The sequence below is a fragment of the Gemmatimonadaceae bacterium genome, assembly GCA_035606695.1.
Lineage (GTDB): Bacteria > Gemmatimonadota > Gemmatimonadetes > Gemmatimonadales > Gemmatimonadaceae > JAQBQB01.
Window position 1 is genome coordinate 1 of record DATNEW010000021.1, and the last position, 57,671, is coordinate 57,671.

Genomic DNA, 57,671 nt, shown 5'->3' on the forward strand with positions numbered 1-57,671 from the left:
GCAGGCCGTTCCCGTCGAACAAAACGCGCGGACCAGCCCGCCGGCGGTGACCACCGACACAGCCGCCGACGACGCCAGCGTCCCTATTGTGGTGACGCTGCCGATGCCGGCGAGCGCGCCGGCACCGCGCACGATGCACCCCGTTCCCGACATCCGCGGCTTGCCGCTCCGCGACGCGGTGCGGTCGTTGCACAATGCGGGGTTTCGCGTGCAGCTCGCGCGCGCGGCAGGCGGCGGCTCAGCGACGAGTCCGTCGGCCGGCGAGCTGGCACCCACTGGAACTCTGGTTCGACTGCTCTTCGACTACTGAACGCACGTGAATGCACGCTGACATCGATACGCTCGCGCAGGCGCTCGCCGAGGCAGGCCTTCTCGTCGAGCGGCGCGGCGCGGTGGCCGGGAACGCGAAAGCGCTGACCGGCATCACCGACGACAGTCGCGCGGTTCGCCCCGGATACCTGTTCGTCGCCGTGCGTGGTAGTGAGCGCGATGGCCACGACTACCTCGACGCTGCCGCGAACGCGGGCGCGGTCGCGGCGATCGTGCAGGATGCGGCGCGCACCACGCTGCCCGCACTGGTTGTGAACGACGGCCGGCGCGCAGCGGCGATCGCCGGTGCGGCGGCGTACGGATTTCCCGCGCGCGAGCTGCAGCTGGTCGGAATCACCGGCACGAACGGCAAGACGACGACGGTCAACATGCTGCGCCACTTGCTCGACGAACCGAGCGCGCGCAGCGCGTCGATCGGTACGCTCGGGGTGCTGATCGGCAGCGAGGGCGAGCCACTCGAGGGCGGCGGCGGACTCACGACGCCGGGGCCGATCGAGCTGCAGCGCATCTTTCGCGCGCTGCACGACGCCGGGGTGCGCCGCATTGCGATGGAAGTTTCGTCGCATTCGCTCGACCAGCGCCGCGTCGATGGCGTGTTCTTCGACGTCGTCGGGTTCACGAACCTGACCCGCGATCATCTCGACTACCACGGCACGATGGAGCGCTACTTCGCGGCCAAGGCGAGATTGGTCGAGCATCTGCTCCCGCACGGCACCGTCGTCTACAATCTCGACGACAAGGCGTGGGCCGCGCTCAAGACGGACCGGCGTCGCGTGGCATTCAGCGAACGGGTGCCAAGCGCCGAGGTTCACGCGGAGCACATTCAATTCGGTCCGCGGGGGAGCGAATTCGATGTCGTGCTCGACGGTGCTTCGACACGAGTTCGCCTTCCGGTCATCGGCGACTTCAACGTCATCAACGCACTCGGCGCCGCGGCCGCGGCGTACGCGCTCGGCGTTCCGAATGCGCGCATCGGCGAACGGTTGTCGTCGATGCCGCAGGTGCCCGGGCGGCTGGAGGTGCTGCGCGATTCACCGACGGTGCTGCGCGATTACGCGCATACGCCGGACGCGCTCGCTCGCGCGCTCGATGCCGTGCGTCCGTTTGCGCCGGAACGCTTGATCGTGGTGTTCGGCTGCGGTGGCGACCGCGATCGCGGCAAGCGACCCGTGATGGGCGGCATCGCGGAAGCGAAGGCGAATTTGGTGATCGTCACGAGCGACAATCCGCGCACCGAAAATCCCGAATCCATTCTCGACGAGATCTTCACCGGCATGCACGGCACGAATCACGAGCGTATCGAGGACCGGCGCGCGGCGATCGCGCGCGCGCTGGAGATCGCGTCGCCGCGCGACGTGATCGTCCTCGCCGGCAAGGGACATGAGACGTATCAAGTTCGCGGCACCGAGAAGCTGCCCTTCGACGAAAAGCAAATCGTCGGGGAGCTGTCCGCCGAGATCGCGCATGGGAGCGCGCGATCGGGCGCGCATGAGAACACGCGATGAGCACCGCACCTCCGGTCGTCGCCAAATCGACGTTCTGGTCGCTCGATCGCGTCGCCCACGCACTGACTCCGTTGGCGCCGGTGAACTTGCCGCGCGGAGCAGGGACGTTTGGCCGCGTGTGGACGGATACGCGAACCATCGAGCCGGGCGATTTGTTCGTGGCGCTCGTTGGTGAGCGGTTCGACGCGCACGATTTTCTTGCCGAGGCGGTCGCGAACGGCGCGACGGGTCTCGTCGTCTCGCAGGCGGGCAAGGCCGCGAGGCTCGGCGTTCCGGTATTCGAGGTGCGCGACACGCTCGTTGCGCTGGGCGCGCTCGGCACGTTCCATCGCCGTGCGTTGATGAAACCCGTCATCGCCGTCGTCGGCACGAATGGAAAGACGAGCACGAAAGAGTTGCTCAAGGCGGCGCTTGGCGGCGTGCTCGAGGTTCACGCGACGACGGGCAATTTGAACAACCTGATCGGCGTGCCGCTGACGCTCCTCGCGATGCCCGAGTCGGTCGACGTGGCGGTGATCGAGATGGGTACCAACCAGCCGGGTGAAGTCGCGCGGCTGCGCGCGATCGTCGAGCCGAACATCACGGTGGTGACGTCGATCGCCGAGGAGCACCTCGAGGGATTGGGCGACCTGGCCGGCGTGCTGCGTGAAGAGATGGCGGGGACCGATGGAGTTGCCGCCGCGATCGTCCCCGCGGCGCAGACCGACGTCGTCCAGGCGGCGCGCGACAAGGCGGAGCGAGTCGTGAGTGCCGGTCTCGATGCGGGCGATGTCCGCCCGCGGTCGTGGAGTGTCGAGCCCGATGGACGCGGACGCCTGACCATCGACGACGTCGAGCTCACCGTACCGCTGCGCGGCGTGCACAATCTGCGGAATGCGATGCTGGCGTTCGCCGTGGCGCGCGAGATCGGCGTGACGGCCGCCGACGCGGCGCGCGGCATTGCGTCGATGCCCGTTCCGCCGATGCGGTCGAGTGTCGAGCAAGTCGGGCGAGTGACACTGATCAACGACGCGTACAACTCGAATCCGGGCTCGGCACGCGCGGCGATCGAGCTGCTCCAGCACGCGGGCGCCGGTCGTCAGCGAGTGGCGGTGCTGGGGACGATGCTGGAGCTGGGTCCATCGACGCCGCGGCTGCACGAGGACGTGGCGCGCGACGCGCTCGATGCCGGATTGGAGATCGTGGCCGCCATCGGCGAGTTCGCGTCCGCGCTGGGGCGTATCGCACCCGGGGATTCGCGCGTCATTACCGCCGACGACGTGGATGGACTGTGGCGGGCGCTTTCGCCGCGGCTGGAACCCGAAGCGGTTATCCTCCTCAAAGGTTCGCGAGGCATGCGGCTCGAGCGTCTGGTGGGTCCGATCACGGAGTGGGCGGGTCAACGCGCGTGACATTTTGATTTATCGTTCCTCGCTACAGCGCTTCGCACCTTCGCTCGGAATTCCGCCATTTTGATTTGCTAATGCTCTACTCATTTTTGTACCCGCTCTCCCGACAATACAAAGTTCTGAACGTCTTCCAGTACATCTCTCTGCGCGCGGTCGGCGCGGCGGTGACGGCACTGCTCCTGTCCTTCATCGTCGGTCCGATCATCATGGCGGCGCTGAAGCGGCAGTCGATGCACCAGGTCGTGCGCGAAGGAACGCCCGACTCGCATGCCGCGAAGGGTACGACGCCGACGATGGGCGGCTTGATCATTCTGGGCAGCTCGCTGTTGTCCATCGCGCTCTGGGGGCGGTTCAGCATCAGCCATCCGTACTTGTGGATCGCGATCGCGATCACGATCTGGATGGGCCTGATCGGATTTCTCGACGACACGCTCAAGCTGCGGCAGAAGCGGCGCGGCGAAAAAAATCGCGGGCTGGTCGAGAAGTACAAGCTCGCCGGCCAGTTCGTTGCCGGGGTGACGCTCGGTTGGTATCTGTGGCAGCATCCGTTGTCGCCGAATCTGCCGGGCGCGTCGTCGACGCTGCCATTTCTCAAGTACGTCCTGCTCGTGTGGTGGCCGAAGTTCGCGTTTCTCTACGTGGCGTGGACGACGTTCATCCTCATCGGTACCACGAACGCGGTGAACATCACCGACGGGTTGGACGGTCTCGCCGCCGGACTCTCGGCGATTGCCTTCGGTACGTTCGCGATCTTCGCGTACATCATGGGTCGCGTGGACCTGAGTCGTTATCTGGGCGTCTTCAACCTTCAGGATTCGGGCGAGCTCACCGTGTTCTGCCTCGGCATGGTGGGCGCGCTGATCGGATTTCTCTGGTTCAACACGCACCCCGCGCAGGTGTTCATGGGCGACACGGGTGCGCTCGCGCTGGGCGGTGCGTTGGGTGGAATCGCGCTGCTGCTCAAGTCGGAGTTCGTGCTGGCGTTCGTGGGCGCGCTCTTCGTTGCGGAGATGATGTCGGTGGTGGTGCAGCGTTATGTGTTCAAGTATCTGAAACAGCGTCGCGGGCTGGAGTATGCTCAAGCCCACCGCGTCTTTCGACGAGCACCGCTGCATCACCATTTCGAAGAGATCGGTTGGGCGGAGACGCAGGTGGTCGTACGATTCTGGATCATCGGCATTCTCTGCGCGTTCTTCGCGCTGAGTACTCTCAAATTGAGATGAGAGGGCGTGATGCGTAATTCGGATCCGGCGATGCGGTCGGAATGGCTCGGTGGGGAAATCGCGGTGGTCGGCCTGGCGCGCAGCGGACGGTCGGCGGCGCAGTTGCTGGCACGCGCCGGATCGGACGTGTACGCGTCCGACTACTCGCGCGACGAACGGCTCGAACAAACCGCGGTCGAGCTCCATCATGACGGCGTCGACGTGCAGCTGGGCGGACACGATCTCGAGCGCATCGCGCGCTGCAAGCTGGTCGTCGCCAGTCCCGGTGTGCCGCCCGACGCCGCGCCCTTCGTCGCCGCGCGCCGGGCGGGCGTCGACATCGTGAGCGAGATCGAGATCGGCCTGCGATTTCTGCCGAGTCTCAAATACATCGCCGTCACCGGCACCAACGGCAAGACGACGACGACGGCGCTGATGGGCCACCTCCTCAAGGCACTCGGTCGTCGCGCGGAGACGGCGGGGAACATCGGGACCCCGCTGACGGAGCTGGCGATGGCGAAGCAGCCGCCCGAGTGGGTGGCGCTCGAGGTGTCGTCGTTTCAGCTGCACGATACCCCGAGCATCGATCCCGAGGTCGGCGTGTTGACGAATCTCTCGGCGAATCATCTCGACCGGTACAACAGCGTCGAGGAGTATTACGGCGACAAGGCGCTGCTCTTCCGCAACGCGACAGCGGCATCGCACTGGGTCACGAACGCCGACGATTCGGACGTGCAGTCCATGACGGAGCACGTAACCGGCATGCAGTGCCGATTTTCGGTGCGTGGCAAGAGCGACGCGTATTACGATCGCGACAAGGACCGGCTGTGCGTGCTGGGGCACCCGATTCTGGATCGTCGGGATTTGCCGCTGCTCGGCGACCACAACGTGGCGAACGCACTCGCGGCCGCGCTCGCGGTGATGATCGCCGAGCGCGATCATCGGGGCGAGCAGGCGCTCAAGAAGATCGGCGGCGCGCTCGCGACCTTCTCGGCGCTGGAGCATCGAATCGAGACCGCGGCCGAACAGGGTGGGGTGACCTGGATCAACGACTCGAAGTCGACGACGGTCGAGTCGACGCGCATCGCGTTGCGCGGAATGACCAAGCCGACGGTGCTGTTGCTGGGCGGCAAGCACAAGGGCGCGCCATATACCGATCTCGTGCCCGAGCTCAAGCGGACGGCACGCGCGGTGATCGCGTACGGTGAAGCAGCGCCGCTCATCGAGAAGGATCTTCATGGCGTCGTGCCGTTGACCCGGCTCGGATCGTCGTTCGAGGACGTCATCGCGGCCGCACGCCAGCTTGCGCAGCCCGGAGACGTCGTGCTTCTCTCTCCAGCCTGCTCGAGCTACGACATGTTCGACAACTATGAAGAACGGGGCCGGGAGTTCAAGCGGCTTGCCGTCGTCTCCCGCTAGCGGCGCGCGACCACGCATGAAGGCGGTCGCGGCATCCGCCGTTCGCGAACGGTGGAAAATGGGCCCGGAGGCGCGCGGCATGGTGCTCGTGAGCGCCATCATCACCGCGTTCGGCCTCGCCGTGCTGTACAGCGCGAGCGCCTTCGTCGCCGCCAACGACCACAATGGCCAGAGCGCCTACTTTCTCCTCAAGCAATTGAGCGGCGTCGCCGCCGGCATCGTGGTGTTCGCCATCGCCGCGAAGTTCGATGCCGAGAAACTGCGTGAATGGGCGTGGCCGCTGATGTGGTTCACGATCGCGACGATGTTCGCGGTGCTCGTGCTGCCGGCGAAGTTCGCGCCGGTGATTCACGGCTCGCGCCGATTCCTGATTGGTTCGTCGTTTCAGCCGTCGGAATTCGGAAAGCTGTCGGTGGTCGTGTGGTGTTCCATGCTGATCGTGAAGAAGGGCGACAGCCTCAAGCGTTTCAGCAAGGGCCTGGTTCCATTCCTCGTCGTCATCGGCCTCCTGGCCGCGCTCGCTGCGCTCGAGCCGGACCTGTCGGTGTCGATGCTGTATTTCCTGTTGATGGCACTGCTGCTCTTCGTCGGTGGCGCGCGCATGAGCCACTTCGTGGCGCTCGGCGCGATGATGTTTCCGATTGCCATCACGAAGATCGACAAGTGGCGCTACGCGCTCGCGCGTTTGACCGCGTTCTTCGAGCCCGGGCAGGCGCCGGCTGACATCAGCTATCAGCTGCAGCAGTCGTTGATCGCCGTCGGATCGGGCGGCTGGTTCGGGCGCGGCTTCGGCGAGGGCATGCAGCAAGCGTATTTCGTTCCGTTTCCTTATAGCGACTTCGTCGCGAGCAACATCGGCGAGGAGTGGGGATTCGTCGGGCTTGCGGGCATCACGATCGCGTTCGCGATCTATGGGTTGTTCGGCTTCAGAATCGCGCGGAAGGCGCGCTCGCCGTTCCTGCAGCTCGTGGCGGTGGGATTGACGTTCACGACCGTGCTCACCGCGTTTCTGCACATCGGCGTGGTCATCGGTCTGTTGCCGACCACGGGTCTCACGTTGCCGTTCGTATCGTACGGCCGTTCCAATCTCGTCCTGACGATGTTGTTCACCGGCATTCTCGTGAACATCGGCAGCGAGAAGGAACGCGTGATGGGCAGCCGCGCCACGGACCCGCTCGCCGTCGCCGCGGCATAAGTCCCGCACTTCGCACGGGCCATGACGCGCATCGTCTTCGCGGGTGGGGGCACCGGCGGGCATCTCTATCCAGGCATCGCGATCGCGCGCGCCCTCGTGCGGGCGGATGCGTCGGTCGAGCCGTTCTTCATCGGCGCGCAGCGCGGCATCGAGCGCACGGTGCTGCCGACGACTGAATTTCCATATCTGCTGCTCGATCTCCATCCGCTCTACCGAACGGCGGTGTGGAACAACGCGAAGACGGTGGCGGGATTGTCGACGTCGTGGCGGCGGCTGTCCGCCATGGTGAAGCAGGAGCGGCCCGCCCTGATCGTCGGAACCGGCGGCTATGCGGCGGGGCTCGCGCTGGCGTACGCCGTGATGCACCGCATTCCCATCGTGCAGCAGGCGGGCGACAGCTTTCCCGGACTCACCGCGCGCGCGTTCAGCCGCTGGTCGCGCGAGATCTATCTCAACTTTCCTGAAGCGGCGCGCGTGCTGACGTCGCATCATCCAGGTTCGCTGATCGACACCGGCGCGCCGATCGAGCCGCCGCCGTCGCCCCGCCCGGACCGCGCGGCCGCGCGAGTGAAGTGGGGATTTCCGCCGACCGGCGGCCACGTGCTGCTCGTCTACGGAGGCAGCCAGGGATCGCGCGCGATCAACGAGGTCGTCGCGGAGTGGGTCGATCGTTCGCTTCCCGAAAACCTATACGTTATCTGGGGAACGGGGCGCGCGACGTACGAACAGTTCAAGCATTGTGAGGGACCGCGCGTGCGCGTGCGCGACTATCTCGCGCCGATCAGCGAGGCGTATGCGGCGACCGATCTCGCCGTCGCGCGCGCGGGGGCGATGACGACCGCCGAGCTCTTCGCGTGGGAGATTCCCGCGATCCTGATTCCGCTGCCGACGGCCGCGGCGGATCATCAAAGCACGAACGCCGTGACGCTCGAGCGCGCCGGCGCGGCGATTCACATTCCGCAGGCGCAGTTCACGGTCGAACGACTCGATGCCACCGTGCGCAAGCTGCTCGAGTCCCCGGGAGAGATGGACCGGTTGTCGGCCGGTGCGGCCGCGCGCGCGAGGCCCAATGCGGCAGCGGAGATTGCGCGGAGGATACTGCATTTGCTGTCATCCTGAGCGCGGCGAAGGACCCCTTTCGCGGCGGAGGAGTTCTCCTCGGCGACCAAGGGGTCCTTCCCCTTCGCTACGCTCAGGGTCAGGATGACACCTCTCGGCACGACAACTTAGTTTCATGTCCATGCCTCTGATCGATCCATCCGACACGCGTCCCATCCACTTCGTCGGAATCGCCGGCGCGGGCATGAACGCGCTGGCGGAGCTGTTCTTCCGTCAGGGCGTGCCGATCACCGGCTGCGACGCGCATCCCGAAAGCGCGCCGGATCTCGAGCGACTCGGCATTCAGGTCACGAACCACGACGTCGCGCACGTCGCCGGCGCACGCGCGCTCGTCGTCACGTCGGCCATGCCGAAGGATCATCCCGAGCTCGTGCGCGCGCGCGAGCTTGGCATTCCCGTCATTCGCCGCGCCGAAGCACTCGGCGAAGCAACCGCCGGGCGCGAGCTCATCGCGATCGCCGGCACGCATGGCAAGACCACGACGACGGTGATGACGACCGCCGCGCTCGATGCGGCCGGACGAACACCAACCGCGCTCGCGGGCGGCCGGGTATCGGCGTGGCAGGGCAATCTGCACCCCGGCAGCGATCGTCTCTACATCGTCGAAGCCGACGAATACGATCGATCGTTCCTCACACTCTCGCCGACCGTCGCGGTGGTGAACAACATCGACGCGGACCATCTCGACATCTACGCGGATCTCGCCGACATCAAGCGCACGTTCGCGCAATTTGCGCGCGGCGCGCGAACGATCGTGTTGTGCGCGGACGATGCCGGCGCGAGCTCGATGATCACCCCGAGCAGCACCGAGGTCATTCGCTTCGGCATCGACTCGGCGGATGCACGGGTGGTCGCGAAGAATCTCTCGCTCGGACCGAACGGCTCGACGTTTCACGTCGTGTTCGATGACGAAGCGCTGGGCGACGTGCAGCTGCGCATTCCCGGCCGTCACAATGTCCTGAACGCGCTCGCCGCGTTGTCCGCCGGGCTCGCGGTGGGTGCCAAGGTTCCGGACATGGCGCGCGGGCTCGAGAGTTACGCCGGCGTCGAGCGGCGATTTCAGCGACTCGGTGAATCGCGCGGCGTCGCGGTGGTGGACGATTACGCGCACAATCCCGGGAAAGTGCAGGCTGCGCTCGCGACGGCGCGCATTGCGTTTCCGGGCCGACGAATCATCGCCGCGTTTCAACCGCATCTGTACACGCGCACGCGCGACTTCGCGCGCGAGTTCGGGGCATCGCTCGCGGCGGCGGATCTCGTATACCTCACCGAGATCTACCCGGCGCGCGAGCAGCCGATCGAAGGCGTGACGTCCGGCTTGATCGGCGACGCACTGAAGTCGTCGGGCGGTACGCTGGCCTGGCGCGGCGAGCGCGGCACGCTCGCCGAAGCGTTGGCCGGCGCCGTGCGCGAAGGCGACGTCGTCGTGACGATCGGTGCCGGCGACATCACGCGCACCGGGCCCGAGCTCCTCGAGCGCCTGGAGAGCAAGTGAGCGACGAGGAGCGTCCCGCGGCGCGTGACGGGCGCCGGATGCTCCGTCTGAGCCTCATCGGCATCGCGGCGCTGCTCGTCGTGTCGTCGCCGCTGTGGGGGCCCGTGCTGATGCGCCGCATGGCGTTCTTTCACGTGCATCGCATCGAGATCATGGGTGCGCGCTACGTCGCGCCGAACGACATCCTCAACCGTCTCCACGTCGATACGATGAAGTCGGTGTGGGATCCAACCGGCCCGCTCGAGCGCCGCATTCTGTCGCAGCCGGAGATTGCGAGCGCCCACGTCGAGCGTAAACTCCCGGGAACGCTCGTGATTCGAGTCACCGAGCGCGCTCCCGTCGCCCTCGTGCCTGCGAACGGCGGCTTTCGTGTGTATGATGAACGCGGCGTCGCGTTGCCGATCGATCCCACGCGAGTCTCTGTGGATGCGCCGGTGATCATGCAGCCCGACATCGGCGTGCTCCGATTACTCGGCGCCATGCGCGTGGGTTTGCCGAATCTGTATGCTCGTGTCAGTACCGTGCGGCGCGCGGGGGCGCCCAATGAGCTGGTGCTTCAGCTCAAGGAAATCCCCGTGCGTACCACCCAGGATGTTACACTCGATCGTCTCGCCGAGATCGAGCCCGTCGAAGCGGACCTGATGCGTAAACAGCTTCGCGTTCTCGAGCTCGATCTTCGTTTTCGGGATCAAGTCGTTGCCAGATTACAATGATGGTTCCTCGCTACGGCGCTCCGCACCTTCGCTCGGAATTCCGCCGAGACAGCCGCTACGCCACTCCGCACCTTCGCTCGGAATTCCGCAGTTATGAACCCTGACCGGCTTGTAGCGGGACTCGACATCGGATCGGCGAAGACCACGGCCATCATCGCCGAGGTCGAGGGCGATCTTCCGAAGCATCCCACGATCAAAGTGCTGGGCGTCGGACAGGCGCGCACCACCGGGATGCGCCGCGGCGTCGTGTCGGACATCGAGGAAACGACGCGCTCGATCAAGAAGGCCATGCAGGACGCCGAGCGCATGGCCGGGGCGCAGGTGCAGGAGGTCTACGCCGGCATCGCGGGCGAGCACGTGCAGGCGATGACCAGCAAAGGCATCGTCGCGGTGAATCACGACGAGATCGACAAGTCGGACGTCGACCGGGCGAACGAAGTCGCGCGCGCGCAGGCAATTCCGCAGGATCGCGAGCTGCTGCACGCAATTCCGCAGGAGTACACGGTCGACAAGAACGTCGGCATTCGCGATCCGATCGGCATGAGCGGCACGCGCCTCGAGACGGAGATGTATCTCGTCACGATCGGCAGCTCGCCGGCGATCAACCTCCGCAAGTCGGTGGAGCGCGCGGGTTACAAGGTGCGCGAGCTCGTCCTCGAGCCGCTCGCCAGCTCGCTCGCCGTGCTCACCGAAGACGAGAAAGAGCTCGGTGTCGGCCTCGTGGAGATGGGCGCGGGAACGACCGACCTCGCGGTGTTTTACGAGGGAAAAATCCGGCATCTCGGAACGATCGCGTTCGGCGGCAACAACGTGACGAGCGACATCGTGCACGGCCTGGGGGTCACGCAGGCGGATGCGGAGCGGTTGAAGGAGCGCTACGGGTGCGCGTACGAGCCGCTCGTCGATCCGAGCGACGTCATTCAGCTGCCGAGTACCGTGGCGCAGGGCGATCGGCAGATTCCGCGTGAGTTGCTGGCGCACATCATTCACCAGCGCATGGACGAGATCTTCGACCTGGTGCAGCGAGACATCTCGTCGGCGGGTTTCGCGGGCAAGCTGAGCGCGGGGGTGGTGCTCACCGGCGGCGCCGCGGCGATGCAGGGCGCAGCGGAACTGGCGAGCGAGGTCTTCGGAACGGGTGTTCGTGTCGGCGTGCCGAGCGAAAACATCGGTGGCTTGGTGGATTCGGTCGAAGCGCCTCGTTTTGCGACGGCGGTCGGGCTCGCTCAGTACGGCGGGAGTCGGATCGCGCTGGGCGGGATCGGTGCGACGCGGCGCATGCCGGGCGGGAAGGGGATGGAAGGGATCGTCGGGAAGATAAAATTTTGGCTGCAGGACTTTTTCTAGCGACGGGATGACGCATCAAAAAACTGCCACGCTCGTGTCACATTGTGGATAACCGTACGTCATCCAAGTTGTTATCTCTTCGCAGGTTCCTCGTCCTAAAATTGGAGTGGTTGGCGCGCTCGAAAGCGTTATATTGCCCGAGCGATTTCGACCGTCCGCAGTCGTTCTGAAGCGAGCTTCAACGCGCCGTAGCAGCACTCCTTCCCGCTGTTCCGATCACACCACCATTTCGAAGTACGGATCTCTCTCAATGATCTTCGAGTTCGAAGAGAGCGCGACCCAGAACGCTCGCATGAAGGTGGTGGGCGTCGGCGGTGGCGGTGGCAATGCCGTCAATCGCATGATCGACGAACACCTCGAGGGTGTCGAGTTCATCTCGGTGAACACGGATTCTCAGGCGTTGATCACGTCGAAGTCGGACGTGAAGGTGCAGATCGGAAAGAAGCTCACGCGCGGGCTTGGCGCCGGCGCGCGGCCCGATATCGGCCGCCAGGCGATTGATGAGAATCGCGATGAAGTCTCGGGCGCGCTCAAGAGCGCGGACCTCGTGTTCATCACGTGCGGCATGGGCGGCGGCACCGGCACCGGCGCGGCGCCGGTCATCGCGGAGCTCGCGAGAGAAGCAGGTGCGCTCACCGTCGGCATCGTGACCAAGCCGTTCCTCTTCGAGGGACGAAAGCGCATGCGCCAGGCGGAGCAGGGCATCGCCGAGATGCGCAAGAACGTCGACACGATGATCGTCGTGCCGAACGAGCGCTTGCTCGCGGTCGTCGGCAAAGGCATTCCGTTCCAGGACGCGCTCAAGAAGGCCGACGAAGTGCTGCTCCACGCGACGCAGGGCATCTCGTCGCTGATCAGCGTCACCGGTCTCGTGAACGTCGACTTCGCCGATGTGCGCACCGTCATGCAGGCCGGCGGCTCGGCCCTCATGGGCACGGGTGTCGGCAAGGGTGAGAATCGCGCGATGGAAGCCGCGCAGCAGGCGATTTCCTCGCCGCTGCTCGACAACGTGTCCATCTCCGGCGCGACGGGCGTGCTCGTCAACATCACCGGCGGCGCCGATCTCACGCTTGGCGAAGTGCATCAGATCAACGAAATCATTCACGACGCCGTCGGCGACGATGCGGAAATCATCTTCGGCGCCGTGCACGAGCCGGCGATGCAGGGCGAGATTCGCGTCACCGTCATCGCGACGGGCTTCGATCGCGCCCTCAACGTCGGTGGAACGTCGGCGCGCGAAAGTGCGTCGCCCGCACAGGCCAAGGGCTCGCCGGTCATTCCATTCCCCGGCAATCGTCCCGCGCGCGTCACCGGAAATCAGCCGGCGCCTCGCTCCGAGCCGCAGCGCGCCCCTCGTCCCGTGAACGATCGCGGTGATCTCAGCGACATGGAGATCCCAACGTTCATCAGAAGGCAGATGGACTGATGCGTATCTGCGGAATTCCGAGCGAAGGCGCGCAGCGCCGGAGTGAGGAACTATGACGACTGTTCGCAAATGCGCGTCGCGCCGGAGTAAGCAACTCGCGTGAAGCTGGGTTTCGTTCGCATCCTGACGTACGGCCTGGTCGCGCTGGCTCTCGCCGGCGCGCTTCGCTTTACCCCAGAACTTCCCGAACCCGAGCGAAAGGCCGCCGAGGTCCTCATCACCCAGGCGGCCACGCCCACGTGGAAGCTGCGCTTCGACACGCTCGGCCGCGGTGAATCGCTGCAGTCGCTCCTGCGGCGCGGTGGATTCAGCGACGACGATGCCGCGGCCGCCCTTCAGGCCGCGACGACACTCGATGCGCGTCGCATTCCGGCGGGCATGCCCGTCACCATCAAGGCGGAAGCCGCCGATTCGTCGCCAAACGAAGTGACGCTCCAACTGTCGATCGATCGCCTGCTGCATCTCAAACGCAACGGCGATACGTGGACGGGTACGGAAGAGAAACTCGCGTGGGCGACGGATACGATCATCGTCGGCGGCACGATCAATACGAATCTCTACGACGCGATCAACACCAGCGCGAAGAATGATTTGCCTGGCGGCGCGCGTCAGCAGCTTGCCTGGGCGTTGGCGGACGTGTACGAGTATCGCGTCGACATGAGCCGCGACCTGCAGGTGGGCGACGAATTCAAAGTCGTCGCCGAGCGGTCGGTGGCGCCGACGGGCGCGATGCGCATCGGCAAAGTCATCGCGGCCACGTTCAAGCTGTCGGGCAACATGATCGACGCCGTGCACTTCAACAGCGACGGCGCAACGGGCGAGTATTTCGATCAGGCGGGCAAGTCGATGCGCGCCGCCTTCCTGCACGCGCCGCTGGAATTCCGCCGCATCTCGAGCGTGTTCGGCGGCCGCGAGCATCCCATCCTTGGCGGATGGCGCATGCACAAGGGCCTGGACTACGCGGCGAACTACGGCACGCCCGTGCGCGCGATCGGCGACGGCGTGGTGATTCGCGCCGGCTGGAGCAACGGTTACGGCAACGTGCTCGAGATTCGGCATCGCAATGGATTCGTCACGCGCTACGGCCATTTGAGCCGCTACGCGGCGGGCATTCGCGTCGGCACGCACGTGGCGATGGGCCAGTATGTCGCGAACGTTGGCAGCACGGGCCTGAGCACCGGGCCGCACCTCCACTTCGAGGTGATCGTAAACGGCGAGCAGCGCGATCCGCGCGTGGCGCTCAAGGCAACGGGCGGCGACCCGATTCCGGCGAATGAGCGGACGGCGTTCGAGCAGTTCAAGGACAAGCTGCTCGCTCAGCTGGACGGGCCGGTGAATGGCGTTGAGAAGCTTGCGGGAATGGCCAGCGCACCGCGCTGAGCATGTAAGGAGCGCTTGAACCATCGGCGCCTCCGGCGCCGGCTCACTCGCGGCCAAACCGAGCGCGGAGCACTAGGTTAAGACCGAATGTCTCCCTGGCTCGTCGCCATCATCGCCGGCGTCGTCGTCGCGCTCATCCAATACGGCCTGCGTGAGCTACGCTCGCCGGCAAGCGCCTTCTCGGCGCTGCTGCGCGTGGTCGCGGTGGCGATCGTCGTCGCGCTCGTGCTCGATGCGCCCGCCGCGCGCGCGAAACCCGTGTCGACGTGGGGAGCACTCGACGTCTCACAAAGCATGCGGCGCGGCGATACGATCGCCTGGCGCGCGGCGCGCGACTCGCTCCTTCGCGCGCATCCCGAGTCGATCATCGCGTTCGGCGACTCCGCGCGCCGCGGCGATACGACGACCGTTCCACGCGACATGGCATCGTCGCTGAGGCCCGCGGCCGAGCGTGCGTCCGCCGCGGGGCATCCGCTGATCGTCGCCACCGATGGCGAGCTCGATGATCCCGACGCCGCGCGCGCCCTGTCCGCCGGATCGCGCATCATTCTCGTGACGCACCCGCCGAGACGCGATCTCGCCGTCACGTCGATCGACGTGCCGCGCGCCGTCGTGAGCGGCGACACGATCGAAGCGCGCGTCGGTGTCGCGGCGGGCAACGCAGGCGCGCGGCCCGGCACGATCGCTCTGTCACTCGACGGGAAGCCGCTCGCCACAGCGCCCGTCGACTCGCTCCCCGCGTTTGGCGAGCACACACTGTCGTTCAAGGTGCGCCTCGACGGCGCGGCCGGGCCGGCAATTCTGCGCGTCGTATCGACGAGCCCCGAAGACGCCGAGCCGCGCAATGATACCTTGTCGGCGGCGATCGATCTGTCGGCGGCGGCGAGCGCGGTATTCGTATCCACGTCACCCGACTTCGACGCCCGCTATTCGCTCGCGGTGCTGCGCGGCGCACTCGGCATTCCGACCCGCGGTTTTTTTCGCGTCGCGCCAGGTGAGTGGCGCGTCGAAGGTGCGCTGACGCCCATCGCTGAAGCCGAGGTGCGCCGCGCGACGCGCGAGGCGCCCGTGGCGATCATTCACGGCGACACGGCGGCCTTCGGGCCGCCGCGTTCGGCGACGCGTGGACCGTTGGCGTTGATCGTCACCTCGGGCACCGAGGGTGAATGGTATCCGTCCGCGGCGCCGGCGTCGCCGCTCGCGCCGGCGCTGAGCGGTCTGTTGTGGGACAGCTTGCCTCCCGTCGGGATCGCGACGACGACGCCGAAGGGAAGTTGGACCGCGGTCGAAGCGCGAAAGGGGCGCGGGGATGAACGGAAGCCGATCGTGGTCGGGACCGATGAGCCGCGCCGCGTCGCGATCATCGCGGCCTCCGGGCTCTGGCGCTGGCGCTTTCGCGGCGGCGTGGCGTCCGACGCGTTCACCGCCCTCTGGGGAAGTATCTTTGATTGGTTGGCGGCGCAGCGCGCGGATCGGCGTGCGGCGGTGCCGGACGAGCGTCTGCTGCGCGCCGGCGAGCCGGTGCGGTGGCGTCGTGGCTCGCCCAGCGATTCGGTCGTGAGCGTCGAGTTGCGTACGCGCGGTGGCGCACGCGTGGATTCGCTGATGCTCCGCTTCCCCAACGATGGCAACGTGGTGGAGACGCGGCCGCTGCCGCCGGGGATCTACGAGGCGGTGACGCGCGGCGGCAGCTCGTTGCTGGCGGTGAATCCGTCGCGCGAATGGCTGCCGCGCGCGCCGCGGGTGTCGAAGGGCGCGGTACGCGGGACGGTGTCGGCGGATCTGGCGCCGCGGCTGCGCGACAAGGGATGGGCCTACGCGCTGGCGATCGTGCTGTTGTGCGTGGAGTGGCTGCTGCGGCGCCGCCGCGGCATGCGTTAGTAAATTAGTATTAATGAATTGATATAGTCTCGGGGAACGGCATGCGGTTATTGAAGAAGTCCGGAGACCTGCCGAAACGGTCGCTCTGGTCGCGAATCAAGGACGTCGCGCTGATGGACGTCGCCGTGCTCGCGCGCGGCGGCGTGACGGCGGGATCGCTGGAGGAGCTCGAGCAGCTGTTGCTCGAGGCGGACTTCGGCGTGCCGGTGACGCTGCGGCTCGTCGAGGACGTCGAACGTCGTGCCAAACGCGGCCAGGTGAAGACGCAGGAGGAGTTCCGTGCCGCGCTGGCGGACGGCATCGACGCGGCGCTGCGCAGCGGAAACAACGACGCGGGGCTCACGCTCTCGCCGACCGCGCCGACGGTGATTCTCGTCGTCGGCGTCAACGGAGCGGGGAAGACGACGTTTATCGGCAAGCTCGCGTCGCGGTTCGCGCGCGAGAAGAAGCGCGTCATGGTCGCCGCCGGCGACACCTTTCGCGCCGGCGCGATCGATCAGCTCAAGGTGTGGGCCGATCGCGCGGGCGCGGAATTCGTCGGCGCCAAGGCGGGGACCGATCCGGCGGCCGTCGCGTTCGACGCGATCGACGCCGCCGTCGCGCGCGGCGCCGACGTGTTGATCGTCGACACCGCCGGGCGGCTGCACACGAGCGAAGGGCTCATGGAAGAGCTCAAGAAAGTCGCGCGCGTGATCACGAAACGGCTGCCGGGCGCGCCCCATGAATCCCTGCTCGTGCTCGACGGCACGATCGGGCAGAACGCGGTGCAACAGGCCAAGACCTTCGCGGGTGCGGTGCCGGTGACGGGTCTCGTCGTGACGAAGCTCGATGGCACCGCACGCGGCGGCGTGGTGGTCGCGGTGCACGAGGCGATCGACGTTCCCGTCAAGTTCCTTGGCGTCGGCGAAGGCGCGGACGATCTCGTCCCGTTCGACGCGTCGGCGTTCGCGCAGGATCTCATGGAAGAGTGAGCGTGTGAGCACCTCGCGGCCCACGCAACAGCGTCTCTATCTCGAGACGCCGGTCACGTACCTCAAAGGCGTCGGGCCGGCCCGCGCGGACGCGTTGCGGCGGCTCGGCATCGTCACCGCGGGCGACTTGCTCTTTCACGTACCGCATCGGTACGAGGATGCGAGCACCGTCAGCCCGATCAAGTCGCTCGAGCCGGGGATGCACGGCACCGTCATCGGCACCGTGATCTCGAAAGGCGTCATTCCCACGCGCAAGGGGCTTCGCATCTTCCAGGCGGTGCTTCGTGATGAAACTGGAATGATAGAAGTATCATGGCCCGGCCAGCCATTCCTGGACCGAACCATCGACAAGGGGGACGCGCTGCTCGTCACCGGCAACGTCCGCTTCTTCCACGGACGCCAGCTCCAGCCGCGCGAGTTCGTCAATCTGGGCGACGACGACAGCGCGACCGCCCACGGACGCGTGTTGTCGGTGTATCCGGCGACCGAGGGCCTGTCGTTCAAGCTCATTCGCTCGATCGTCGACACGCATCTGGACGCGCTGCTGCCGCAGCTCGTCGAGTACCTGCCGCCGGACATCGTTGCACTCGGCGGCGTGCCGGCGATCGGCGAGGCGCTGCGCATGGTGCATCGCCCGGCGTCGATCGCCGACGCGATGCAGGGCCGCGCGCGCCTGGCCTTCGAGGAGCTGTTCTTCGTTCAGCTGCTGCATCAGCGCGCCAAGGATCTCGCGCGGGAGAAGCGGGCCGGTGTTCGCTTCGACAACAAGCGAACGCTCACGTCGCGCTTGCGGAAGGATCTGCCGTTCGAGCTCACCGGCGCGCAGGTGCGCTCGATTCGCGAGATCTTCGCCGACATGTGCAGCGACCGCCGCATGCAGCGATTGCTGCAGGGCGACGTCGGGAGCGGCAAGACCATCGTCGCGCTGTTCGCGGCGTTGCTGGCGATCGAGAGCGGCTATCAAGCGGCGATCATGGCGCCCACGGAACTGCTCGCCGAACAACATCATCGAACGCTCACGAAGTTGCTCGAGCCGCTCGGAATTGCGCCGCTGCTGCTCACCGGCAGCCTTCCCGCGCGCGAACGCAAGGCGGTCGCACGCCAGTTAGCGGGCGCCGAGCCGGTACTGGTGGTCGGAACGCACGCGTTGGTGCAGGAAGCGACGGTTTTCGCGAAGCTCGGCTTCGCGGCCATCGACGAACAGCATCGATTCGGCGTCGAGCAACGAAAGGCACTTGGCGCAAAGGGCGAGGCGCCCGACGTATTGCTGATGTCGGCCACGCCGATTCCGCGCTCGCTCGCGCTCACGCTCTACGGCGATCTCGATCTCAGCATGCTCGACGAGCGACCGCCGGGACGACAGCCGATCGCGACGGCGCTGCGCCGCGAATCGGGCCGCGCCCGCGTGCTGCAGTTCATCGACCGGCAGATCGAGCAGGGGCGACAGGCGTACATCGTCTATCCGGTCATCGAGGAGTCGGAGAAGACCGATCTCAAAGCGGCGACGACGATGTATGATCTGCTGGCTGCCGGCCCCTTCGCGAATCGCCGCGTCGCGTTGTTGCACGGCCGCATTCCGTCGGACGAGCGCGATGACATCATGCGACGGTTTCGCGACGGCGAGATCGACGTCCTCGTTGCGACGACGGTAATTGAGGTCGGCATCGACGTCGCGAATGCGACGGTCATGCTCATCGAGCATCCCGAGCGCTTCGGTTTGTCGCAGCTTCACCAGTTGCGAGGACGCGTCGGCCGCGGCGCCGACGAGTCGTATTGCATTCTGCTCGGCGACGTGAGTCCGGAGGTCGCCGATCGGCTCAGCGTGTTCGTGCGCACGGATGACGGTTTCGACATCGCGCGTGAGGATTTGCGCATGCGCGGCATGGGCGACCTGTTCGGCGAACGTCAGAGCGGCGTCCCGACGTTCCGCATCGCGGACCCGCTGCGCGACGAGGAGTTGAACGAACGCGCGCGCATGGCCGCCACAACGCTCCTGGAACGCGACCCAAGTCTGGATCGTCCGGAGCACGCAAACCTTCGCCGAGTCCTCGGCGAACGCTACGCTCGCTCGCTGGAATTATTCAGGGTGGGTTGACCCGACCGCCGAGCGCCGAGCGCCGAGCGCCCATCGCCCATCGCCCATCGCCCAGCGCTAGGGGTGGGGCGGAGGCTGCCCCAGCCGCTTGCGGATCCGATCGAGCTCCGCGTTCGCTTTCGCGAGCTCATCACGCAACCGCTTGATCTCCGCCTGCGCGTCAGCGGTCGTCGCGGCATCAGCGGCGGCTTTCGCGTCTTTGGCGTCGCTGGCGGCGGCGGTTGCATTCGCCGCATTCACCTTTGCATCGTGGACCTGCGACATCGCGTTCGCGGCGAGCTTGTTCAACTCCGAGAGCTGGGCCGCCGCGCGGCGCAGCGTCGTCGCCTCGGCGACGTGGTCGCGCGGACGAGGGTCCTGCAGGTACCCGTCGAGCGACGCGATCGCCGTTGTCAGTGACGCCGAACGGTTCGAGGGATCCATCTTGAACAGCGCGCGCCAGTAGGCCGTCTCCAGCGTCTGGGGCGATCCTGGATAGCGCGCGGCAAATGAAGCCAGCAGGCTGTCGGCTCCGTCGAAGTCACCGTGCGCGGCGTCGGACTGCGCTTGCGTGAGCGTCGCCGGCCAGTTGGCGGCGGGGGCGGGTGTCGAGCGTGCATGCAGCGCGGCACATCCGCTCGAGAGTAGCGGGACGACGACCGACGCGAGGACGAGCGCGACGCGGCGCAACGGTGTGCGCATCACACCGCCGCGGTGATGGCGCGCTGCATCGAAGAACGACGCGCGACCCGAACAGGCAGCGTGATCGAGAATGTCGTTCCTACTCCCACGGTGCTGTCGCACGCGATCGTTCCCCCGTGTGCTTCAACGATTTGCTTTGCGATGGCAAGTCCCAAGCCCGTACCAGTCGTGTGCGCCGACCGTTGGTTGTCGGCTTGGTAAAACTTTTCGAAGATGCGCGGGAGCTGTTCGGGCGGAATACCGGCGCCCGTGTCGCGCACTTCCATGTGAATCCCGCCATCGACCGGCTCTATCCCCAACTCGACCCGGCCGCTGCGTGGGGTGAACTTGAATGCGTTCGACAACAAGTTGCCCAGCACTTCGTTGATGCGGTCCACGTCCCAGTATACCTCATCCGGCAAATCCCCGCGCCGCTCGACCTGGAACGTGATCTCGCGCTGAACGGCCAGCACGTGAAACGCGGCATCGAGCTCGGCGAGAAAGTGGTCGAGATCGACCTTGCGCGGCTCGACACGGCCGCCGCCTGCTTCGAATCGACTCACGTCGAGCAATTGCTTCACGAGCCGGAGCAGCGTGTTGGCTTGAACGACGAGCGTCTTGTGCACGTCGAGCTGCTTCTGTGTCAGAGAGCCGTAAACGCCTTCCTCGAGCAGCTGCAGATATCCGATCATGACGTTGATCGGCGTCTTGAGCTCGTGCGACGCGACGGATACGAATTCGGCCTTGAGCTTGTCGAGCTCGCTCAACTGCCGCGTCATTTCCTTGAAGCTCTCGGCGAGCGTACCGAACTCATCGGTTCGGTCACTCGGTATTCTCAGTTTGAAGTCCAGATCACCGTCGGCGACGGCGGTCATGCCCGCGCGCAGGTCGAGCACCGGTTCGCTGATCGATCGTGTCAGGAGAATCGCGATCACGGCGGCGATGAACAGCGCCAACGCCAGCGCGGTGACGGATACCGTCGTCGTCCGGCCGATCGCCGTGGTCTGAGCAGAGACGACGCTGCTCGTTCGGTCGCGAATCGCGCTCTCCGCAAACGTCGCGGTGGAGTCGGCGCGGTTGAGCGCGGGCACGAACACTTTGGCGGACAGCGCGTCTGCCTTCGCCGTGTCGCCAGCAAGTGCGGCCGCATACTCGGACGGCGCGGCCTGCTGGATCTGCTGCACCGCGCTCCGAATGTCCTGCGCATAGCTCGGCAGCTGGAAGCGGCTGAGCGTGTCGGCCATGGCGCCGAGATGCGAGAGCTCGTGATCGACGGTGTCGCGCGCGGCACTGTTGTATGAGAACAACAGCGCCAGTTCCTCGCGCCGAAGATTGTTGAGGCCCTCGCGGACGCGCCCGATCAGCAGCAGCCCCGAAAACTCGCGGTCGCGCAATGCCTTCGCGTCCTCGTGCAACCGGTTGAGTGACCGGATCGCGAAGACGAGCGGCAGAACGAGAATGATGGCGATGGTAACGAGGCCGGCGCCGAGCCTCGAACGCAGGGTCATGTGCGATGCGTGGGACGTTCGGGAATGAAACTCTATTGCAAGGAAAACACCGCAAGGTCGAAGCCGCTAGCGGGGTACCATCATCTTACCGCCAGTTGTAGCCTTATTGCTCGTCGTTACACCAGCTTAGCCGCTCGTAAGCTGCTCTCAGCAACTGTTCGTACGCCTCGATCCTCTCCATGGCAGACCCGACGCCGCGCATCGCCGAGCTCAAGGACCACGTTGGTCAGCGTGTCACCATCCGAGGATGGGTCACGCACGTAAGATCGTCTGGTAAGGTCGCTTTCGCAGTGATCCGCGACGGTACCGGCGTCATGCAGGCGGTCTTCGTGAAGACGCAGCTGCCGCCCGAGGTGTGGGAGCGGTTCAAGGAGCTGACGCTCGAGGCATCGGTGCACGTGACGGGTGAGGTGCGGGCCGAGGCGCGCGCACCGGGCGGCTTCGAGATGGGCGTCACTGATTTGACCGTCTTCGGCGCCAGCCCCATCGACTACCCGATTCAGCCGAAGGAGCACGGAATCGACTTCCTGCTCGACCACCGGCACTTCTGGCTGCGCTCGAACCGCGTGCGGGCGATCTTCGCCATTCGCAACGAGATCGAGCAGGCGATCCACGATTTCTACTACGAGCGCGGCTTCCTGCGCGTCGACACGCCGATCCTCACCGCGGCGATCGGTGAGCGCAGCGGCCTGTTCTCGACCGAGTACTTCGAGGAAGGGAACGCCTATCTCGCGCAGACCGGTCAGCTCTACGGCGAAGCCGCCGCCGCCGCGTTCGGAAAGATCTATACGTTCGGGCCGACCTTCCGCGCCGAGAAGTCGAAGACGCGGCGGCATCTGACCGAGTTCTGGATGATCGAGCCCGAGGTGGCGTGGAACGACTCGAACGACAACATGCGGTTGCAGGAAGACTTCGTGAGCTTCCTCGTGCAGCGCTGCCTCGAGCGGAGATCCGCGGAGCTCAAGGAGCTCGAGCGCGACACCTCGCATCTCGAGCGGGTGAAGGCGCCATTCCATCGCGTGAACTACACCGACGCGGTCGCGATTCTGCAGAAGAAGGGCAGCGAGGTGAAATGGGGCGACGATTTAGGCGCCGAAGACGAATCATTGCTCGTCGCCGACTACGATCGCCCGGTCTTCGTGATGAACTATCCGAAGGAAGCGAAGGCGTTCTACATGAAGGAGAATCCCGACGATCCGCGCACGGTATTGTGCGACGATTGTCTGGCGCCCGAAGGGTACGGCGAGATCATTGGCGGGTCGCAGCGCGAGGACGATTACGACAAGCTGCTGCACCGCATTCACGAGGAAGGTCTGCCCGTCGATGCCTATGGCTGGTATCTCGATCTCCGCAAATACGGCACGTTCGTGCACTCGGGCTTTGGACTCGGACTCGAGCGAACGGTGGCGTGGATTTGCGGCTTGCCGCATATCCGCGAGGTGATTGCCTTCCCGCGGATGATGCATCGCTTGCGGCCGTAGCTCATTTCCGTTCGGTCGTCTTCACTTCGTCCCACAGCGCGTCCAACTGCTGGAGCGACGCTTCGCCGACCTTGAGCCCCCGCTCGGCCGCCATTTTTTCGACTGCTCCGAACCGCCGCGCGAACTTCACGTTCGCCTTGTCGAGCGCGAGCGCGGGGTGCACGCCGGCCTTGCGGCTCAAATTCACGACCGCGAATAACAGATCTCCAATCTCTTCCTCGAGGCGCTCGTGCGCCGCGTCGTAGTTGGGTGGCGCATGGGGATCGGCGGGCGGCCGCGCGCGCAGCTCCTCGTGTACCTCTTCCAGCTCTTCTTCGACTTTCTGCGCCGGACCCTCCGTGTCGGGCCAGTCGAAACCGACGCCTGCCGCGCGATCTTGTAACCGAAACGCGCGATGCAGCGCGGGCAGATCGGCCGGCAATCCATCCACGATGCTCGCGCGCTTCTTCGCCTTCATCTGCTCCCACGGCTGGCGCGCGCCTTCGCCGTACAGGTGCGGGTGACGGCCTTTCATCTTCGTGATGAAACCGGACGCAACGTCGTTCATGGTGAACGCGCCACGCTCCTCGGCCAGCACGGAATGGAAGAGAATCTGCAGCAGCAGGTCGCCGAGCTCTTCGCGAAGTTGCGCGTCGTTGCCGGCGCGAATGGCGTCGTCGACCTCGTAGGCCTCCTCGATCAAATACGGACGCAGCGACTCGTGCGTCTGCGCGGCGTCCCACTCGCACCGCGCGCGCAGGTCGCGCATCAGGGACAAAGTATCGTCGAGCGATGGTTTACTTTGCATGCGGTTGGGTGTGTACGCCTTGGATAGCCTGGTCCGGTTCGGTATACTACCCGTTCTCTGAATCACGGGTCAATGCACAGTTTGATCAGACGCGCCTGGGTCGAAGTCGACCTCGGCGCGTTGTTACGCAACGCCAGCGCGATTGCCGCGCAGTCACGCGCACCGCTGTTGCCCATGGTCAAAGCCGACGGCTACGGTCTGGGCGCGGTGCGCGTCGCGCGCACGCTCGAGCGGCTCGACCCTTGGGGCTTCGGTGTTGCGACCGTCGGAGAGGGCGAGGAACTTCGCCGCGCACGCATCACCCGGCCCGTTCTCGTCTTCACTCCGCTCCTCGCCGGCGACTTCGACGCGGCGGTTCGCGCCGATCTCACTCCAACGCTCGGCACGCACGAGGGCATCGTGCGCTGGGAAGAAACTGGCCGGCCGTGGCATCTGTCGATCGACACCGGAATGAACCGCGCCGGCGTGCCGTGGAATGAAGTCGCATCGCTGCGCGATCTCCTCGTGCGCTTTCCGCCGCACGGCGCGTTCACGCATTTTCATTCCGCGGAGAAGAAGGACGCCTCACGCGCCGAGCAGGAGCGGCGGTTCGACAAGGCCATCGCGGATTTGCCGATCGAACCGAAGCTCCTGCATGCGGAAAACAGCCCGGCCGTTCAGCACGGCGGCGTTTCGCGCTGGAGTCTCGTGCGTCCCGGCGTGTTTCTGTACGGCGTGACGTCGGGCGAGAATCCACGCATCACACCCGCGCCCGTTGCGTCGCTGCACGCGCGCATCGTCGATGTACGCACGATCGCGGCCGGTGAATCGGTGAGCTACGGCGCCACGTTTCACGCGAGCGAGTTGCGTCGCATCGCGACACTTGCAATCGGATACGGCGACGGATACCGCCGAGCGATGAGCAATCGCGCATGCGTGCTCGTTCACGGTCAGCGCGCGCCGGTCGTCGGTGTGGTCACGATGGACATGACCATGATCGACGTGACTGGGATCGACTGCGCGATCGGCGACGCGGCGACGCTCATCGGGTCCAACGGCGATGATTGCCTCACGGTGAACGACGTCGCCGCGTTCGGCGACATCAGTCCGTATGAGGTTCTCACGAGCCTGCGCGGTCGACTGCCGCGCCGCTACCTGAACGACGCTGACGGAGACGACCGCCGATGAGCCGGCGCGCGGCGATCATCGTCCTCGACGGCGTCGGCATTGGCGCGGCTCCGGACGCGGCGCGATACGGCGACACCGGGAGCAACACGCTTGGCAATGTCGCACGAGCGGTTGGCGGTATGGAGTTGCCAAACCTCGAGCGCGCGGGCCTTGGCAACATCGCTCCCTTGGACGGCGTCTCGCCAAACGACTCCGCCACCGGCGCGTGGGGATTGATGGTCCCGAAGTCGGCGGGAAAAGACAGCACCACCGGCCACTGGGAGATTGCGGGCGTTCATTTGCTCAAACCGTTTCCGACGTATCCCAACGGGTTTCCCGCCGACGTCGTGCGCGAGTTCGAACGTCGCACGGCTCGCCGCGTCATTGGAAGCGTCGTCGGAAGCGGCACGGCGGTTCTCGATCAGTTCGGTCACGAACACCAGCACACGGGCGCGTGGATTCTCTACACGTCGGCCGACTCGGTCTTCCAGGTCGCCGCCCACGAGAACGTTATCGCGCTCGACGAGTTGTATGCCGCGTGCGAGACCGCCCGCGCCATGCTCGTTGCGCCGAATGACGTCTCACGCGTCATCGCGCGTCCCTTCGTCGGTGAGTCGGGTTCGTACACGCGAACGAAGAACCGTCGCGACTTCTCGATCGAGCCGCCCGCCGAGACGTTGCTCGACGCACTGGCGACCGCGGGCGTGCCCCGCGCGGGTGTCGGCAAGGTCGACGACTTGTTTGCGGGGCGAGGTATCGTTTCGCGCCACACCGCCAACAATGCGGAGGGCATCTTTGCGATCGGCCAATGGCTGAGCGATGCGCCAAGTGGGTTACTTTTCAGCAACTTGGTAGATTTCGACCAGGCTTTTGGGCACCGGAACGACACTCAGGGGTTTTATGGGGCGCTGCGTGAGTTTGACGCTGCGCTGCCGGCGCTCCTGGCCACGTTACGAGAGGACGATCTGCTCTTCATTACCGCCGACCACGGGAACGACCCAACGACAGCATCGACCGACCACGCACGCGAGTGCGTGCCGTTGCTCGTGCTCGGGCCGGCGGTCCGTCCCCAGGCACTCGGCCGCCGCGCCACGTTCTCGGATCTTGGCGCGACCGTTGCCGAGTGGCTCCGCGTCGATTTTCGAGGCCGTGGCAGCTCGTTCCTTCCCGAACTGACCGGGCGATAGTGGCCACAGACGCGCGCACGAATAGTCCCGCCGGCGACGAGCGAACGATGACACTGCTGCGCGAGCGAGCGTTCGCCGCGATGGAGCGGGCGTACGCGCCGTACTCCAAGTTCCGTGTCGGCGCCGCGATTCTCGCGTCCGACGGCAGCGTTACCGAAGGCTGCAACGTGGAGAACGCCGCCTATCCCGCCGGCATGTGCGCCGAGCGCGGCGCGATCGCCTCGGCCGTGGCGCGCGGCAATCGCAGCTTCGAGGCGGTGATGATCGCCACCGAAGCCGAGGAGCCGACGCCGCCGTGCGGCATCTGCCGCCAGGTCCTCGAGGAATTCTCGCCGCATTTGCTCGTCATCTCGACCACTCGCGATGGACGCGAGGCGCGCTGGTCGCTCGATGAGCTGCTGCCCAAGGCGTTCACTCCGCAATCACTCGACCGGCGATGAATAGATTTTTTGAGGAACGATCACGCAAGTTTCTCGGTCTGCTTACCGCGGTGCTCGCGACCGTATCGATCGCCGCGTGCAGTGAAAAGCTCGAAGCGGGCAAATCGTGTCCGCTGCTCTGTCCCGAGCAAGCGATCTCGCTGAGCGACACGACGATCGACGCCATCGTCACGGATACGACCGTGCTCGGTCTGCCGCCGATCGGCGCCGAGGCGTTTCTCATGCTCGCGTCACATGGCGACACGCTCGACTCGCGCGCGATGGTCCGCTTCGACACGCTCCCGCAAACGTTCACGGCGCGGAATTCAATCGACAGCTCGATCACGGTCATCGACAGCGCGTTCCTCGTGACGCCGATCGCCAAGCCGGACAGCGCGCATCGCCCGGCCGGTCCGATCACGATCGAAGTCTACGACGTCGACACCACGGCGACGGACACCGTCGCCTCGATTCTCGGCTCGCTGTTCCGGAACGACCGGTTCCTGGGCTCGCGCACGTTCCGGCCGGAGTCGTTGACCGACACGCTCCAGATTCCGATCTCGACGGACACGGTGCTCGACCGCGTGTTGAACGGAAAGAAGCTGCGCGTCGGCTACCGCCTGGTGACCCCAACTGGTCGCGGCTACGACATTCGCATCGGCAGCACGCAAGGCACGGCGGCGGTGTCGTTGCGCATCAAGGCGTCGCTGGACACCGCCGCGACGGCCGTCGTCGTTTCGCCGCTGTCGAACACACCGCTGAATCAGTCCTTTCTCGCCGGGCCGCTCGCCGACTTCACGATCGTGCTGAAGGGCCTGACGTCGTCGCCGGCCACTGTTTTGGCGGTTGGCGGCGTCCCGTCTCGGCGCTCGCTGCTGCGCTTTGACGTGCCGTCGCACATCATCGATTCGACGACGATCGTTCGTGCGTCGCTCATTCTGACGCAGCTGCCGAACCGGCGAATCGATCCGCGTGATTCGATCTTCGTATTTCCGAACGCGATTCTCGCCGGACCGACGGTCACCAACGCCGGCTCCGCCCTGGGATTCATTGGCACCAACGGCCAATTCGGCCTCGATTCACTGCTCATCGCGCCCGGTGACAGCGGCCAGAAGAGTTTCGAGATCGTCGGTCTCGTACGCACGTGGAAAGGCAATCCGACCACGACGAGCCCGCGCGCCATCGCCCTGCGCAGCGGGCTCGAAGGTCAGGCGCCCGGCGAAATCGATTTCTTCTCGACGAAAGCCGCTGCGGCGCTGCGGCCGAGGCTTCGCATCACCTACGTGCCGCAAACGAGCTTCGGAATCCCATGAGCCCTCGTCGAACGCAAACTGAAACGAACGGTCGGGCAATCCGCTCGCTATTGGTGGCGCTGCTCTTCAGCGCGATCAGTACCATGCGTGCGAACGCCCAAGCCAATTTGAGCTCGCAAGGGTTCGGTTTCCCCACGGGCCAGTTCAGCTCACGGGCGTATGGCACCGGCGGTGCGATCGGCGAAATGGATCCGTTGTCACCGATCAATCCGGCGGCGCTCGCGCAGCTCGGATCGCGCCTCGTCTTCTTCCAGATCGAGCCCGAGTACCGAAGCGTGACGACGAGCAACGGAACCGAGCGCACGACCACGGCGCGTTACCCCGTCGTGTTTGGAGCCATCCCGTTCGGTTCACGTTTGGTGATGAGCCTCAGCTCGTCCACGCTGCTCGACCGAACGGCAACGACCGTCTTCAATACGACCGACACGATCGCCGCGGGCGAGCTGGTGCCGATCACGACGCGCTTTCGCGTGGACGGCGCGTTGAACGACATTCGCCTTGCCGGCGCATGGACGGCAGCGCAGTGGCTTCGCGTTGGTGTCGGGGTGCACGGCATCGCCGGTCACAATCTCGTGAGCATCACGCAATCATTCACGGACACGACGCAGTTTGCACCCTTCACGCAGCAACGCGTCCTCGGCTTCGGCGGTGCCGCTGCATCGGCGGGCCTTCAGGTGTTCAGCAAGACGTGGAACGCGTCCGCCTCGTTCCGCGTGGGCGGGAAGCTCGACCTCTCGTCCGAAGACACCGTGCTCACGTCGGCGCACGTCCCGAACCGGTTCGGTGTGTCGCTCGCGTACACCGGTATCCCCGGTTCGTCGATCGCGGTGCGCACCGCGCACGACACGTGGTCCGCGCTCGGCAATCTCGGGCAGAATGGGCTGGTCGGCGTCGATGCGTGGGACACGAGCGTCGGAGGCGACTTTACCGCGCCACGAATCTTGAGCCATCCGGTGTTCTTGCGCGCGGGGTTCCGCGATCGTACGCTCCCATTTCAAGCCGCCGGTCAGGATGTGATGGAAAAGAGCATCACGGCCGGTATTGGAAGCGCGTTCGCCAACAACCGAGTGCTTGGCGATCTCGCGATCATCAGCGCGTCGCGCAGCGCGAACATCGGCGCGTCGGAGCACGCCTGGACGATCAGCATCGGGCTCAGCGTCTTACCGTAAGACGGTAACACATTCGTGGAACAATCCGAGCTCCCGCCCAACGCGCCAACGATTCTCGTCGCCGACGACGTCGAAGCGAACGTGGAGTTGCTCTTCGACCAGCTGCACGTGCTCGGATTTCGCGCCATCGCCGCCCACGACGGCCCATCGGCGCTCGCGGCCTGTTTCGAGCATCGCCCCGATCTCGCGATCCTCGACGTCTCGATGCCGGCCGGCGATCTCGGGGTCGACGACCGCTCGACGGGGTTCGAGGTGTGCCGGCGCATCAAGCGTGATCCGCGCACGAAGAGCATTCCCGTCATCTTCGTCACGGCGCTGAACGACACGACGGACCGCGTGAAGGCGATCGAGGCCGGCGGCGACGACTTCCTCACCAAGCCGCATAACCGCCTGGTGCTCGGCGCGCGTGTCCGGAGCCTGCTCAAGCTCAAGGCGGCGACCGACTCGCTGGAGGATACGCTACGCAAGCTGCGCGAAGCGGAGAAGATGCGCGACGACCTGATGAAGATGATCGTGCACGATCTCAAGACGCCGCTCACCTCCGTGCTCGCGACGACCGAAATGCTCATCGACGGCGACTTTGGCGCGTTGGCTGACGAGCAGCGCCGCGCGCTGGGCGACGTCGAAGGCAAGGCCGAAGATCTGCTCGCGCTGATCGAGGATTTGCTGGAGGTGGCGCGCATCGAGGAAGCGACGATGACGCTCGACCTGCAACCGATCGCTCCCGCGGCGCTGCTCAACGAGATCGTCAACGAGTGGGCGCTGCGCTTCCAGCAGGAAGGTGCGCACGCCACGATCGACGTCTCGGACGACGCCACGGTGTTCGAGGCCGACAAGGGCCTGCTCAAGCGCGTCATCGGCAACCTGGTATCGAACTCGTTGACGCACTCGGCGAGCGCGGTGACGCTGACGCTGTCGGCCCGCCGCGACGGCGACGCGATTCTGTTCACGGTCGCCGACAACGGCCCGGGCATTCCGGCCGAGTATCACGAAGTGATATTCAGGAAGTTTGAACGCGTGAAGAATCCGAGCATTCCGCGCACACGCAGCTCGGGACTGGGCCTCGCCTTCTGCAAGCTGGTCGTCGACGCGCACGGCGGGCGGATCTGGGTGCAGAGCGCCGGCGAAGGCAAGGGAAGCGCCTTCCACTTTTCCATGCCGATCAAGCCCGCGCACCGCGAGGTGCGCGTGACGTCGAGCGGCGCCGTGCCGGCGTGAAGGTGTACCTGCGCACCCTTGGGTGCCGGGCGAACCACTACGATACCGAAGCGGTTCGCGAGCTCGTCGAAGCGAGTGGGCACGCGATCGTTTCGTCGCCCGCGGACGCGGACGTCGCGGTGTTCAACAGCTGCGCGGTCACCGCGGATGCCGAGGCGGAGTTGCGGAAGCTGGTTCGTCGGGCGGCGCGATCGAAGCCGTCGCTTCGCACGCTCGTCATGGGTTGCGCCGCCGCGCTCGACGACGACCGCGCGCCCGCGTTGCGCGCGCGATCGCTGCCGACGGTCGAGCATGTTGTTGGCGGCGCGGATCTGCCGCGCATCGCCGCGGCGCTCGAGCTACGCGCGCCGGCGACCACGCTCACCCGCCGCCAGGCTGGCACGCGCGCGCTGCTTCGCGTGCAGGACGGTTGCGACGAGCATTGCACGTTCTGCGCGACGACGCTCGCACGCGGCGCGAATCGCAGCCGAGCAGCAGATGAGTTGGTGCGCGAAGCCCTGGTGCTTGCGGAGTGGCATTCAGAAATCGTCATTACGGGAATTCACATCGGGACGTACGGCCGCGACGCCGGGACTTCGCTGGGGGCGCTCATGCAGCGGCTCGTGCGCGACGTGCCCGATGTTCGCTTCCGCTTGTCGTCGATCGAGGCGACCGAGCTCGATGCCGCGCTGGTCGAGCTGATGTCGGGCGAGCCGCGCCGCGTTGCGCCGTACGTGCACGCGCCCGTGCAGACGGGCTCTGATCGACTGCTGCGCCGGATGGGGCGCAATTGGTATACTTCTGCTACTTATTCCGCCGCACTCGAGCGCTTGGCCGAGCGTGTGCCGATTCTTGGAATCGGCGCGGACGTCATCGCCGGATTCCCGGGCGAGACCGAGACCGATCACGCCGCGACGAAAGCGCTCGTCGCGCGGCTGCCGTTCACCTATCTGCACGTGTTTCCGTACTCGCTGCGACCGGGGACGGCGGCCGAGCGACTGCCGGATCGCGTGTCGTCGCACGCGGTGCTCGAACGGGCGACGGAGCTTCGCGCGATCGGAGAAGCAAAGGCGTCGGCCCATCGCGCGTTGCGCGTTGGAGGGTGCGCCGACGTGATCGTCATCGGCGAGGGTGGCGCGAAGTCGGGAATGACGGAAGACTTCCTGACCGTCGCGCTCGACGACATGTCACGTGGACGAAACGAGCGATTCGCGGCGCGGCTCGTGGAACGCGGCGGGGCGCTGGTTGCGGTGGAGGAGTCGTGCGCGCTGGCCGTGTCGCCGCGGTAGCCGCGGTTGCAGCGGATCTATTGGCGGTAAGGCGCGTTACCCGTCGCCGCGCGCTATCTTACAAGATTCACCCGCCTTGTCGCTTTCGATCCCGATGACCGACCCGCGCCCCACCGTTTACGTCGAGACCTACGGCTGCCAGATGAACGTGAGCGACTCCGAGCTCATGCTCGGAAAGCTCGCCGCGCACGGCTATGACGCCGTCGAGCAGCCCGACGGCGCCGACGTCATTCTGGTGAACACCTGCGCGATCCGCGACCACGCCGAACAGCGCGTCATCGGGCGGCTGGGCGAGCTCAAACGCAACATGAAGCCCGGCGCGATCGTCGGCGTCACGGGATGCATGGCGCAGCGCCTCGGTCCCGAGCTCCTGAAGAAGGCGAAGCACGTGAGCGTCGTGATTGGCCCCGACGGGTATCGCGCGCTGCCGGCGCTCATCGATGGCGCGCGCCGCGGTGAACGAACGACCGCCACGACCTTCGATCTCGAGGAGCACTACGAGGACTTCGAGCCGCGCCGCTTCGACAAGGTCAAGGCGTGGATTCCCGTGCAGCGCGGCTGTGATTACCGCTGCACGTATTGCATCGTGCCGACGACGCGCGGTCCGGAACGCAGCCGCAAGCTGGCGGACGTCGTCCGCGAAGCGAATGACGTCGTCGCGGCCGGGATGTCGGAGATCGTGCTGCTCGGGCAGACGGTGAATTCGTATCACGATGGTACTAATGATTTCGCGGATCTATTGCACGCGATCGGCCAGGTCGACGGTGTTCGCCGCCTTCGATTCACCAGCCCGCATCCGAACGACTTCTCCGATCGCGTGATCGACGCCATGGCCGACGTCGACGCCGTGTGCGAGCACGTGCATCTGCCGATGCAGTCGGGCTCGTCGCGCATTCTCAAGCGCATGCTCCGCCGCTACACGCGCGAAGAGTACCTCGCGTGCGTCGAGAGACTGCGCGCCGCGATTCCGGGTTTGTCCGTCACGACCGACGTCATCGTCGGCTTCCCCGGCGAAACGGAAGCCGACTTCGAGGAAACGCTCGAGGTGGTACGCGAGGTCGGCTTCATGGACGGATTCACATTCAAGTTCTCGCCGCGCGACGGCACGCCGGCCACGCGCATGCCGGCCGAGCTGACGGTGAGCGACGAGGTCGCGAGCGAGCGGCTCGCCCGGCTCGTCGAGACGATCCGATCCAACTCGCGCGCGGCGAACATGCACCAGCTCGGCCGGCGCGTCGAAGTGCTCGTCGAGCGCGAAGCGCGGCGCGGCGGCGACCTCGTGATGACGCGCACGCGCGACTTCCGAACGGTGCTCGTGCCGGGCGACGCGAGCATGCTCGGCCAGTACCTCAACGTCGAGCTGTCGGGGACGACGGGGTCCACGTTCACCGGGCAGATCGTCCGTGAACGTGAGCGCCAGCCGCTGCCCATGGCGGGATAAGGACGTGGGCGCGCGACTCGTCGTGCGTGTGGCGCGTGCGCTGATCGGACTGGCGACGCTTACGGCGACAGTTGCTGCGACGGCCTGCGATCGCACGTCGATCGCCGCGACGGCGCATGATTCGACGACCACCTCGCCGCCACCCGTTACGGCGGCTCTGAGCGCGCACGATTGGACGCGATTCGGCTTCGACGTTGGCCGTTCGAGCGCCTCACCTGATTCGATCGCGATCGATTCGACGAACGCCGCGTCGCTCACGCGGACGCAGATCTCGATCGACGGCACCGTCGACGCCGCCGCGATTTTTCTTCACGGCGTGACGGTCGCCGGCGCGTCGCATGACGTCCTGTTCGTGACGACGACGTACGGAAAGACCGTGGCGATCGATGCGTCGAGCGGCACGACGCTCTGGGAATTCACGCCGCCGGGGTACTCGTCGTTCGCGGGCAGTGCGCAGATCACGACGACCACGCCGGTCGCCGATCCGTCGCGCCAGTTCATCTACGCGGCGTCGCCGGACGGCTCCATTCGCAAGCTCGCTGTCGCGGATGGGCGCGTCGTATGGACGACGCCGATCACGACGTTGCCGGCGCGCGAGAAGATCGCGTCGCCGCTCAACTTCGATCGCGGGCACGTCATCGCGGTGACGGGCGGCTACATCGGCGACGCGGCGCCGTATCAGGGCCATGTCTCGGTGCTCGACGCATCGAACGGCGGGGTGCTGCATACCTGGAATTCGCTGTGCAGCGACCGGGCCGGCCTGCTCACTCCGAGCTCGTGCAGCCAGAGCGGGTCCGCGATCTGGGGTCGCGCCGGCGCGGTGATCGATTCCGCGACGGGCGAGATCTACGTCACCACCGGCAACGCGCGCTGGGATGGGCTCACCAATTGGGGCGACGCGGTGCTCGCGCTCGACGCGAACGCCACGCATCTCATCGGCAATTATACACCTGCTAATACACAAACACTCAATAACACCGACGCGGACCTCGGCTCGACGTCGCCCGTGCTGCTCGGCGGCGGGCTCGTGGCGCAGGGCGGCAAGGACGGACACATCCGCGTATTGAAGTGGTCGGACATGCGGGGAACCGTCGCGAATTCCGGCGGCGAAGTGCAGCTGCTGTCGACCCCGTCCGGCAATGCGCTCTTCACCGCGCCGGCCGTCTGGCGCGCGAGCGACGGCACGTGGGTGTTCGCGGCCGACGGCGGCGGTACGCAGGCCTGGAAGCTGTCCGGCGGCCAGCTGACGTCGGTCTGGCGGAACGGCAATTCCGGGACGAGTCCGGTCGTGGCGGGCGGATTGGTGTTCGTGTACGACCCGGGTGGAAGCCTGCGCATCTACACGGCGCGTGGTGGCAACCAGGTCGCGCGGCTCACGATGGGATCCGGGCATTGGAACAGTCCGATCGTGGTCGATCGCATGGTGATGGTGCCGGAGGGGAACGCGAACTCGCATCAGACGAGCGGCGTCATCGACGTCTTTAGACTTCCCTAAACTTCCCTAAAGTCGGCGGACTCCCCTCACTCCGCGGTCATCCTGAGTGGAGCGAAGGACCCCTGTCTCAGCGGAGCGCGGCATGAGACTCCTCCGCCGGGACGGGGGTCCTTCGACTGCGGCGCTGCGCGCCTTCGCTCAGGATGACATGCGTTGTGTGGTGAAATGATCCGCCGCGCGGTGGATCGATGGCATCCGCCGCGCCCGCGCACGGTATCCTCTCGCGACGATGCCTCTCGTCGCCTGGGCGCTCGGCGCATACATCGCGGGACTCTACGCCGGCTTTTCGGCGGCGCCCCTGCTCATTGGTGTCGCGCTGGCTGCGTCGGCGCTCGCCGGCGTCATTCATGCGCGAACGGCGATCGCCGGTCTCGTCGCCGCGTGTCTCGCCGGCGTGTTCATGGCGCAGGCCGCCGTGCGTGCCGACGCCAATTGCCTGCGTGCGGTACAGGAGACCGGCAGCGCCGACGTGGTGCTTCAGGGTGACGCGTCGCCTGGAGCATTCGTGCGCGCCGGGGTGGACGGATGCGGCGCGACGATATCGATATCGATCGTCAGCGGCGAGGCGATGGAGGGCAGTCACGCGACGGTGCACGGCATCGCACTGCGCGGCGATCGCGGTGTGGTGCTGCAGCATGCGTCCATCGCAATGGCGAGCGCGAATCGACCCGGCCTGCTCAACCGACTCCGCGCTGCTGCCGGGCACGCGATCGATGACACCTTCGGCTCGGACGCACCGCTCGTACGCGCGCTGCTGATCGCCGATCGCCACGAGATCGCGCCCGAGGTGCGCGACCGATTCGCCGCCGCGGGCTTGGCGCACATCCTTGCCATCGCCGGCCTGCACATCGGCATCATTGGACTCGCGTTCTCGATTCTGCTCGAGCTGCTTGGCGTCTCGCGCCGAACGTCGAGCATCGCGACGATCGGCGCCATCGTCGTCTACGTCGCCATCATCGGCGCGCCGGTGCCAGCGGTTCGCTCGGCGACCATGCTGAGCGTGCTCCTCGCGACGCGCCTCATGCAGCGACCGACCTCGCGCTGGGCCATCGTCGCACTCGGCGCGGCGCACGCGGTGCTCGATGCGCGCGTCGTGCTGGAGGTTGGCTATCAGCTCAGCGTCGTCGGCGTGTCGTCCATGATCGCGGCGGGAATGTTGGGCAGGCGGCTTGGGCTCCATCGCTGGCGGCCGTTTCCGAAAGCGGCCGCGTTGACACTCCTCGGCACCACGGTGGCGACGATTGGTTCGGCGCCGATCGTCGCGTTGGCGTTTGGGCGCGTGAGTCTCATCGCGCCGCTCAGCAATCTCGTGGCGACGCCGCTGATCGCGCTCGCGCAGCCGATGATTCTCGCCGGGCTGCTGGTGTCGCCGATCGCGCCCGTCGCGCACTACATCGCGGACGCGGCGCACCCGTTGCTCGCCGGCCTGAACGGCGTCGCCACTCTCTCCGCGTCGATTCCGTGGGCGAGCGTCGGCGTGGCGCCGAGTGCTGCGGCGGCGGTGATCGCGGCGGCGATGTCGGCGTGTGTGATCGTCGCGTGTGCATCACGGGAGTGGCGGCGTCCGGCGACATTGGCCGCTGTCGCCGCGACGACGTTGGCGTGGCTGCCGTTCGCGCCGTCGCGCGCGGGGCTCTTCGAAATTCATATGATCGATGTTGGGCAGGGCGATGCGATCGCACTGCACACGCCGCACGGTCATTGGATCGTCGTCGACGCGGGCCGCGCGTGGCGCGGTGGCGACGCCGGTCGGTCGACCGTCGTTCCGTACATCGGCCTTCGCGGTGGCGACGTCGATGAATTCATTCTGAGTCATCCGCACACCGATCATGTCGGCGGCGCCGCGACCGTGCTCCAGGTACTGCGTCCGCGCATCTATGTCGACGCGGGATTTCCCGGGCCGGCGGAGTCCTATCGCGCGTCGCTCTCCGCGGCGCGAGACGTTGGCGTTCGTTGGCAGCGCGCGCATCCCGGCGACACCGCGACGATCGACGGCGTGTCGCTGCGCATTCTCGCGCCCGATTCCGCGTGGACTGCACATCTCGTCGACCCGAACCTCGCGAGCGTGATCGTGCTGGTGCAGTACGGCGCGGTGCGCATGCTCATGATGGGCGACGCCGAGCGGCCGGAAGAGGAGTGGCTGCTCGCGCATGAACGTGATGCGTTGCATGCTGACATTCTGAAGGTCGGGCATCACGGCAGCAGCACGAGCAGCTCGCCGGAGTTCCTCACGGCCGTCACGCCTCGCCTCGCGCTGGTCTCCGTCGGCGCGGGAAACAGCTATCACCTGCCGACGCCGTCCGTGATGCACCGCCTGGCCGCGCAAGGCGCCGGGGCCCAGGTTCTGCGTACGGATCATCTCGGCACCATCGTCGTTCGAACGGACGGCGATCGAATTCTCATCGATGCCGCCGGAGACGAATGGGAGTTGCCGCCGCGCTCGAACTCGTTGGGCACGCGTTGATCGGAGAGCCGGATTGCTTGCCCGAGCATGTGACCGCGCGCTTTCCGGAACTGCGGCGCGCGCGGTGGCGTCGCGGCGGCTTGCCGGTGCGGGTCGGCGGCTGGTGCTTGGGACAGCGTACGGTGTCGGCCATTACGCTGTGGCACACCATCTGGCTTGCGCCCGGCGTCAGTCCGTCAGTCGAATTGCTCTTGCACGAATTACGACACGTCGATCAGTTTGAGGCGAGCACGGCCTTTCCGCTGCGCTATCTGTGGGAGTCGCTACGGCGCGGCTATGTTAGGAATCGCTTCGAGGTCGATGCGCGCGAATACGCGGCGGCGCGGCTGCGCGCCCACGACGACACCCTGAACGGATGAACTAGCGTGGTCAAACACACAGCGACGTCGGTCGTCACGATCGAGCGATTCATCATCGAAGAGGAACGCAATCACCCGGAAGCGACGGGCGAGCTTTCGGGCATTCTCTACGACCTGGCGCTCGCGGCGAAGATGATCGCCAACAAGGTGCGCAGCGCGGGCCTCGCCGACATCCTTGGTTCGGCCGACCTCGAGAACGTGCAGGGAGAGGTGCAGCAGAAGCTCGACATTCTCTCGAATGAGATCATCGTCAAGGCGATGGACCACGGCGGCCGCCTGTGCGCCATGGCGTCGGAAGAGGAGCCGGGCATCATTCAGATTCCCGAGCACTTCAAGTGCGGCAAGTATTGTCTGCTCTTCGACCCGCTCGACGGATCGTCGAACATCGACGTGAACGTGCCCGTCGGAACGATCTTCTCCGTCGTCCGCAAGATCACGCGCGGCCGCCATGGAGAGCTCGAGGACATGCTGCAGCCGGGGCGGCGCCAGGTGGCCGCGGGGTACGTCATCTACGGCTCGAGCACGATGATGGTGTACACGACCGGGCAGGGCGCGCACGGCTTCACGCTCGACCCGTCCATTGGCGAATTCCTGCTCTCGCATCCGAACATTCGCATTCCGGAAAACGGGCGGTATTTGTCGGTTAACGATTCATATGAGCAGCACTGGGACGACAACGTTCGCACGGTGATGCGCAAGTACAAAGGCCTCGACAACGATCACAAGGCGCTGAGCACGCGCTACGTCGGCTCGCTCGTCGCCGACTTCCATCGCAACCTGCTCGGCGGCGGCATCTTCGCGTATCCATCGAGCCGCAAGTCGCCGAACGGCAAGCTGCGGTTGCTGTATGAGGCAAATCCGCTGGCGTTCATCGTGGAGCAGGCGGGCGGCGCGGCGTGCGATGGATCGCAGCGCATTCTCGACGTGACGCCGACGGAGTTGCATCAGCGGACGCCGCTCTATATCGGGAGCAAGAGCGAGGTAGAGCTGGCGCAGCGGACGCTCGCGCAGAAGGCGGAGTTGGCGCTGACGTAACGGCGCTGTCATCCCGAGCGAAGGCGCGCATCGCGGACCCCCCGCTGTCATCCCGAGCGAAGGCGCGAAGCGCCGAAGTCGAGGGACCCCCGTCCCGACGGAGGAGCTCCACGCAGCGCTCCGCCGAGAAGGGGGTCCTTCGACTCGCTCGCTGCGCTCACTCGCTCAGGATGACGCACGCCGCGTTAATTTCCGGTCGCCATGCCCGACGACTCCAAAACTTCTCCTTCCGGCGTGCCGATCGCGCCGGTGTATCGCCCTGACGACGCGGCGCTCGATTACGCGCGCGACCTGGCCGATCCCGGCGCGTTTCCATTCACGCGTGGCGTGCAGCCCACGATGTACCGCGGCCGCCTGTGGACCATGCGGCAGTACGCGGGGTTCGGCACGGCCGCCGAGACGAACCGGCGATTCCATCTGTTGCTGGACGCGGGGCAGACAGGCTTAAGCGTTGCGTTCGACTTGCCGACGCAGATGGGCATCGACTCCGACTCATCGCGCGCCCTCGGGGAAGTCGGACGCGTCGGTGTGGCGATCGACACCGTCGACGACATGCATACGCTGCTCGACGGCATTCCGCTCGACAAGGTGTCGACGTCGATGACCATCAACGCGACGGCGTCCACGCTGTTGGCGATGTACATCGTCGTCGCGGAGGAGCGCGGCATTTCGCGCGACAGGTTGAGCGGCACGATTCAGAACGACATCCTCAAGGAATACATCGCGCGCGGCACGTACATCTATCCCCCCGAGCCGAGCCTGGCGCTGATCGCGGAGGTGTTCCGCTTCTGCGCGGACGAGGTGCCGAACTGGAATCCGATCTCGATCTCCGGCTATCACATTCGCGAGGCCGGCGCGACCGCTATTCAAGAATTGGCATTCACGTTTGCAAATGCGATCGAATATGTGGGACGGGCGATCGGCGCGGGGCTGCCCGTCGACCGGTTCGCGCCGCGCCTGTCGTTCTTCTTCGCGGCGCACAACGACCTGTTCGAAGAGGTCGCCAAGTTTCGCGCGGCGCGGCGCATCTACGCCCGCTTCATGCGCGAACGTTTCGGCGCCGGCGATGCGAGCGCGCGGTTACGATTCCACACCCAGACCGGCGGCGTGACGCTCCAGGCGCAACAGCCGCTCAACAACGTCGTGCGCGTCACGGTGCAGGCGCTCGCCGCGGTCCTCGGCGGCACGCAATCGCTGCACACGAACGGGTACGACGAGGCGCTCGCGCTGCCGACGGAGCAGGCCGCGACGCTGGCGCTCCGCACGCAGCAGATCGTCGCGCACGAATCCGGCGCCGCGCTCACCGCCGATCCGCTCGCCGGCAGCTACTACGTCGAGCACCTGACGAACGAGCTCGAACGGCAGGCAAACGCACTGATCGCCAGGGTCGATGAGCTGGGCGGCGCCGCGAAAGCGATCGGCGCGTCGTTCTTTCAGGAGGAGATCGCGCGCAGCGCCTACGAGTACCAGATGCGCGTGGAGGCAGGCGAGACCGTCATCGTCGGCGTCAACAAGTTCTCGGACGGCAAGGAGCCGCCGCTCATTCCGGCGCCCAATTTCAGCGCGCTCGAGCGCGAGCAGGTCGCGCGCTTGAACGCCGTGAAGCAACAGCGCGATTCTGCACGCGTCGCCGAAACGCTCGATCGGTTGCGTGAGGCCAGCCGCTGCTACGCGAAGGCGGACGGCGAACGCCCGCCGCTGATGGAGATGATCGTCGATGCGGCGCGTGCGCGGGCGAGTGTCGGGGAGATCGCCGACACGCTGCGCGAGACGTGGGGCACGTATCGGCCGGCCTGATGCCTTGAACGGCCGCTGGGTCAGAACTAACTTTTGACTTCCACTCCCACCGTCTAAGTCCCAGCCGAATGCCGACTTACGAGTATCGCTGCCCCGAAGGCCACGAGTTCGAGCGTTTCTTTCGCAAGATCAGCGACGCCGCCACGGAAGTGGCGTGTCCTGAATGCGGAAAAATCGCCGAGCGGCGGATGTCGGCGGGCGCGGGGCTGGTGTTCAAGGGCTCGGGCTTCTACCTGACGGATTACGGCAAGAACGCACATCGCAAGGGCGGCGACGCCCAGCCGTCGAGCAAGAGCGATTCGTCCGGCGGCGATTCGGCGAGCGAGTCGAAGAGCGACTCGAAGAGCGAGGGCAAGAGCGAATCGAAAGGCGAGGCAAAGAGCGAAAGCAAATCCGCCGAGTCGAAGTCGTCGGACGCCAAGCCGGCCGACAAGCCCGCGCCGAAAAACTCGAAGGCCGGCGAATAGTGGACGGCACCGATCAACTGCGCGCGGAGCTCGTACGAGCCGCGCAATCGCTGGGTGCGCCCGCGGACGTCGAGCCCATCATCGAGCGGCCGCGCGATCCGTCGTTCGGCGACTGGGCGACGAATCTCGCCATGGTGTTGGCCAAGCCGCTCGGCCTGAAGCCGCGCGATCTGGCGGCCGCGATCGTCGAACGTCTCGATCACATGCGCGCCGGAATTCGGAGCGCCGAAATCGCGGGGCCCGGGTTCATCAATTTCCGCGTCGCGTCGGACGTGTTCGCGGAAGGCCTGCGCGCGCTCATCAACGCGGGTGATGCGTACGGCCGGTCGAACGCGGGCCAACAGTGTCCGGTGAACATCGAGTTCGTATCGGCGAATCCCACCGGGCCGCTGCACGTTGGACACGGCCGGCAAGCCGCGCTCGGCGACGCGATTTCGTCGCTGTTGGCCGCGACGGGCTGGAAGGTCACGCGAGAGTTCTATTACAACGACGCCGGCGCGCAGATCATGAATCTCGCGTTCAGCGTGCAGGCGCGCGTGCGGCAGCTTGGCGGCCAGGACATTCCGTTCCCGGAGAACGGCTACCTCGGCGACTATATTAGAGATCTGGCACAACGGTACATCGACGAGCACTCGTCCGATCCGAACGCCGACGACCTCGACGCCGTGCGCCGCTTCGCCGTGCGTGAGTTGCGTAAGGAGCAGGATCGCGACATGCAGGCGTTCGGCGTCAAGTTCGACGTCTACTTCCTCGAGTCGTCGCTGTACGCCGAAGGGCGCGTGACGGCCACGATCGAGCGCCTCGTCGCGGCGGGTCACACCTACGAGAAGGATGGCGCGCTGTGGCTCAAGACCACCGACTTTGGCGATGACAAGGATCGCGTCATGCGGCGGAGCGCCGAGAAGGGCGGTGAGCCGACCTACTTCCTGCCGGACGTCGCGTACCACGTGACGAAGTGGGAGCGAGGCTTCGCGCGCGCGATCAACGTGCAGGGTGCCGATCATCACAGTACGGTGACGCGCGTGCGGGTCGGCCTGCAGGCGCTCGACATGGGCATTCCGCCGGGGTATCCGGAATACGTGCTGCATCAGATGGTGACGGTGATACGCGGCGGGGAAGAGGTGAAGATCTCCAAGCGCGCCGGCAGCTATGTCACGGTGCGCGATCTGATCGACGAGGTGGGCCGCGATGCGGTGCGCTACTTTTTCCTCATGCGCAAAGGCGACTCGCAGCTCGTGTTCGACGTCGACGTCGCGCGCTCGCAGTCCGATGAGAATCCGGTGTACTACATCCAGATGGCGCACGCGCGCATGTCGGGCATCTTTCGCGTCGGCGAGATCGACGCCGAGAGTGTGACGGGTGTGGACGCCGACCTCTCGGTGCTCACGCTGCCGGAAGAGCAGGAGCTGATCAAGGCGCTGCTCGATTATCCGTCGCTCGTCGCCGGCGCGGCCGAGGCGTTGGAGCCGCACCGCGTCGCGACGTATCTGCACGACACGGCGGGGAAGGCGCACCTGTGGTATCACAAGGCGCACGTCCTCGGCGAACCCGATCAGATCATGCGCGCGCGGCTCGTGCTCGCGCGCGCGTCGAAGCTGGTGTTGAAGAATGGGCTGGCGGTGTTGGGGATCACCGCGCCGGAACGGATGTGAATGTCATCCCGAGCGTGGCGAGGGATCTGCCATGTCGGTCAGAGGGACGCCGCTCTAGCGGGATGCTAGATTCCTCGTCGCTTCGCTCCTCGGAATGACTCTCTCCTCCAGCAAATGACCGTCCTCTGCGTAGGATCCGTCGCTCTCGACTCGGTCGAGACGCCATTCGGCAAAGCCGACAACGTGCTCGGCGGATCGGGCAATTTCTTTTCGGCGTCGGCGAGTCATCTCTCGCCCGTGCAGCTCGTCGGCGTGATCGGCAACGATTATCCGATCGCCGACCTCAGGGCGAAGTTCGCGTCGCGTCCGATCGATCTCACAGGCGTGGAGCAGGCTGACGGGGCTTCGTTCCGCTGGCGTGGACGCTATCGCCACGACCTCAACGTCGCGGAGACGCTCGAGACACACCTTGGCGTGTTCTCGAACTTCCGTCCGAAGATTCCCGATCAGTTCCGCAACGCGCCGTTCGTGTTTCTCGGCAACATCGACCCGCGCCTGCAACTCGACGTGTTGACACAGGTCAACAAGCCCAAGCTCGTGGCGTGCGACACGATGAATTTCTGGATCGAGAGCCGGCGCCCTGATCTCATGAAGCTGCTCGAGCGCGTCGATCTCATCACGCTCAACGACGCCGAGGCGCGGCAGCTCACCGAGGAATTCAATCTCGTGAAGGCGGCGCGCTGGATCATGAATCACGGCCCCAAGTTCGTCGTGATCAAGAAGGGAGAGCACGGCGCGTTCATGTTCACGCAGTCGAGCATCTTCTTCGCGCCGGCGTATCCGCTCGAATCGGTGTTCGACCCCACCGGCGCCGGTGATTCCTTCGCCGGCGGCTTCATGGGCTATCTCGCCCGGACGGGTGACTTGTCGGAAGCCAGCCTGCGCCGAGCCGTCGTGTACGGCTCGGCGATGGGCTCATTCGCGGTCGAGAAGTTTTCCGTCGATCGCCTGCTCGAGATCAACGGTGATGACGTGCGCAAACGCGTTGCGGACATCTACCAGCTCGTGTCGTTCGAGCAAGATCTGGCATGAGCGACACGGGCGCCAGCATACCGGGTGCGGGAACGTCTGGGCCGCTCGACTATCGCACCGCCGGCGTCGACATCGATGCCGCGGACGATGCCAAGCATCGCATCAAGTCACATGTGCTGTCGACGCTCACGGCCGGCGCGCGCGGTGCGTTTGGCGGCTTCGGCGGCATGTTTCGCGTGCCGACCGATGTGCCGAAGCCCGTTCTCGTGTCGAGCGCCGACGGCGTCGGCACGAAGCTCAAGGTTGCCATCGAGGCCGGAACGCACGACACCGTCGGCCACGATCTGGTGAACCACTGCGTGAACGACATCCTCGTGCAGGGGGCGCGGCCGCTCTTTTTCCTGGATTACGTCGCGTTCGCGGAATTGGTGCCTTCCGTGGTCGAAGGCGTCGTGGCGGGAGTCGCCGCCGGGTGTCGTGAGAATGGATGTGCGTTGCTCGGTGGCGAGACCGCAGAGATGCCGGGGGTATACACCGCGCCGGATTACGACTTGGCGGGGTTCATCGTCGGTTATGTGGATGAGGACGCCATTTTGGGTCCGGAACGGGTTCGGGAGGGGGATGTGCTCGTGGGTCTGGAAAGCAGCGGGTTGCATACCAACGGCTATTCGCTGGCGCGTCGTATCGTCAATGAACGCATGAAGTTAGGCGTGAATGACCCGTTCCCTGGTGACTCGCGCACGACTGCCGGGGTGTTGCTCACGATCCATCGCTCGTACCTCGCCGCGCTGAGCCCGGTGTTGTCTCACGTTCATGCAATGGCACACATTACCGGCGGTGGCCTGCCCGGGAATCTCAACCGGGCGCTGCCCTCCAACCTGGACGCCGCCGTTGATACGGGAACCTGGAAGATTCCCAATCTGTTCGAGCAGCTCGCGCGAGCAGGCCAGGTCGAACGCCACGAAATGTTCCGGACGTTCAACATGGGTGTCGGGATGGTCGTGATCCTTCCCGAGGTTCGTGCGTCTCAAGTCATCGAATCCGCGCGTGCGCGGCAAATCGGCGCCTGGGTCATGGGCCGGGTGCAGCGCGGTTCCGGCCAGGTTCTACTCAACTAGGGGAGAAGGGAATGAAGAAACACCTCGTCGCCGCAGGCGTAGGCGTCATCGCGCTATCGAGCGTTGGCTCGGCGCAGGCGAACAACTGTCCCGTGGGTGGCAATCCGAACACCGTATCGGGTGCGCAGGCCAATCTCGTGCATGACGCATGTCTGCAGGGCGTCGATCTGTTCCAGATGATGGCGCCGCAACTCGGCGTTGCGCTCGCGGGTGGTAACGCGACGCTCGGCCAGGGCGGCGCGATGGGCGGCCTGGGACATTTCTCGGTCGGCATTCGCGGCAACGTGTTCAGCGGCGATCTGCCGCAGGTGCAGCAATTCCCGGCGCCGCGGAACCAGACGAATCCCGCGCCGGAACCGCTGCCAAGCAAGAAGAACATCCTCGGTCTTCCTGTCGTGGACGGCGCGTTCGGACTCTTCAAGGGCATTCCGCTCGGGCTGACGAACGTCGGCGGCATCGATGCATTGGTCAGCGTGGCGTATGTGCCGACGATTGGTGATTCGACGAGCGACGTGAGCATCAAGCCGCAGACGAGCATCAAGTGGGGCTACGGCGCGCGCATCGGAATCATTCAGGAGTCGCTGGTGCTGCCCGGTGTTGCCGTCACGTACATCAAGCGCGATCTGCCGACGACGGACATCGTCGGCAACTCGAGCCAGGTGAACATTCAGGTGACGAATGCCGACGTGAAGACGAGCGCATGGCGCTTGGTTGCGAGCAAGAGCTTTATCGTGTTTGGGCTCGCCGGCGGCGTGGGCCAGGACAAGTACGACATGTCGACGACGGTCGGCGGCACGGTGAAGAGCCAGTCGGTCACCGTGAACGGGTTCCCGGTGCAGTCAGGCAACGTGACGATCCCGAACATTTCGCTCGCTCAGGATGTGACGCGCACGAACCTGTTCCTCGATCTCTCGTTGAACCTGCCGATCTTCAAGCTCGTGATCGAAGGCGGGCAGGTGAGCGGCGCGAGCCCGGCGAGCGCCATCACGACGACGAATACCTTCAGCAGCGGCAAGGCGGACGACTCGCGCACGTACGGGTCGGTCGGACTGCGCTTCGCCTGGTAATCACGCAATCATGACCGGGCCCGCAGCCCGCTCGGATGTCCGCGGGCCCGATGCGCATGACATGGCGCACATGCGCCGCGCGCTCACGCTGGCGCGCGAAGGCTGGGGACAGACGGCGCCGAACCCGATGGTCGGCGCCGTCGTCGTTGCCGGCGGTGTCGTCGTCGGCGAGGCGTATCACGCGCGATACGGCGAGGCGCACGCCGAGGCACAGGCGCTGCGCGAGGCCGGCGAGCGTGCGCGCGGCGCGACGCTGTACGTCACGCTCGAGCCCTGTGCGCACTTTGGAAAGACGCCGCCCTGCGCCGATGCCGTGATCGCGGCCGGTATCTCGCGCGTCGTCATCGCGTCGCCGGATCCCAGTCTCGTCGCGCGCGGCGGCGCGTCGCGCTTGCGGCGCGCGGGCGTGACGGTGGAAATCGGGCTGCTGCGTGACGAGGCGATGGAATTGAACGCGGCGTTCTTCAACGCGCTCTCGAGTCGCCGGCCCTGGATCACGCTCAAGCTTGCGCTGTCGGCCGACGGTGCCATCGCAGATCCGAGCGGCGCGCATCGCTGGATCACCGGACCGGACGCCCGAGCGGAGGTTCATCGCCTGCGGGCGAACGCGGATGCGATCGCCGTCGGCGTCAACACCGTCATCGCCGACGATCCCTTGCTGACCGCGCGCGACGTACGTTCGCCGCGCCGCGCCCCGCTGCGCGTCGTCTTCGATTCCACACTGCGCACGCCGCGCACGTCGGCACTCATGCGCACCGCGCGCGAAGTGGAAACGATCCTGATCGGCCGGCTGAGTGCGGTGCCCGTCGACCGATTGGCGATGGCAGAGGAAACAGGCGCCACGGTGTTGCTCGCGCCGTCCTTGCACGAATCGCTCGAGATGCTGCGCGCCCGGGACATTCGCTCGCTGTTCGTCGAGGGCGGGGCGCGCATCGCGGGATCGCTGCTGCGGGAAGACCTCGTGGATCGCCTCGTTATCTTTCGCTCATCGCTCGAGCTCGGATGCGACGCGCCGCGCGCGTTCGCTCATGCGCCCGAGGGATTCGAGTCGTCGCTCGCCGAGCGGCCCGTGATTGCGCGAGCGCAATTCGGCGACGACGTGATGACGACGTACGCGCTCCACGAGGTGCCGTGTTCACGGGGTTGATCGATGACGTTGGAACCATCGAGCAGGTGTCGTCGGTCGACGCCGGCCGGGAGTTCCGGATTCGCTGCCGCTACGACGAGTTGAGCGACGGTGAGAGCATCGCGGTGAACGGCGCGTGCCTGACCGTGCGCGAGCACGGCTCGGGCTGGTTCACTGTCGCGGCGGTCGCGACGACGCTCGAGCGCACGACGGTCGGCGCCTGGGACACGGGCCGGCGTGTCAACCTCGAGCGCGCCATGCGGCTTGGCGATCGATTGGGGGGCCATCTCGTGCAAGGGCACGTCGACGGCGTCGCGTCGGTCGAGAACGTTCGCACGCATGGCGACGCGGTGCTGATCGATCTTGCTCTGCCGCCGGGACTGGCTGAGCTTATGATATTGCACGGCTCCGTGGCGATCGACGGAGTGAGTCTCACGGTCAACGATCTGCCGGCACCGCGGGTGCTTCAACTCTCGCTGATTGACTACACGTTGCGCCACACGACGTTGGGCGACCTCGAGGCGGGCGACGGCGTACACGTCGAAGCGGACATGCTGGGGAAGTACGTGCAGCGCCTTCTCAGTGCGAATTCAGAATTTCGGATTTAGGAAACTTCTATGGCTTTCAGCACGATAGAGCAGGCGATCGCCGATGTGCGCGACGGAAAGTTCGTCATCGTCGCGGACGACGAGGATCGCGAGAACGAAGGAGATCTGATCTGCGCGGCGCAGCTCGTGTCGGCCGAGATGATCAACTTCATGATCAAGAAGGCGGGCGGGCTGATCTGCCTCGCCCTGACCGGCGATCGCGTGGACGTGCTGCGTCTGGCGCAGATGAGCGAGACGAATCCGGATGAATACCGCACGGCGTACACGGTCAGCATCGACGCCTCGCCGCGCTTCGGCGTGTCGACCGGCATCAGCGCGCAGGATCGCGCGACGACCATTCTCGCGGCGGTCGACGCGGCCGCGGTGCCGTCCGACTTCCGCCACGGCGGCCACGTGTTTCCGCTGCGGGCGCGCGAAGGCGGCGTGTTGCAGCGCGTCGGGCACACCGAGGCCGCGGTGGATCTCGCGCGGCTCGCCGGACTGATGCCCGCCGGGGTCATTTGCGAGATCTTGAATGAAGACGGATCGGCGGCCCGGCGCCCGGAGCTCGAGCGATTCGCCGGCGAACACGGCATCACCTTCATCACCGTGGCGCAACTCGTCGCGTATCGCCTCAAGAACGAGCGGCTCGTGCATCGCGTCGCCGAGGCACGCTTGCCCACCGAGTTCGGCGCATGGCGCATCGTCGGCTACAAGAACGACGTCGATGCGCACGAACACGTCGCGCTCGTCTACGGCGAAATCGACGACGGTGAAAATCTGCTCGTCCGCATGCACTCGAAGTGTCTCACGGGCGACGTCTTCCATTCCATGCGCTGCGATTGCGGCTGGCAGCTCGACACGGCGATGGACATGATCGCGCGCGAAGGCCGCGGCGTGATCGTGTACCTCGATCAGGAAGGGCGGGGCATTGGGCTGCTCAACAAGCTCAAGGCGTACGAGCTGCAGGACAAAGGCGCCGACACGGTCGAAGCCAACGAGCAGCTCGGGTTCAAGCCCGATCTCCGCAACTACGGGATCGGCGCGCAGATTCTGCTCGACCTGGGTGTCAAATCCATTCGACCGATCACGAACAATCCGCGCAAGATGGTCGGTCTCGAGGGGTACGGGATCGGACTCGGCGAGCGCGTACCGATCGTTCAGCCGTCGCACGACGAGAACGCGGGGTACATGAAGACCAAGCGCGACAAGCTCGGACACCTGCTCGCCTCCTGACATACCTGCGGAATTCCGAGCGAAGGTGCGTAGCGCCGAAGCGAGGAACGACAAATAATCGTAATGGCCGAATTTTCCGGAACGCCCTCGGGCGAAGAACGCCGCTTCGCCGTGGTGGCGAGCCGATTCAATCAATCGATCGTCGAAAGGCTCGTGGACGGTGCGCTGGATGCGCTGGTTCGGCATGGGGCGTCGGCGGACAACGTCGACGTCGTATGGGTGCCGGGCGCCTGGGAGCTGCCGCTTGCCGTGCGCCGCTTGCTCGCCTCAGAGCGATATCACGCGCTCGTGGCAGTCGGTGCGGTCATTCGCGGCGACACGCCGCACTTCGACTACGTCGCCGGCGAAGCGTCGCGCGGGCTGGCGCAGGCGAGCGCGGAGTTCGACGTGCCGATCGGGTTCGGCCTGCTCACGTGCGACAATGATGAACAAGCCGAGGCACGGGCCGGCGGCGCGCACGGCAACAAGGGTTGGGATGCCGCGCTCGCGGCGCTCGAGATGGCGGACCTCTTCGATCGACTGGATGCCTCGGACGAGAGTTGAAACGCGGGCCCGCGCGCGGGTGCTGCAGGCGCTGTATGCCTGGGATCTGCGCGGCAGCGAACCGCTCGAGCGCGTGGCGACGAGAATCTGGGACGATCTCTCGGTGCCGCCCGACGAGCGGAAAATCGCGGGCACGCTCGTGCGCACCCTGACGAAAGAGCAGCGCGCGCTCGACGAGGAGCTGGCGGACGTCACGACGAACTGGCGCCTCGAGCGCCTGGGTGTCATCGACCGCTGCGTGCTGCGGCTCGGCGCGGCCGAGCTGAGCCAGGGCGAGACGCCGCCGCGGGTCGTCATTCAGGAAGCCGTGCGCCTGGCCGAGCGATACGGCACGGTGAAGAGCGCGAAGTTCGTCAACGGCGTGCTCGATGCGCTGGCGCGCCGCATGGGACGGATGTAAGTGCGCATCCTGCTCGTCAACTGGCAGGATCGCGAGAACCCGCAGGCCGGCGGCGCCGAGATTCACCTGCACGAGATCTTCGGCCGGCTCGCGAAACGCGGCCACGAGGTGCGGCTGCTCTGCGGCGGCTGGCCGCACAGCGCGCCGCGCGCGACGCTGGACGGAATTTCCGTCTATCGTGTCGGTACGCGCCACACGTTCCCTTTTTTAGCACATCGCTACTATAAGAGAATACTAAACAACTGGCCGAACGTGCTCGTCGAGGACGTCAACAAGGTCCCGTTGTATACGCCGCGGTGGGGTGCACGTCGCACGGTCGCGCTGGTGCCGCATCTCTTCGGCTCGACGGCGTTCCACGAGCTCGCCGCGCCGCTCGCCGCCGCGGTGTGGACCGCCGAGCGTCCGCTCGGGCGCGCTTACCGCGACATTCCGTTCGAGGCGATCAGTGAGAGCACGGCCGACGATCTCGCGGCGCGCGGCATTCCGCGCCAATCGGTCGAGGTCATCTATCCCGGCATCGATACCGTGGCGTACACGCCGAACGCCGCCGAGCGCGCGCCGCGCCCCGTATTTTCGTATCTCGGGCGATTGAAGAAGTACAAAGGCGTGCATCTCGTCATTCGCGCGTTCGCGGCGATGAACGTAGCCGACGCGGTGCTCGAGATCGCCGGCGCCGGCGACTACCGCGATGAGCTCGAATCGCTCGCCGCCTCGCTTGACCTGACCGGCCGCGTGCGATTTCTTGGGCGCATCTCCGAGGCCGACAAGCTCGCGCTGCTTCGCCGTTCGTGGGCGTTGGTGTTCGCCTCGCCAAAGGAGGGATGGGGCATCACCAATCTCGAAGCCGCCGCCTGCGCGACGCCGGTCGTCGCCTCCAACTCGCCTGGCATTCGCGAGTCCGTGCGTGACGGGCGCACGGGCTTTCTCGTTCCGCACGGCGACGCCGGCGCCATGGGCGCCGCCATGCGCCGGCTGGCCGAGTCGCGCGAGCTCGTCGCGACGTTGGGCGCCGAGGCGCGCCAGTTCGCTGAAGGCTTCACCTGGAACAACGCCGCGCTCGAGACCGAGCGACATTTGATGCGCATCGTCGGACGAGGCGACACACCATGAGTGCCAAGGCGAAACTGACCGTCGGCCGATTGCTCGAACGCATGGCGGGGCCGCTGCAACTCGATCTCGTGGCCGGACCGAACGGACTGGACAACATCATCGAGAATCCGGACGTCTCGAGTCCGGGACTGGCGCTCGCGGGTTACGTGAAGCGGTTTCCCTCGGAGCGATTGCAGGTCCTCGGCGAGACCGAGATTACGTATCTCAAGCAGCTCGATCCGGAAACGCGGCGCGAACACCTCTCGACCTTTTTTTCGTTCCCGATGCCTTGCCTCTTCGTCACCAAGGGACAGGAGCCGGGCGAAGATCTCGTCGCGTTCGCGGTCGAGGCGGGCATCAGCGTCATTCGCACGAAGCTCAAGACGAACGACTTCTACACGCGCATCAAGCCGTGGCTCGAGGACGAGTTCGCGCCGTCGACGAATCTTCACGGCTCACTCTCCGACGTGTTCGGCGTCGGCCTCTTGTTCATTGGGAAAAGTGGTATTGGAAAATCCGAATGCGTGCTGGATCTCGTGGAGCGCGGCCACCGGCTGGTGGCGGACGATCTCGTGCTCGTACAGCGGCGGGGGAGCGACGTGCTGATCGGTCGCGGGCACGAGCTGCAGCGGCACCACATGGAGATTCGCGGTGTCGGCCTCGTGGACATTCCCTCGATCTTTGGCATCCGCGCCGTGCGCCAGCAGAAGCGTATCGAGGTCGTCGTGCAGCTCGAGACGTGGGATCAGGAGGCGGCCGTCGATCGCACGGGATTGGATACCGAGTCGACGACGATCCTCGACGTCGAGATCCCGATGGTGCGCGTTCCGTTGAATCCGGGAAAGAACATCACGGTCATCGCGGAAGTGATCGCGATGAATCACTTGCTCAAGTACAGCGGCATCGATCCGGCGGAGCGCTTCAACGAGCGCCTGATGCGGCAGATGCGCGACCGCCCGGACGTCGCGCGCTACCTGCAGGACGACAATGAATGAATCGATGACCCAGCCCGCGAACGACGACGCGCAATCGCACGGCGTGCCGCGGGCGATCGTCGCGGGTCACGGCGAGTTCGCCGCCGGCCTCGTGTCCGCGGTCGAGCAAATCACCGGACGAGGCACGCAACTCATTCCCGTGTCGGTTGCGAAACTCAGCGTGCAGGACATCGAAGAGCTCTTGCGCTCGAAGATGTTGGAGCATGGCGTGAAGGTGATTTTCACCGATCTGCAGGCCGGAAGCTGCACCATGGCATCGCGCCGAATTCTGCGCGGCATGGACGACGCCATTCTCGTCGCGGGAACGAACCTTCCGTTGCTGCTCGACTTCGTCTTCGCCGAAGGGCGGCCCGCGCCGGAAGCCGCACGCCATGCCGCCGAGCGCGGACGTGCGGCGATCAACGCGTATGGGGCCGGCGCGTGACACTCGTGCTGTATCGGATCGACGACCGGCTCATTCATGGGCAGGTCGTCGTTGGATGGGGTCAGCCGCTGGATTTGCGCTTCATCGTGCTCGTCGATGACGCCGTTGCCGAGAGTGACTGGGAGCAAGAGCTCTATCGCATGGGCGTGCCGCCGGAGATGGAAGTGTATTTCCACACGGCGGACGACGCGGTCAACGCGGTCGCGAAATATCAGGCCGATCCGCGGCCGGGCCTCTTGCTCACGGGCGACATCGCGACCATGCGCAAGCTCGTCGACGGTGCCGGTGTGACGGCGGTCAACGTCGGAGGCATTCACTCGAAGCCCGGCCGCGTGCAACGCATGCGCTACGTCTTCCTCTCCCCGGAGGAAGAGCAGCAGCTGCGCGATCTCGCCGCGCGCGGCGCGAAAGTCACGGCGCAGGATGTGCCGGGTGCGCGTCCTGTTTCGCTCGACGATCTGCTCGCGGGCAACGAATCATGAAGGACCTATGATGCTCATCGACCTGATCCCCCTCGCGCTGCTCGGCGGCGTGCTGGGGTTGGACGTCGTGAGCTTTCCGCAAGCGATGATCTCGCGGCCGATCGTCGCGTCGACGATCGCCGGCGCGCTCGTCGGACAGTCGCCGAGCGGATTGCTGCTCGGCGCCGCGCTGGAGTTGATCGCGCTCGAGACGCTGCCGTTCGGTGCGTCGCGGTATCCGGAGTGGGGCTCGGCGTCGGTCGTTGGCGGCGCGATCTTCTCGAGCTATCCGTCGCATCCCGCAGGGGCGATGTCGCTCGCCATGGTCGCCGCGCTCGCGACGACGTGGATCGGCGGCTGGACGATGGTCAAACTCCGGCAGCTGAACGCCGTGTGGGCCGGGCGGAAGCGCGATGCGCTCGCCGCCGGCGCGCGCGGCTCCGTGATCAGCTTGCAGCTCGACGGCATGACGGCGGACTTCGCGCGCGGCGCGCTGCTGACCGCGATCGCCTATGCGGCGCTCGCACCGCTGTCGCGCATGTGCATCGAGCTGTGGACGATCGATCAGCGCGACTCGCGCGCGTTCGTCGTCGCGGTCGCGGCCAGCGTCGCCGGCGGTGCGGCGTGGAAGCTGTTTCATTCGACCGCCGGCGCGTTGTGGTTCTTCGGGGGCGGTCTGGCGCTGGGCCTCTTCATGATGTTTCTCAGATGACCACAAACGTATCGGCGGCCACGCGCTCGCTTCCCGTGCGCACGCAGATCTCGATGTTCGTGCGCATGCTCGCGATTCAAGGCGCGTGGAATTACGAGACCCTGCTCGGGAACGGAATCGGCTTTTGTCTCGAGCCCGCGCTAAGATTTCTGCCTGGCGGCGTGCACGGAAAGGCGTTCAAGGACGCGATGGCGCGGGAGAGCCACTACTTCAATGCGCATCCGTATCTCGCCGCTGTTGCCGTCGGTGCGCTCGCGCGCGTGGAGCTCGACGGCGAGTCGCCGGAGCGCATCGAGCGTTTTCGCACGGCGCTTTGCGGACCGCTTGGCAGCGTCGGCGACCGGCTCGTGTGGGCGGGCTGGCTGCCATTCTGCTCGCTTGCGTCGCTGGCCTTGTTCGGCCTGGGCGCGACACCGATCGTCGTCGTTGGCTTCTTCCTCGCCGCGTACAATGCCGGACACTTCGCGCTGCGGATCTGGGGACTGCGCACGGGGTGGAATCACGGACTGCGCGTCGCGACCGCGCTCGGGCATCCGGTGCTGCGGCGTGGACCGCAGCAGATCGGACGGGTGGCGGCGCTCGCGACCGGGGTGGCAATACCGCTCGCGCTGGGTCGCATCATCGGACCGGGTCGGAGCCTGCTGGGGCTCGTGCTCGTGACCGTCGCGCTCGGATCGTTTCTGCTGGTTCGTTTGCAGGGCCGCATTGAAGGCTGGCGTTTGTCTCTGTTCGTGGTCGCCGCGTTTGTCCTCTTCTCGGTAGTCCGCTAATGCCCGAACGAACCGTCCAGATCACGAATAGAAACGGGCTCCACGCGCGTCCCGCGGCGGAGATCGTCAAGCTCGCCGCCAGGTTTCAAAGCGAGATCACCGTCGGCAAAGACGACCTCGACGTGAATGGCAAAAGCATCATGGGTGTGATGATGTTGGCCGCCGAACATGGGTCGAGTATTACGTTTCGAGCGGAGGGCCCCGATGCCGACCAGGCTCTCGACGCACTCGCGACGCTCGTCAGCAACGGCTTCGGGGAGAGTTAGTGGATCGAAAGCTCGTCGGGGTTCCCGCGTCTCCCGGCATCGCCGTTGGCCCGGTGCATCTGCTGCGATGGGAGATCCCCGAGGTGCGGCATCGGATCATTCCCGATGACGCCGTTCCCGGCGAGTTAGCGCGCCTGCACGACGCACTCGACCGCGCGAAGGCACGCGTCAGTCAGATCCGCGATCGCGTCGAGCGAACCGCGGGCGCGCAGGAAGCGGCGATCTTCGACGTGCAGCGCTCCATCCTCGACGACTCGGAGCTGGTGGGCGCCGTCGAAGAGCTGATTCGCCAGAACCTGGGCGCGGAGAAGGCGTTCGAGATCGTGATGATCGAGTGGGGGCAAAAGTTCGGACGTGCGGCGCACGCCATGTTGCGTGAGCGCGTCGGCGATCTCAAGGACGTCGAGATTCGTGTGCTGACGATCCTGCTCGATCTCCCCGATCACGATCCCGTCGACCTTCCGAAGGGATCGAACGCAATCCTCGTGACGCACGATCTGACGCCGAGTCTCACCGTGCAGCTCGACCGCGAAGCGATCGCCGCGATCGCGACCGACGCGGGGACACGTACCTCGCACGTCGCGATTCTCGCGCGCTCGCTCGGCTTGCCCGCCGTGGTTGGACTTCGCACCGCGACGCAGGAGCTCGTTGGGCGCGAGACGGCCATTCTCGACGGATCAACCGGGGTGCTGGCGATCAACCCGTCGCACTCCGACATCGACGCGTATCGCGAGCGCGCACGACAGGAGGCGATGGCGGACGAGGAGCTGCGCCAGCTCGCGCAGCTCGAGTCGATCACGACCGACGACGTGCGCATCACGCTGCGCGCGAACGTCGATTTGCCCGAGGAAGCCGACATCGCCGCGACGAGCGGCGCCGAGGGCGTCGGCCTGATGCGCACCGAGTTTCTCGTCGTCGGACGCGCCACGATGCCCGACGAGAACGAGCAGTATCGCGCGTATACGCGCGTGGTTCGCGCGTTCGATGGATGTCCGGTGGTGATTCGGACGTTCGACGTCGGCGGCGACAAGCTGCCGGCCGGCGGGTTTCCCAGCGAGCCAAATCCGTTTCTGGGGTGGCGCGCCATACGGATGTGTCTCGATCAACCGGACATGTTCCGGGTGCAGCTGCGCGCGTTGTTGCGAGCCGCGGTGCATGGCGACGTACACATCATGCTGCCGCTCGTCGTGTCGGTGGACGAGGTGCGTGCCGCCCGCGCGCTGCTCGATGAGGCAGCGCGCGAGCTCGAGGCGCGCGGCACGGAGTTTCGCCGCGATGTGCCGTTGGGCGTGATGATCGAGACGCCGGCGGCGGCCGTCGCCGCGGATACGTTCGTCAACGACGTGTCGTTCTTCAGCATCGGCACGAACGATCTCGTGCAATACACCCTGGCGGTGGATCGCGGCAACGCAAACCTCGCGTCGCGATTCACGGCGTTGCATCCCGCGGTGCTCACGCTCATCCGCCGGACGGCGTACACGGCGCGTCAGCATTCCCTGGACGTTGCCGTGTGCGGCGAGATGGCCTCGCAGCCGCTCATGGCGTTCGCGCTCATCGGACTCGGCGTGCGGCAGCTCAGCGTCGCGCCGCGCTCGGTGCCGCTCGTCAAGCGCATCGTCCGTGCGATTTCGGTGAAGGCGGCCGAAGAGGCGGCATCGGCCGCGATTCGCGCGCAGACCGCGGCCGAAGCGGAGGCGGTCCTGCGTGAGCGCCTGAGCACGATGATCGGCGATCCGGCGGTAGTCGGACACGGGTTGCCCCACTGACACCCCTCGCCTAGGTCTAGATGATGTACGATCGCCATCTCTTCACGTCCGAATCCGTCACCGAGGGTCACCCGGACAAGGTCGCTGACGCGATCTCGGACGCGATCCTCGACGCCATTCTCACCGACGACGCGAACGCGCGCGTCGCGTGCGAGACGCTCGTCACCACCGGCCTTGCCTGCGTCGCCGGTGAGATCACGACGTCCACGTACGTGCACGTCCCCGACGTCGTGCGCTCGACTATCGAGCGGATCGGCTACACCGATCCCGCGTATGGCTTCGACAGCAAGACATGCGCGGTGATGAGCACGATCGACCGCCAGTCGCCGGACATCGCGATGGGGGTCGATACCGGCGGGGCCGGCGACCAGGGCATGATGTTCGGCTATGCGACCGACGAGACCGAGGAGCTGATGCCGATGGCGATCCTGCTCGCGCATCGCTTGACGGAAGCGCTTGCCGCGCGTCGCAAGAACGACGACATCAAATGGCTCCGGCCCGACGGCAAGGCGCAGGTCACCGTGGTGTACGAGGACAAGCGCCCGGTGGCCGTGGACACGGTCGTCATCTCGACGCAGCACGCGCCGGAGGCATCGGAGCGGCAGATCAGGAACGCGATCATCGAGCAGGTGATCGAACCGACGATTCCCGCGGAACTGCGCGCGAAGAAGCCCAAGTTTCACATCAATCCGACGGGGCGATTCGTGATCGGCGGACCGCAGGGCGACGCGGGACTCACCGGCCGAAAAATCATCGTCGATACCTACGGCGGCATGGGACGTCACGGCGGTGGCGCGTTCAGCGGCAAGGATCCGTCGAAGGTCGATCGTTCCGCGTGCTATGCGGCGCGGTGGGTCGCGAAGAACATCGTTGCCGCGAAGCTCGCGCAGCGGTGTGAAGTCCAGCTCGCGTACGCGATCGGCGTCGCGGAACCGGTCTCGGTGATGGTCGATACGTTCGGTACGTCGTCGGTACCGGAGTCGGCGATCATGGACGCGGTGCGCGAGGAGTTCGACCTCACGCCGCGCGGCATCATCAAGGCGCTCGATCTTCGGAAGCCGATCTACAGCGCGACGTCGGCCTACGGCCACTTTGGCCGCACGCCGTGCAAGGTGGGAACGGGGCGGGGCGCTCCGACGGCGTTTACGTGGGAGCGCACAGACCGGGCGAAGGTGCTTTCCCGTGCCGTCAAATAATCACGGAACTCGTATTACCATGTCATCATGATTGAAGTCGTCGTATCGCGGTTGGGGATGGATCCGGGCACGCAGACGTACGTCGTGGTGCTGCAGGAGAAGGGCGGTGAGCGCCTGCTTCCGATCTGGATCGGCCAGCCGGAAGCGGAGTCGATCGTCATGCACATGCACAACATGAAGCGCGCGCGGCCGCTGACGCATGATCTCTGCAAATCGATGATTCTCGGACTCGGCGCCACGCTGCGGCGGGTGCAGATCACGCGCGTCGAAAACAACACCTATTACGGCGAGCTGCATCTCCTGCGCGACGGAAAAGTCGTGAATGTCGACTCGCGTCCGTCCGACGCGATCGCGATCGCGCTGCGTCTCGACGCGCCGATCTTTGCCGCCGAATCGCTGCTCGTCATTCCGGACGAAGACGATGAGCAGGCGGCCGAGACGTTGTCGCCGCCGACCGCGGGGGGCGAGTCGTCGGAATTGAGCGCGGAGCAGCTCAAAGAGTATCTCGAGCATCTCCGGCCGGAGGATTTCGGTAAGTTCAAGCTGTGATATTAATAGCAACATTGTTCCTCACTGCGGCGCTTCGCACCTCCGCTCGGAATTCCGCCGAG

Annotated in this window: 52 protein-coding genes; 49 read left to right on the top strand and 3 right to left on the bottom strand. The window is 65.9% G+C overall.

Annotated features, from left to right (window positions below; genetic code table 11):
• The 15 genes from VN706_09120 to recG form a co-directional block, all read left to right on the top strand.
• Positions 1 to 310 (top strand): PASTA domain-containing protein (locus VN706_09120; GenBank protein ID HXT15779.1); only part of this gene is annotated, 310 nt, incomplete at its 5' end.
• Between the two features lie 10 nt (positions 311 to 320).
• Positions 321 to 1,835, top strand: coding sequence for a UDP-N-acetylmuramoyl-L-alanyl-D-glutamate--2,6-diaminopimelate ligase (locus VN706_09125; GenBank protein HXT15780.1), 1,515 nt, complete (start codon positions 321 to 323; stop codon positions 1,833 to 1,835).
• Positions 1,832 to 3,226 carry a UDP-N-acetylmuramoyl-tripeptide--D-alanyl-D-alanine ligase gene (murF, locus tag VN706_09130; GenBank protein ID HXT15781.1) on the top strand — a complete coding sequence of 465 codons (1,395 nt, stop codon included), beginning with the start codon at positions 1,832 to 1,834 and terminating at the stop codon, positions 3,224 to 3,226. Before VN706_09125 ends, murF begins: the two co-directional genes overlap by 4 nt.
• Before the next feature lie 71 nt (positions 3,227 to 3,297).
• A complete protein-coding gene (gene mraY / locus VN706_09135; protein ID HXT15782.1) occupies positions 3,298 to 4,446 on the top strand; it encodes a phospho-N-acetylmuramoyl-pentapeptide-transferase in 1,149 nt (382 codons plus the stop codon).
• A gap of 9 nt (positions 4,447 to 4,455) precedes the next feature.
• A complete protein-coding gene (murD, locus tag VN706_09140) occupies positions 4,456 to 5,844 on the top strand; it encodes a UDP-N-acetylmuramoyl-L-alanine--D-glutamate ligase (GenBank protein ID HXT15783.1) in 1,389 nt (462 codons plus the stop codon).
• Positions 5,845 to 5,860: 16 nt separating this feature from the next.
• Positions 5,861 to 7,039, top strand: coding sequence for an FtsW/RodA/SpoVE family cell cycle protein (locus tag VN706_09145; protein ID HXT15784.1), 1,179 nt, complete (start codon positions 5,861 to 5,863; stop codon positions 7,037 to 7,039).
• A 21-nt stretch (positions 7,040 to 7,060) separates the two neighbouring features.
• Entirely contained in the window at positions 7,061 to 8,158 is a 1,098-nt protein-coding gene (locus VN706_09150; GenBank protein HXT15785.1) for a UDP-N-acetylglucosamine--N-acetylmuramyl-(pentapeptide) pyrophosphoryl-undecaprenol N-acetylglucosamine transferase, read from the top strand.
• 115 nt (positions 8,159 to 8,273) lie between these two features.
• Complete coding sequence (gene murC / locus VN706_09155; GenBank protein HXT15786.1) at positions 8,274 to 9,653, top strand: UDP-N-acetylmuramate--L-alanine ligase; 1,380 nt, start codon at positions 8,274 to 8,276, stop codon at positions 9,651 to 9,653.
• Positions 9,650 to 10,366, top strand: a complete 717-nt coding sequence (locus VN706_09160) for an FtsQ-type POTRA domain-containing protein (protein ID HXT15787.1) — start codon at positions 9,650 to 9,652, stop codon at positions 10,364 to 10,366. The genes murC and VN706_09160 overlap by 4 nt, the downstream gene beginning before the upstream one ends.
• Before the next feature lie 93 nt (positions 10,367 to 10,459).
• Positions 10,460 to 11,713: a cell division protein FtsA gene (gene ftsA / locus VN706_09165; protein ID HXT15788.1), complete on the top strand. Its 1,254-nt coding sequence runs from the start codon at positions 10,460 to 10,462 to the stop codon at positions 11,711 to 11,713.
• 250 nt (positions 11,714 to 11,963) lie between these two features.
• Positions 11,964 to 13,139, top strand: a complete 1,176-nt coding sequence (ftsZ, locus tag VN706_09170) for a cell division protein FtsZ (protein HXT15789.1) — start codon at positions 11,964 to 11,966, stop codon at positions 13,137 to 13,139.
• A gap of 99 nt (positions 13,140 to 13,238) precedes the next feature.
• Positions 13,239 to 14,519, top strand: a complete 1,281-nt coding sequence (locus VN706_09175) for a M23 family metallopeptidase (protein ID HXT15790.1) — start codon at positions 13,239 to 13,241, stop codon at positions 14,517 to 14,519.
• 87 nt (positions 14,520 to 14,606) lie between these two features.
• On the top strand, positions 14,607 to 16,400 hold the full coding sequence (locus VN706_09180) for a hypothetical protein (protein ID HXT15791.1): 1,794 nt from the start codon (positions 14,607 to 14,609) through the stop codon (positions 16,398 to 16,400).
• Between the two features lie 41 nt (positions 16,401 to 16,441).
• On the top strand, positions 16,442 to 17,371 hold the full coding sequence (gene ftsY / locus VN706_09185) for a signal recognition particle-docking protein FtsY (GenBank protein ID HXT15792.1): 930 nt from the start codon (positions 16,442 to 16,444) through the stop codon (positions 17,369 to 17,371).
• Positions 17,372 to 17,375: 4 nt separating this feature from the next.
• Positions 17,376 to 19,466: an ATP-dependent DNA helicase RecG gene (gene recG / locus VN706_09190; protein HXT15793.1), complete on the top strand. Its 2,091-nt coding sequence runs from the start codon at positions 17,376 to 17,378 to the stop codon at positions 19,464 to 19,466.
• A 57-nt stretch (positions 19,467 to 19,523) separates the two neighbouring features.
• Here the strand turns inward: recG and VN706_09195 are convergent, their stop codons facing one another.
• Entirely contained in the window at positions 19,524 to 20,150 is a 627-nt protein-coding gene (locus VN706_09195; GenBank protein ID HXT15794.1) for a hypothetical protein, read from the bottom strand.
• Positions 20,147 to 21,634 carry an ATP-binding protein gene (locus tag VN706_09200; protein HXT15795.1) on the bottom strand — a complete coding sequence of 496 codons (1,488 nt, stop codon included), beginning with the start codon at positions 21,632 to 21,634 and terminating at the stop codon, positions 20,147 to 20,149. The genes VN706_09195 and VN706_09200 overlap by 4 nt, the downstream gene beginning before the upstream one ends.
• Positions 21,635 to 21,813: 179 nt before the next feature.
• On the opposite strand from VN706_09200, the gene asnS reads away from it, so the two are divergent.
• Positions 21,814 to 23,115 (top strand): asparagine--tRNA ligase, encoded by a 1,302-nt coding sequence (gene asnS / locus VN706_09205; protein HXT15796.1) that lies wholly within the window; start codon positions 21,814 to 21,816, stop codon positions 23,113 to 23,115.
• A 1-nt stretch (position 23,116) separates the two neighbouring features.
• Here asnS and mazG read toward each other — a convergent pair whose 3' ends face one another.
• Entirely contained in the window at positions 23,117 to 23,902 is a 786-nt protein-coding gene (mazG, locus tag VN706_09210) for a nucleoside triphosphate pyrophosphohydrolase (protein HXT15797.1), read from the bottom strand.
• 72 nt (positions 23,903 to 23,974) lie between these two features.
• Here mazG and alr point away from each other — a divergent pair, with 72 nt between their 5' ends.
• From alr to VN706_09375, 33 genes are all read left to right on the top strand, one after another.
• Entirely contained in the window at positions 23,975 to 25,069 is a 1,095-nt protein-coding gene (gene alr, locus VN706_09215) for an alanine racemase (protein HXT15798.1), read from the top strand.
• Complete coding sequence (locus VN706_09220; GenBank protein HXT15799.1) at positions 25,066 to 26,235, top strand: phosphopentomutase; 1,170 nt, start codon at positions 25,066 to 25,068, stop codon at positions 26,233 to 26,235. Before alr ends, VN706_09220 begins: the two co-directional genes overlap by 4 nt.
• Positions 26,235 to 26,675, top strand: coding sequence for a cytidine deaminase (locus VN706_09225; protein ID HXT15800.1), 441 nt, complete (start codon positions 26,235 to 26,237; stop codon positions 26,673 to 26,675). Before VN706_09220 ends, VN706_09225 begins: the two co-directional genes overlap by 1 nt.
• Positions 26,672 to 27,967 carry a hypothetical protein gene (locus tag VN706_09230; GenBank protein ID HXT15801.1) on the top strand — a complete coding sequence of 432 codons (1,296 nt, stop codon included), beginning with the start codon at positions 26,672 to 26,674 and terminating at the stop codon, positions 27,965 to 27,967. The genes VN706_09225 and VN706_09230 overlap by 4 nt, the downstream gene beginning before the upstream one ends.
• Entirely contained in the window at positions 27,964 to 29,136 is a 1,173-nt protein-coding gene (locus VN706_09235; protein HXT15802.1) for a hypothetical protein, read from the top strand. The genes VN706_09230 and VN706_09235 overlap by 4 nt, the downstream gene beginning before the upstream one ends.
• 15 nt (positions 29,137 to 29,151) lie before the next feature.
• Positions 29,152 to 30,354: an ATP-binding protein gene (locus tag VN706_09240; GenBank protein ID HXT15803.1), complete on the top strand. Its 1,203-nt coding sequence runs from the start codon at positions 29,152 to 29,154 to the stop codon at positions 30,352 to 30,354.
• Positions 30,355 to 30,356: 2 nt separating this feature from the next.
• On the top strand, positions 30,357 to 31,622 hold the full coding sequence (locus VN706_09245; GenBank protein ID HXT15804.1) for a MiaB/RimO family radical SAM methylthiotransferase: 1,266 nt from the start codon (positions 30,357 to 30,359) through the stop codon (positions 31,620 to 31,622).
• Positions 31,623 to 31,716: 94 nt separating this feature from the next.
• Positions 31,717 to 33,063, top strand: a complete 1,347-nt coding sequence (gene miaB / locus VN706_09250; protein HXT15805.1) for a tRNA (N6-isopentenyl adenosine(37)-C2)-methylthiotransferase MiaB — start codon at positions 31,717 to 31,719, stop codon at positions 33,061 to 33,063.
• A gap of 4 nt (positions 33,064 to 33,067) precedes the next feature.
• Complete coding sequence (locus VN706_09255) at positions 33,068 to 34,558, top strand: PQQ-binding-like beta-propeller repeat protein (GenBank protein HXT15806.1); 1,491 nt, start codon at positions 33,068 to 33,070, stop codon at positions 34,556 to 34,558.
• A 229-nt stretch (positions 34,559 to 34,787) separates the two neighbouring features.
• On the top strand, positions 34,788 to 37,022 hold the full coding sequence (locus VN706_09260; GenBank protein HXT15807.1) for a DNA internalization-related competence protein ComEC/Rec2: 2,235 nt from the start codon (positions 34,788 to 34,790) through the stop codon (positions 37,020 to 37,022).
• A gap of 17 nt (positions 37,023 to 37,039) precedes the next feature.
• Positions 37,040 to 37,381 (top strand): hypothetical protein, encoded by a 342-nt coding sequence (locus VN706_09265; GenBank protein ID HXT15808.1) that lies wholly within the window; start codon positions 37,040 to 37,042, stop codon positions 37,379 to 37,381.
• A 6-nt stretch (positions 37,382 to 37,387) separates the two neighbouring features.
• Positions 37,388 to 38,416 carry a class 1 fructose-bisphosphatase gene (gene fbp, locus VN706_09270; protein ID HXT15809.1) on the top strand — a complete coding sequence of 343 codons (1,029 nt, stop codon included), beginning with the start codon at positions 37,388 to 37,390 and terminating at the stop codon, positions 38,414 to 38,416.
• Between the two features lie 201 nt (positions 38,417 to 38,617).
• Positions 38,618 to 40,213 (top strand): methylmalonyl-CoA mutase family protein, encoded by a 1,596-nt coding sequence (locus VN706_09275; protein ID HXT15810.1) that lies wholly within the window; start codon positions 38,618 to 38,620, stop codon positions 40,211 to 40,213.
• A gap of 68 nt (positions 40,214 to 40,281) precedes the next feature.
• Positions 40,282 to 40,680, top strand: a complete 399-nt coding sequence (locus VN706_09280) for a zinc ribbon domain-containing protein (protein HXT15811.1) — start codon at positions 40,282 to 40,284, stop codon at positions 40,678 to 40,680.
• On the top strand, positions 40,680 to 42,332 hold the full coding sequence (gene argS / locus VN706_09285; GenBank protein ID HXT15812.1) for an arginine--tRNA ligase: 1,653 nt from the start codon (positions 40,680 to 40,682) through the stop codon (positions 42,330 to 42,332). Before VN706_09280 ends, argS begins: the two co-directional genes overlap by 1 nt.
• Positions 42,333 to 42,446: 114 nt before the next feature.
• A complete protein-coding gene (locus VN706_09290; protein HXT15813.1) occupies positions 42,447 to 43,364 on the top strand; it encodes a PfkB family carbohydrate kinase in 918 nt (305 codons plus the stop codon).
• Positions 43,361 to 44,422 carry a phosphoribosylformylglycinamidine cyclo-ligase gene (purM, locus tag VN706_09295; GenBank protein ID HXT15814.1) on the top strand — a complete coding sequence of 354 codons (1,062 nt, stop codon included), beginning with the start codon at positions 43,361 to 43,363 and terminating at the stop codon, positions 44,420 to 44,422. The genes VN706_09290 and purM overlap by 4 nt, the downstream gene beginning before the upstream one ends.
• Positions 44,423 to 44,433: 11 nt before the next feature.
• Positions 44,434 to 45,489 carry a hypothetical protein gene (locus tag VN706_09300; GenBank protein HXT15815.1) on the top strand — a complete coding sequence of 352 codons (1,056 nt, stop codon included), beginning with the start codon at positions 44,434 to 44,436 and terminating at the stop codon, positions 45,487 to 45,489.
• A gap of 61 nt (positions 45,490 to 45,550) precedes the next feature.
• Positions 45,551 to 46,636 (top strand): bifunctional diaminohydroxyphosphoribosylaminopyrimidine deaminase/5-amino-6-(5-phosphoribosylamino)uracil reductase RibD, encoded by a 1,086-nt coding sequence (gene ribD / locus VN706_09305; GenBank protein ID HXT15816.1) that lies wholly within the window; start codon positions 45,551 to 45,553, stop codon positions 46,634 to 46,636.
• Positions 46,621 to 47,223: a riboflavin synthase gene (locus VN706_09310; GenBank protein ID HXT15817.1), complete on the top strand. Its 603-nt coding sequence runs from the start codon at positions 46,621 to 46,623 to the stop codon at positions 47,221 to 47,223. The genes ribD and VN706_09310 overlap by 16 nt, the downstream gene beginning before the upstream one ends.
• Positions 47,224 to 47,232: 9 nt before the next feature.
• Positions 47,233 to 48,438 (top strand): bifunctional 3,4-dihydroxy-2-butanone-4-phosphate synthase/GTP cyclohydrolase II, encoded by a 1,206-nt coding sequence (locus VN706_09315; GenBank protein HXT15818.1) that lies wholly within the window; start codon positions 47,233 to 47,235, stop codon positions 48,436 to 48,438.
• Positions 48,439 to 48,501: 63 nt separating this feature from the next.
• Positions 48,502 to 48,981 carry a 6,7-dimethyl-8-ribityllumazine synthase gene (ribH, locus tag VN706_09320; GenBank protein ID HXT15819.1) on the top strand — a complete coding sequence of 160 codons (480 nt, stop codon included), beginning with the start codon at positions 48,502 to 48,504 and terminating at the stop codon, positions 48,979 to 48,981.
• Entirely contained in the window at positions 48,962 to 49,381 is a 420-nt protein-coding gene (nusB, locus tag VN706_09325) for a transcription antitermination factor NusB (protein HXT15820.1), read from the top strand. Before ribH ends, nusB begins: the two co-directional genes overlap by 20 nt.
• Positions 49,382 to 50,491: a glycosyltransferase family 4 protein gene (locus VN706_09330; GenBank protein ID HXT15821.1), complete on the top strand. Its 1,110-nt coding sequence runs from the start codon at positions 49,382 to 49,384 to the stop codon at positions 50,489 to 50,491.
• Positions 50,488 to 51,465, top strand: a complete 978-nt coding sequence (gene hprK / locus VN706_09335; GenBank protein HXT15822.1) for an HPr(Ser) kinase/phosphatase — start codon at positions 50,488 to 50,490, stop codon at positions 51,463 to 51,465. The genes VN706_09330 and hprK overlap by 4 nt, the downstream gene beginning before the upstream one ends.
• A gap of 4 nt (positions 51,466 to 51,469) precedes the next feature.
• Entirely contained in the window at positions 51,470 to 51,889 is a 420-nt protein-coding gene (locus tag VN706_09340; GenBank protein ID HXT15823.1) for a hypothetical protein, read from the top strand.
• Positions 51,886 to 52,371: a PTS sugar transporter subunit IIB gene (locus VN706_09345; protein HXT15824.1), complete on the top strand. Its 486-nt coding sequence runs from the start codon at positions 51,886 to 51,888 to the stop codon at positions 52,369 to 52,371. The genes VN706_09340 and VN706_09345 overlap by 4 nt, the downstream gene beginning before the upstream one ends.
• Positions 52,372 to 52,378: 7 nt before the next feature.
• Complete coding sequence (locus VN706_09350) at positions 52,379 to 53,062, top strand: PTS sugar transporter subunit IIC (protein HXT15825.1); 684 nt, start codon at positions 52,379 to 52,381, stop codon at positions 53,060 to 53,062.
• Entirely contained in the window at positions 53,059 to 53,832 is a 774-nt protein-coding gene (locus VN706_09355; protein HXT15826.1) for a PTS system mannose/fructose/sorbose family transporter subunit IID, read from the top strand. The genes VN706_09350 and VN706_09355 overlap by 4 nt, the downstream gene beginning before the upstream one ends.
• A complete protein-coding gene (locus tag VN706_09360; protein HXT15827.1) occupies positions 53,832 to 54,098 on the top strand; it encodes an HPr family phosphocarrier protein in 267 nt (88 codons plus the stop codon). Before VN706_09355 ends, VN706_09360 begins: the two co-directional genes overlap by 1 nt.
• Complete coding sequence (gene ptsP, locus VN706_09365) at positions 54,098 to 55,864, top strand: phosphoenolpyruvate--protein phosphotransferase (protein HXT15828.1); 1,767 nt, start codon at positions 54,098 to 54,100, stop codon at positions 55,862 to 55,864. The genes VN706_09360 and ptsP overlap by 1 nt, the downstream gene beginning before the upstream one ends.
• 23 nt (positions 55,865 to 55,887) lie before the next feature.
• On the top strand, positions 55,888 to 57,060 hold the full coding sequence (gene metK, locus VN706_09370; protein ID HXT15829.1) for a methionine adenosyltransferase: 1,173 nt from the start codon (positions 55,888 to 55,890) through the stop codon (positions 57,058 to 57,060).
• 27 nt (positions 57,061 to 57,087) lie between these two features.
• Positions 57,088 to 57,609 carry a bifunctional nuclease family protein gene (locus tag VN706_09375; GenBank protein ID HXT15830.1) on the top strand — a complete coding sequence of 174 codons (522 nt, stop codon included), beginning with the start codon at positions 57,088 to 57,090 and terminating at the stop codon, positions 57,607 to 57,609.
• Positions 57,610 to 57,671 lie beyond the last annotated feature (62 nt).

Bases quoted from the DNA above. Each gene is read 5' to 3' on its own strand.
- VN706_09125 (HXT15780.1), top strand. From the start codon at position 321: ATGCACGCTGACATCGATACGCTCGCGCAGGCGCTCGCCGAGGCAGGC.
- murF (HXT15781.1), top strand. From the start codon at position 1,832: ATGAGCACCGCACCTCCGGTCGTCGCCAAATCGACGTTCTGGTCGCTC.
- mraY (HXT15782.1), top strand. From the start codon at position 3,298: ATGCTCTACTCATTTTTGTACCCGCTCTCCCGACAATACAAAGTTCTG.
- murD (HXT15783.1), top strand. From the start codon at position 4,456: ATGCGTAATTCGGATCCGGCGATGCGGTCGGAATGGCTCGGTGGGGAA.
- VN706_09145 (HXT15784.1), top strand. From the start codon at position 5,861: ATGAAGGCGGTCGCGGCATCCGCCGTTCGCGAACGGTGGAAAATGGGC.
- VN706_09150 (HXT15785.1), top strand. From the start codon at position 7,061: ATGACGCGCATCGTCTTCGCGGGTGGGGGCACCGGCGGGCATCTCTAT.
- murC (HXT15786.1), top strand. From the start codon at position 8,274: ATGTCCATGCCTCTGATCGATCCATCCGACACGCGTCCCATCCACTTC.
- ftsA (HXT15788.1), top strand. From the start codon at position 10,460: ATGAACCCTGACCGGCTTGTAGCGGGACTCGACATCGGATCGGCGAAG.
- ftsZ (HXT15789.1), top strand. From the start codon at position 11,964: ATGATCTTCGAGTTCGAAGAGAGCGCGACCCAGAACGCTCGCATGAAG.
- VN706_09180 (HXT15791.1), top strand. From the start codon at position 14,607: ATGTCTCCCTGGCTCGTCGCCATCATCGCCGGCGTCGTCGTCGCGCTC.
- ftsY (HXT15792.1), top strand. From the start codon at position 16,442: ATGCGGTTATTGAAGAAGTCCGGAGACCTGCCGAAACGGTCGCTCTGG.
- VN706_09200 (HXT15795.1), bottom strand. From the start codon at position 21,634: ATGACCCTGCGTTCGAGGCTCGGCGCCGGCCTCGTTACCATCGCCATC.
- asnS (HXT15796.1), top strand. From the start codon at position 21,814: ATGGCAGACCCGACGCCGCGCATCGCCGAGCTCAAGGACCACGTTGGT.
- mazG (HXT15797.1), bottom strand. From the start codon at position 23,902: ATGCAAAGTAAACCATCGCTCGACGATACTTTGTCCCTGATGCGCGAC.
- alr (HXT15798.1), top strand. From the start codon at position 23,975: ATGCACAGTTTGATCAGACGCGCCTGGGTCGAAGTCGACCTCGGCGCG.
- VN706_09220 (HXT15799.1), top strand. From the start codon at position 25,066: ATGAGCCGGCGCGCGGCGATCATCGTCCTCGACGGCGTCGGCATTGGC.
- VN706_09230 (HXT15801.1), top strand. From the start codon at position 26,672: ATGAATAGATTTTTTGAGGAACGATCACGCAAGTTTCTCGGTCTGCTT.
- VN706_09235 (HXT15802.1), top strand. From the start codon at position 27,964: ATGAGCCCTCGTCGAACGCAAACTGAAACGAACGGTCGGGCAATCCGC.
- miaB (HXT15805.1), top strand. From the start codon at position 31,717: ATGACCGACCCGCGCCCCACCGTTTACGTCGAGACCTACGGCTGCCAG.
- VN706_09260 (HXT15807.1), top strand. From the start codon at position 34,788: ATGCCTCTCGTCGCCTGGGCGCTCGGCGCATACATCGCGGGACTCTAC.
- VN706_09275 (HXT15810.1), top strand. From the start codon at position 38,618: ATGCCCGACGACTCCAAAACTTCTCCTTCCGGCGTGCCGATCGCGCCG.
- VN706_09280 (HXT15811.1), top strand. From the start codon at position 40,282: ATGCCGACTTACGAGTATCGCTGCCCCGAAGGCCACGAGTTCGAGCGT.
- VN706_09290 (HXT15813.1), top strand. From the start codon at position 42,447: ATGACCGTCCTCTGCGTAGGATCCGTCGCTCTCGACTCGGTCGAGACG.
- purM (HXT15814.1), top strand. From the start codon at position 43,361: ATGAGCGACACGGGCGCCAGCATACCGGGTGCGGGAACGTCTGGGCCG.
- VN706_09300 (HXT15815.1), top strand. From the start codon at position 44,434: ATGAAGAAACACCTCGTCGCCGCAGGCGTAGGCGTCATCGCGCTATCG.
- ribD (HXT15816.1), top strand. From the start codon at position 45,551: ATGGCGCACATGCGCCGCGCGCTCACGCTGGCGCGCGAAGGCTGGGGA.
- VN706_09315 (HXT15818.1), top strand. From the start codon at position 47,233: ATGGCTTTCAGCACGATAGAGCAGGCGATCGCCGATGTGCGCGACGGA.
- ribH (HXT15819.1), top strand. From the start codon at position 48,502: ATGGCCGAATTTTCCGGAACGCCCTCGGGCGAAGAACGCCGCTTCGCC.
- nusB (HXT15820.1), top strand. From the start codon at position 48,962: ATGCCTCGGACGAGAGTTGAAACGCGGGCCCGCGCGCGGGTGCTGCAG.
- hprK (HXT15822.1), top strand. From the start codon at position 50,488: ATGAGTGCCAAGGCGAAACTGACCGTCGGCCGATTGCTCGAACGCATG.
- VN706_09340 (HXT15823.1), top strand. From the start codon at position 51,470: ATGACCCAGCCCGCGAACGACGACGCGCAATCGCACGGCGTGCCGCGG.
- VN706_09350 (HXT15825.1), top strand. From the start codon at position 52,379: ATGATGCTCATCGACCTGATCCCCCTCGCGCTGCTCGGCGGCGTGCTG.
- VN706_09355 (HXT15826.1), top strand. From the start codon at position 53,059: ATGACCACAAACGTATCGGCGGCCACGCGCTCGCTTCCCGTGCGCACG.
- VN706_09360 (HXT15827.1), top strand. From the start codon at position 53,832: ATGCCCGAACGAACCGTCCAGATCACGAATAGAAACGGGCTCCACGCG.
- metK (HXT15829.1), top strand. From the start codon at position 55,888: ATGTACGATCGCCATCTCTTCACGTCCGAATCCGTCACCGAGGGTCAC.
- VN706_09375 (HXT15830.1), top strand. From the start codon at position 57,088: ATGATTGAAGTCGTCGTATCGCGGTTGGGGATGGATCCGGGCACGCAG.